Below are 57671 nucleotides of genomic sequence, written 5' to 3' on the forward strand. Positions count from 1 at the left end.
TAATGAATAATGATAAATTTTTGCATTTGCAATTCCTAATTTAACTACCAACGTGTTTTTATTATTGATTTTATCTTCATCTCTATCTCTTAAATTATTAAGATTTAGAACTGCTGTGCTTAACGAACCAATAGAAATTGCCGGCAAAAATATTTCGAAATTAATGGCTTTTGTAAATAGGAAATAACTACCAACTACACTTAACAAACCAAAAAATAGAAATACAAAAATATCTCCAAAACCAGAATAGCCATAGGCTGAATTACCTACAGTATATTTAATAGCTGCTACAATAGAGGCTATTCCCAACACAAAAAAGAGAATAGAATAAAGAAAATTTTCTTTTCCGAAAGAAAAATAAATCAATAGCAATGCAATAATTAAAGTGATAATTGTAGTTATAACCATAGCATTTTTCATTTGTTTAGGAGTAATTGCACCACTTGAAACCATTCTTGCTTCGCCTGTTCTATTTTTATCTGAACCTTTAATACCATCTCCATAATCATTGGCAAAATTAGACAAGACTTGAAAACCAATTGTGGTTAAAATTGCCAAAATAAATATTGTAATAGACGTTTCTACATCAATATGATTTACTTGAAAAGTTGTACCTAAATCATCGCTAATATTTTTCGAATCTGAGTTTTTGAATTGCGAAACTCCTAAAAGTGAGCCCACTATAATACCAGAAACTGATAATGGTAAAGTTCTTAAACGTGCTGCTTTTATAAAACTTTTTACATCCATGGAGCATTGCTTGTTTCTACTTTATACAAAGTATGATTATAAATTTTAACGGCTTCATTATAGGCAATACAAGGTATTTCAATCTTACCAGAAGCTGTTTGTAAAACTAAATCTGCAACATTACTTCTTTTTTGAAAGATAGACTGTTTCATTTTAATGTTTTGAACTTTAAAAATATCTAAATACACCAAATGTGTTTCTAACAACCCCTTACCCACAATTAACATTTCATCAGAAATCTGATAAAACCTTTTCTTTATTTTCTTTAAAATTAAGAACACTACTAAAGGAGCAACCAATAATAAAGAATAAAAAACCTCAATATGAGAAATGAGATAATAGGTTACTGAATACAAAATCAAAAAGAATAAACTTGTCCAAAAAAATATTCTTTTTTTGTAATAAGAGTCAGGATTCTTTTTGATATTATTCTCAACATTAAGCGTTTTAAAAATTGATGTTTTAACAATTTCTATCTGATCTTTTTTACACCCAACCAAACGAATTAACTTTTCTTTCTTTGCATTATTTACCTTACCACTAACAGCTTGTTTAAAAGTGATAAATGATATACCAATAAGTCTCTTTAAAGGATTTGTAGAAATAGTTACATTTTGAATTTTTTGCTTCTTTAAAACAATTGATTTCTTGGTTAGCAATCCTTGATTTATCTCGAAAGCATCATCTTTTAAATATGCTCTAAGATTAAAATGGATTAAAAACACCTTTACAAAAGAACTAATTAAAGCGATTAGCGTTAGTAAAATTACCAATATTGTAACTAATACTACGCTTGCAGATAAATTGCTAGTACTTTCAGAAATGTAACCATCTAAAGCCTCAGCTTTACCAAAACTTTCTGAAATTTGTTGAATTTGGTTAAAAAATCCGATAACAATAGCAAAAAATAGAAATAAGTTCTGAAGGTGATTTTCAGTTAAACTAACCTTTATTAGAGAAAAAAAACCAATTTTCATAATTGGTTCTATTTCATTTTCCTCTACAACTTCAATATCGAATTCTTTAGCTTTAGAAATAACCGCCTTTAATGCTTCAGCTTTTTCTAAGGATAATGCTTTTATTGCAATTTCTGTGTCTTTAGAACCTGCTGTTTCTATACTTACCTCAAACACACCTATAATTTGCTGAACTATATTTTGTTTGAAATTAATGTTCTGAATCCTATGAAATGGAATTTCTACTAATGTCTTTTTTAGAATTCCTTTTTTTAAAATAAAATGCTGATTTTCTATTTTAAACTGAAAATTAATATAAATAAAATAAGCTCTCAGTAATAAAAGTGATAGCAGTAATCCTATCCCTAAATAAATATAAATAACGCCATAAGAGGAAAACTTAGAGAAATCTTTAAAAATTATAAATAGAAATATCCAAAATAATTTGATAACTCTATAAATCTCTGCAAAATAAATAATGAATATTCCTTTCGGAGATTGCTTAGAAAATTCAGAAAATGTATACGAATTATTCATTAATTTTTGAGCTAATGAATTCTTTGATTTCTAGGGCTTCCTGCTTTTTAATTCCTTTAATTACTAAATCATCACTAGAATCTCCAGCTGTGTATACACTTAAAGAAGCAAGGTTAAACAATCTTGATATTGGTTTTTCATCGGTTTCTACATGCTGAATTCTTGAAAATGGCACTGTTGTAGTTTTTAAAACTAACAATCCAGACTTGTAAGAAATATCCTTTTCTCTTAAAGCATATTTTTTCTTCGGAAATGCTAAAAGCGTGTATAACAAGCAAAGTGCAAAGAAAGAAGTAAAACCAAAATAAATATAGGTGCTATAATTTAAAAAATCTTCTGAAAAAGCGTATTGATGCAAAGCTATTAAACCCAAAAACAGTATTATAAAAACTAAAAAAAGATTGATTAAAATTACTTTTAAATAATCTTTATCAATCTTTTTAAAATGTATTTTAGTAATGTCTGGTAATTCTGTAACGAGTTCGTTTTTAAAATTTTCTGACATTTTTAATAAAACCTTATTTTACAAATTATTTGCTTCTGCAATTAGTTCTGCGATATCTTTAACAACAACTTCAGCCTCTTTTTCTTTAAATTTAATACCATCTGTCATCATAGTATTACAATATGGGCAACCAGTTGCAATAATGCTAGGGTTTGTTTCTAAAGCATCTTCTGTTCTTAACACATTTACTTCTTTATCTCCTGGCTCTGCATCTTTAAACATTTGTGCACCACCTGCTCCACAACATAAAGCTGTAGATTTATGACGCTTCATTTCTGTTAAGTTTACACCTAATCTCTTAATTAAATCACGAGGAGATTCATAAACTTCATTAGCTCTACCTAAATAGCAAGGATCATGAAAAGTAACTCTTTTACCTTTTAGAGTGGCATCATCTATTTTTAAACGGCCTTCTTTTATTAAATTTTGAATGAACTGTGTATGATGATAAACCTCATACTTACCTCCTAAAGAAGGATATTCATTTTTTATAGTATTGAATGAATGTGGGTCACAGGTAACAATCTTTTTAATTTCATAGCCATTTAAAACCTCAATGTTCATCATTGCCTGCATTTGAAACAAGAATTCATTTCCTGCTCTTTTAGCTGCATCTCCTGTAGATGTTTCTTCTGTTCCTAAAACAGCAAAATCTACATTAGCTTGATGTAAAATTTTTACAAATGCTCTACTAATTTTTTTAGCTCTGTCATCGTAACTACCTGCAGCACCAACCCAAAACAACACTTCTGGTTGCTTGCCTTGAGCCATCATATCTGCCATTGTTGGTACATTCATATCTTTCGTTTTTAGTGTTAAATTTTAAATACTTAGTTATTCAAACTAATAATTAACTACTTAAATTTAAAAATTATCTTATTCTTCGTTTGCCCAGTTTAATCTATCTTGTTGATTATATTGCCAAGGAGCACCATTGTTTTCAACATTGGTCATCATCATATTTAATTCTTGAGGTGCAGCACTTTGCTCCATAACTAAATATCTTCTCATATCCATAATGATAGAAAGTGGATCTATGTTTACAGGACATTCTTCTACACATGCATTACAACTTGTACAAGCCCATAATTCTTCTGGAGTGATGTAGTCATTTAATAATTGCTTACCATCATCTTTAAATTCACCTTTGTTTTCATCAATATTTCTACCAACTTCTTCTAAACGATCTCTAGTATCCATCATTATTTTACGAGGAGAAAGCTTTTTACCTGTTAAATTTGCAGGACATGCAGATGTACATCTACCACATTCAGTACAGGTATATGCGTTTAATAATTGTACCCAGCTTAAATCTGCAACATCACTAGCTCCAAATTTTTCTGGTACAGTTTCCTCTGCTCCTTCTTCTGGCATAGCATAAGGATCTGCATCAGGATCCATCATTAATTTTACCTCATTAGTAACCGCTTCTAAATTATTGAATTGACCTTTTGGTTTTAAATTCGCAAAATATGTATTTGGAAAAGCCAAAAGGATGTGTAAATGTTTAGAGTAATATAAATAGTTTAAGAATACTAGAATACCTAAAATGTGAATCCACCAAGCAGTTCTCTCGATTAAATGAACGGTCTCTGCAGAAAAACCATCAAATAATGGTGCCACAAATTGACTGATAGGATTTCCTATTCCTGCCTGCTGAAATGCTGTATCTGTAGCATTCATAACAATAAAAAGCGTCATTAAAACCATTTCAAAGTACAAAATATAGTTACCATCTTTCTTAGGCCAACCTTTCATTTCTCTACTTAAAAATCGCTTGATGTTTGAAATATTTCTCCTTGTCCAGAAAATGATTACGGCTACAAAAACAAGTGCTGCTAAAATTTCGAAAGTTCCAATTAAGAAGGCATAGAAACTATCGCCAATAATTCCTTGAAAAATTCTATGTGTTCCAAAAATACCATCTATAACGATTTCGAGAACTTCTATATTTATGATGATAAATCCGACGTAGACAATAATATGTAAAAATCCTGAAAGTGGTCTTTTAACCATTTTAGATTGCCCTAAAGCAATCATAGCCATGTTTTTCCATCTTTCAGATTTATTATCAAACCTGTCTACATCTTTACCTAGTTTAATATTTCTTGATATTTTTCTGATGTTCATCACAAAAAAACCAATACCTGCAATTAAGGCTATTATAAAAAGTAAATTTGGTAAATATTGCATTATGTAAAAATTAAATTAGTGTTTTAGTCTTTTATAAATAGTAAACTATCTGGAGCTGTTGGTTCATATTCTTGTGGCTTTTTACCAAATAAAGAAAAATGAACATATCTTTTTGGGTTTATTTTTAAATCTCTTAGTAACTGCTCTAACTCCTTTGTTGCAGCCTCTACATTTCTGTATAACTCATCATCATTAATTAACCTACCAATAGAACCATCTGTAGAATTAATTTTCTTAGATAATTCATTAAAATTATCTACTGCATTTTCTGCCTTTTGAATAATACTATTAAAATTAACAGTGGTTAAACTGTCTGCCAATTTGTTTAAGTTTCCAGTAATATTCTTTGTATTCTCAAGAGTTTCTTTTAAATTATCTTGATTATCAACAACCAACGAATTTACAGTTTTAATAGTTTGTCTTAACTCGTAAATAGTTGCTGCTAAATTAGATACAGAAGAGTTTATACCATTTATGGTTTTATCATTTAAAATTTTATTTACACCACTAAATAAAGTATCTGCTCTTACAATTACTTTTTCTATTTTAGTTTGTAAAGGGTCTAGTCTTTCACCGATAGATGTAAAAAGACTTTCTTCCATTTCTCCTTTTAACATATCTCCAGAAACAGCCATTTCACCTTCATAATTAGGTACAATTGCTAAATTTGATGGAGATAATGGATTTGGTGAGTATATTTTTACAACGCTATTTTTAGAAAACTGAAAATCATTTTCTACAGCAAAAGTCACAATTAACTGACCTCTTTTTTCTTCTGTAGTATTAAATGCTATGTCTTTAACTTGGCCAACTTTTAAACCATTTAAAGTTACAGAACTAGCTCTGTTTAAACCTCCAATTTTAGTATATTCTACTTGGAATTCACGAGCTTTACCATCTAGTAAATCATGACCTTTTAAAAAGTTAAAGCCCCAAACAAATGAAACAATAACGATAATTAAAATAATACCAATTTTTAATTCTTTAGACATAGATAGAAATTTACTAACAATATTACTACTATTTTTTATTTGCTACTAAGCAAATTTAAGGCATTTTATTCACTTCTTCTACAGATACTTTTGTACCATTTTTAAAAGCTACAAGAAATGCTGTTTTATAACCTTTCTGTCTAGCCACTTTTAATGATTTTTTAGCCTCTTTGTATGAGGGAGTTACACCATAATAATACTTATAAAAGGCACCAACTTTAATTCTTTGAATATTTTTTAAACCCTTAAAATTATATGATTTTGTGGGTATTTTATTTTTACCTGAAGCAATTTGAACCTTAAATTCAACAAAATCTTTTTGCTCAGCTACTATGCCATTATCTACAACCGTATTTATTTTTAGATTAGTTACATAGTTTTCGATTGCTTGAGCCACAGATTTTGCCATTTTTTGTTGACCTTGTTTTGAATTTAAAAATCTGCCTTCTTTTTTGTTCGTTAAAAAACCAAGCTCAACTAAAACACTTGGCATCACAGTTTCTCTTAATACTTGAAAGTTATCTTGTTTTACTTTACGATCGAGCCTGTTTAATTGCCTTGTAAAATTATTTTGAATAAGACTTGCAATCTCTAAGCTTTTGTCTAAATTCTCTTCTTGTAATAATGAGAAACCTACTACAGATTCTACTGAATTCGCATCAAAGCCCTTATATCTTTGCTCGTAATTTTCTTCTAATAAAACAGCCGCATTTTCTCTTTTGGCAATTTCTAAATTCTTTTTATTACCTCTAAGTCCTAAAACAAAGGTTCCTGCTCCATGAGCTGCTGGCCTTGGTAAGTAAGAATCACAGTGAATAGACACAAAAAGATCTGCATCTGCTTTATTTGCAATATCACCTCTCTTCCATAAATCTATAAAAACATCTTTTTTTCTGGTAAAAATTACTTTGATATCTTTATTTTTCTTCAACTCATCACCTACCAATAAAGCCACCTTTAGTGCTATATTCTTTTCATAATATCCATTTCCTCTATTTCCAGGATCTTTTCCTCCATGACCAGCATCTAAAACAATAGTATACTTTTTTTGTGCATTTGTAGTTATAGGTAAGAATATCATAAAACAAAAGGCTATAAAAAATAGCTTTTGAAGAATGGTATTAAATTTGTGGATTTCTAGAAAATTCATCAATAAAATTTAACTAATTTTGGCATCTTTAATTTTGTGTTTCAAATATTGAGCCATACTTTTACTCATATACAAAAATAGTATTTATAGCATTGCAATCAAATCTATCATACCTACTTTTATTTTGTTGCTTCTTTTTTATAAAGTTAAGTTTTTCTCAAGATATTCCTACTAAAAAGAAAATCGAAATTCCTTCTGTTAAGAAAGATACCCTGATTGCTAAAAAAAGAGATTCATTAGGCATTATTAAAAGAGATTCTTTGTTGGCTAAAAAAACAGATACCATAAACTCTGATTCTATAAAGCCAAAGGAAAGCATAGACGATATCATTACACATATTGCTAAAGATTACACCATTCAAGATGCGAAAAATAAAACTGTAACTCTTTATAACGAAGCCAATATTACTTATACTGATATTGATCTAAAGGCGGGTATTATTATTATTGACTATAAAAACAATACGCTGTTTGCCAAAGGTATTGTAGATAGTACAGGCTATACACAAAGACCAAATTTTAAACAAGGTAATCAAGAATCTGAACAAGATTCTCTTCTATATAACTTTAAAAGTAAACGAGCTTTAATTTATGGTCTAAAAACGCAACAAGGTGAAATGTTTACTTATGGTGAAAAAACCAAAAGAGTAAATGATTCTACTATTTATGTTAGAAAAATTAGATTTACAACTTCAGATAAAGAAAATCCTGATTATTATATTACAACCAATAAAGCAAAATTAGTACCTGGTAAAAAGATTATTGTTGGTACAAGTAATTTGGTTTTAGCTGATGTACCTACTCCATTATTTTTGCCCTTTGCATATTTTCCTATGAGCGAAAAAAGTGTTTCTGGTTTTTTAATTCCTGCTTTTGATACTGGAAGTAGCTCTAGAGGAATTGGTTTTCAGAATGGTGGGTATTATTTTGCTATTAACGATTATGTAGATTTAACGTTGTTAGGTGATGCTTATTCTAATGGAAGTTGGGGAGTAAGAATGTCTTCTAACTACAACAAAAGATATAAGTTTAACGGAACTTTTAGTTTTAACTTTGAAAATAACATCAATGGTATTAGAGGTTTTGATGATTTTTCAAGAGCAAATAACTTTAATGTTAGATGGTCTCATAATCAAGATTCTAAAGCGAGTCCGAATTCGAGATTTACAGCTTCTGTAAATTTAGGTAGTAGTCGGTTTTTTAGAGAATCTTTAAATCAATTTAATGTTTCTCAATCTCAAAACAACACCTTTAATTCGTCTATAAATTATAGTAAAAACTTTGTTGGCACACCATTTAATATGGCAGTTACAGCTTCGCATCAACAAAATACAAATACAGAAAGTATTATAATGACTTTGCCTTCCTTAACGCTAAATATGAATAGGATTTATCCTTTCGCAGGAAAAAATGGCGTTAAGAAAAACCCAATTCAAAAATTAGGTTTTAACTACAACATGCAAGGTCAGTACTTGATAAACACTACAGATGATGAGTTTTTTACAAGTAAAATGTTTGAAACTGCAAGAGCTGGTGTACAACACAAAACAAGTACAAATACCAACATAAAAGCTTTCAGGTACTTTACACTTTCACCAAGCGCAAACTATGAAGAGACTTGGCATTTCGATTATGTTCAAAAAACATACGATCAAACAAATAACGAAGTAGTTACAGATACTTTACGTGGATTTAAATCTTATAGAGAATATAATTTAGGTGTTAGTTTATCAACAAATATTTATGGTGATTTTTCTTTTTCTAAAGGAAGACTTAAAGCAATAAGACATACGTTTAGACCAACCATCTCTTACACTTACAGACCAGATTTTCAAGACAAATACTTGCAGCAAGTACAACAAAGTGCAGATCCTTTAGATGTAATTGATTATACTGTTTTTGATAATGGTATTTATGGAAGACCTTCAGGAGGATTAAGCAATTCAATTGGTATTTCTTTAAACAACGTTTTAGAAGCAAAAGTAGCTCCCAAAGATCCTGATAGCGATGAAGAGGATGAAAAAATAATGATTTTAAACAATCTTAATTTTAATACTGCCTACAATATTGCTGCAGATAGTTTACATTGGTCTAATGTAACATTTAGTGCTGGTACTCGTTTGTTTAAAGACAAACTAGCAGTAAATTTTAATGGAAGTTTAGACCCTTATCAAGTAAATGAAAATGGGGTTAGAATTGATAAATTTAATCCTGGTATTTTTAGATTATCTAATGCTAATTTAACCGCAAACTATTCAATTTCTAGCAAAGACTTTGAAAAGGATTCAAAAAATAAAAGTGCAAACCAAGAAAGCAGAAATGGAAATGGTGCAAACAACCCTCCAGATACCATGGGTGCAGATATTGATCCTACCAACAGGTTTGGTAGACAAGATGCCAATGATGTTGGGGGTGGAACAAAAGAGACAGAACTTTACAACTCTAAAATTCCATGGACTTTGAACTTAGTGTATGCAGCTACATACAGAAACAATGGTGTAGATCCTGGAGAAATTGGCGTACATACTTTAGGCTTTAGTGGTAATATTGAGTTGTCTCCAAAATGGAAAGTGGGTTATTCTTCTGGTTATGATGTTAAAAATGGTGCTTTTTCGTTCTCTAGATTTAATTTTACTAGAGATTTAGACAGTTGGCAATTTAATTTTAATTGGGTGCCTTTTGGATCTAATTCTTCATACACCTTTTTTATTGGTGTAAAATCTTCTACACTTGCTGATTTAAAATGGGATAAAAACAAACCACCAGACAGATTATTATTCTAATAATAATTGCATAAAAAAAATCAAAATCAAATGAAAAAAATAATATCAACTACAAAAGCTCCTGCTCCTATTGGACCTTATAATCAAGCAGTTTTAAGCGGAAATACTTTGTACACTTCTGGTCAAATTGCTATTGATGCAGAAACTGGTGAATTAGTCTTAGATTCAATAGAAGCTGAAACTAAAAAGGTGATGGAAAATATGAAAGCAGTTTTAGAAGCTGCAGAAATGACATTTGAGAATGTTGTAAAATCATCAATTTTTATTTCTGACATGAATAACTTTAGTGAAATAAATAAGGTTTATGCTCAATATTTTGATGAAGAAACTGCACCTGCAAGAGAAACAGTTGAAGTAGCAAATTTACCCAAATTCGTTAATGTAGAAATTAGTATGATTGCTATTAAGTGATTTTAAAAACGACCTTTTTAAACATAAAAAAACCTGATAGAATATTCTATCAGGTTTTTTAGTATTATGTTTTCTATAATTATAGAGAAGCAGAATATTCTACTAAGTCTACTAATTTAGTTGAATAACCAATTTCATTATCATACCAAGAAACAACTTTTACAAAGTTATCATTTAAGGCAATACCTGCATTTGCATCAAATACAGAAGTACGAGTTTCACCAACAAAATCTTGAGAAACTACTAACTCTTCAGTATATCCTAAAACTCCTTCCATTTCATTTTCTGAAGCTGATTTCATAGCTGCTTTTACTTCTTCGTAAGTAGCACCTTTTTCTAATTTTACAGTTAAATCTACTACAGAAACATCCATAGTTGGTACTCTAAATGCCATACCAGTTAACTTACCATTTAATTCAGGAATTACTTTACCTACTGCTTTTGCAGCTCCTGTAGAAGAAGGAATAATATTGTGAATTGCTGCTCTACCACCTCTCCAATCTTTTACAGATGGTCCATCAACAGTATTTTGAGTTGCAGTTGCTGCATGTACAGTTGTCATTAAACCTTCCGCAATTCCAAATTTATCATTTAATACTTTTGCAATTGGTGCTAAACAGTTTGTAGTACAAGATGCGTTAGAAAAGATTGTATCTGAAGCTTGTAATTTTGTATGGTTTACACCCATTACAAACATTGGTGCATCACCTGAAGGTGCAGAAATTGCTACTTTTTTAGCTCCACCTTGAATGTGTAAATTTGCTTGTTCTAAACTTTTGAAAATACCAGTACATTCTAAAACATACTCAGCTCCAACTTCATTCCATTTTAAATCAGCAGGGTTTCTTTCTGCAGAAATTCTAATTTCGTTTCCGTTAACAACTAATTTACCATCTTTAACCTCTACAGTTCCATCAAATGCTCCATGCACTGAATCGTATTTTAACATATAAGCTAAATAATCTACTTCTAATAAATCATTAATTGCTACAACTTGTACGTTATCTCTTTTTACTGCAGATCTAAATGCTAATCTACCTATTCTTCCAAATCCGTTAATTCCTATTTTTATCATTTTGTTAATTCTTTTATTATGTTATGTAGACATAATGTCTGACACTCTTATTAATTCTTTATTTATTTTTGATTGACCTTTAATTGCTTTGTCTAATGGAGTTACTGCCATTTTTTCGTTTAACAGACCCACCATTAAATTAGATTGACCTTCCAATAAACTTTCTACAGCTTTAACACCCATTCTACTTGCAAGAACTCTATCAAAACAAGAAGGTGAACCACCTCTTTGCATGTGACCTAAAACTGATACTCGAACTTCATATTCAGGTAGATTTTCTTCTACATAATCTTTAAGTTCAAATACGTTTTTACCAATCTTATCTCCTTCTGCAACAACTACAATACTAGAAGATTTACCAGATTCTTTACTTCGTTTTAAAGATTCTAATAAACGATCTAAACCAAGATCTTCTTCTGGTATTAAAATTTCTTCAGCACCTGCACCTACTCCTGCATTTAATGCAATATGACCAACATCTCTACCCATTACCTCTACAAAGAATAATCTATTGTGAGAAGAAGCTGTATCTCTAATTTTATCAATTACATCTACAACTGTATTTAATGTAGTATCATATCCTAAAGTATGGCTAGTTCCTGTAATATCATTATCAATAGTACCTGGAATACCCATTACTGGAAAATTAAATTCTTGATTAAAAATTAGTGCCCCTGTAAAAGTACCATCTCCACCAATTACAACAAGTGCATCTATGTCAGCAGCTGTTAAAGCATCGTAAGCTTTTTGTCTACCTTCTTTAGTTCTAAACTCGTTAGATCTGGCCGACTTTAAAAAAGTACCTCCTTTATTAATTATGCCTTTTACGCTTCTTGCATCTAAAGAAATAAAATCTCCTTCAATCATACCTTGGTAACCTCTATAAATACCTGCACATTCAATTTTATAAAATGCACAAGTTCTTACCACTGAACGAATTGCAGCGTTCATACCTGGAGAATCGCCTCCAGAAGTCATTACTCCTATTTTCTTTATTTTACTCATATTTCAATGTAAAATTAATTCTTTTAAATGATTTATAATAATAAAGTTACGAAAACGATTGAGCCTAAATAGCCCATTTTTATTATAAAAATGTTAATTATTTAGGGCTAAAATTATGATTAAAAAATTGGGGAAAAGTACTAATTCCCTTCGAAGTTAATTAGATTATTTTTAGGCACAAGAAGCGTATCTTTCTTAATTTCTGGCTTCTTTTTTTCTTTCTTTTTCTTTAAACCTATTTTTGATAAAAGTTCTGAAAGCGTATTAAAGTTTACTTGATAAGACAAACCAACTCCTTGTGTATAACCTTCTTCTTGTTGTGAGTATTGAATTTCGTTCTGCCTGTTAAAAATAACGCCTCTAAAATTACCTTCTTCGTTTAGCAAAACCTCTACTTTTACCTCACCAACTACACTAGATTGTGTCTGTGCACCAACAGGTACACCTACTTTACCATTAATAATTACTCTATCACTTACTTGTGTACTTACAGAAACATCAACTTGATTGTCTATATTTAAACGATCTATACTATTACCTTGATCTCCTTGCTGATAATCTACACCTAACTGAAATTTACTATCAGGACTATTTAGAATACTGGAAAATGCTGTAGCAATTGCACTTGAAGCTGTACCTGTTAAGGTGTTATTTACATCGAAACTTACTTTTTCTGGATTTCTAAAAGTACCAAAGGCCAAAAGTGAAATAAACTGAGTTGTTTTTTCATTAATGTTATTATCATTTAAAACAAACTCTAACTCGCTTGCGATTGTTGGATCTACATTAGTTAATTGAATGTCTAATTCTTGCTTAGAATTAAATAAATCTCCAGTAATTCTAGTCACTAAATCTATTTCTTCTTTTCTGTTAGAATTAAAATTCTGTAGTAAAACTGCAGGGTTTGCTTTGGCTTTGTAGATTGCTGTTACAACTAAATCTGCTTCATAAGGGTTACCATTCCAAGAAACTGTACCCCCTTTTTGAATGATAAATGGTTTGTTGATAATTCCTCCATACTTAAAATCATATACTCCACTATCTATGGTATAATCTCCAAACATATCAAACCTACCTCTAGTATTAATTACTATTTCTAAATTACCAGAACCTCTACCAGTTAATTGACTACCATTTACTTCATCAATTACTACTTGTGCTTCTGCATCTTTGGTAACATCTAAATTTATGTTTAAAGACAGCCCTTTTATAGCTTCTTGTGCTAGTTTTCTTTGACGTTCTTCAGTGTCCATTTTATCTGTCTTAAAATGAATTAATTGATAACTATCTACAGTTTCTATGTCTTTTAACGGAACTACGAATTTTGTATTTGGGTTGGTTTCTGCATTAACAGTAATGTCTAATTGATCTGTTAAACCTGTAATACTTGCTGAGCCATCTATAAAGGCTGTTCCATAATAAAGTGCTTCTTCTGTATTCTGGGTATCTAAAACCAATAAATTATCTGTAACAATTTCTAAATCTAAAAACCACTGTTCAAAATTTTGATGAGTTATGTTCCCTAATAAAACACCTTCTGTTTTGTATTTAGAATCTAATAGTTTAATGTTTTCGAAAATAAATGATTGTTCTGATAAAGTTATGGTTGATAAACCATCAAAATCTAAGTCTACATTTAAATACGGAAATTTTAAACCTGCATCATGCAAACGCAAAGTACCTTCCATATCCGGATTTCTTAAAAATCCTCTTAAATAAAAATCCCCTGAAACCAAACCTCTCATGGAAGAAATTACATCTGCGCCTAAAGGACTAAATGCCTTTAAATTATAATCTTCTAAAAATACTTGCAAATCAATTAAAGGCCTTTGGTTAGAAAAATCTAAATTACCTGTAGCTGCAATGCTTTTTACTTTATCATTATTTATAGATAAATCAACTTTGTATTTATCGTAAGCATTATCACCAACAACATTCAAGGCCAATTCACCTTGTTTAAAATCATTTACCTCAAAATCTTTAATAACTAAAGTAGCTTCTGGAGTATATATATTATTTGCTTGAACAAAATCAATATTACCTGTAACCTTACCTTTTAAAGCCAAACTATCTATTTCTGGTAAGAAGCTTTGCAGCTTAACCTTGGTTAAATCTGCTAATAAAGTTTTTTCAGTGTCTCCTAAAATACTACCAGTAAATTCAACTTTTTGTTCGCCTGAAACCAACTTGAACTGACTAAAATTAAACTCATTATTCTTTAAATCGAACACAATTTTATCTGTATTTAATTCATCAGGATTTATATTCCAAATGGTATTTTTAAATTCAAACGTAGATTTCTCAAAACCTAATACAGATTTTTGGTTTTCATTAATTGTATAGAAAAAATCCAAGTTAAAATTTTCTTTGTTTTGCGGACCTCCATCAAATTCTGATTTAAAAAATAAAGTGTCATTTTGTGTTCTGTTCAGTAAATTTAATTTAGAAACATTATAATATTTTGTATTTACTTCTGATGCTGTTAAGTGTGAATTATATAGCGGGTTTTGATTGTCTGTTCTTAGTAAAACATCCTTTAATTCATTACCATAAACATCTATTTTCGGCGATGAAAATGTGAGTCTTAATTGGTTTTTATTCGATTGAATTTTACCTCTTATTTTAGTATTATCATCTATAGAAATTTCTGGGTAAAACACAGACACTATTTGATTATAAATGGTAAAGTTAAAATCTAAATATTGGTTTGGAGCTACAGGATAAGGCTCGTAATTGGTATAAATACTACCTAAAGCATTTTGTGCCACATTTGGAACTTCAGAAAAAGTAAACTTACCTGAAATATATCCATTTGCAATATCTTCTGATGTTACTTGAATCTTTTTAATACTATCTTTTACAGAAGACGAAATATTGAATTCCTTAAAGCTAAATTCTTCTTTTTCATTAGTATAAAACACATCTGTAAACGTGGCATTACCAATAATATCATCTAATGTGTTACCTTCTACATCTAAAGAAATAAGACCTTTTAATTGAGCTGTGCTATCTCTTGTAAAAAGATTGGTTTCTTTTAAATCTAAATATTTAATTTCTGATAAAAAATCAAACTTATTCACTGCTGATGATAAATCCGCCAAACCTTTAAAATCCATTTTAAAGTTGGTATCGTCTATAGACAAATCACCATCAAATTTATTATTTTGGTATTGACCATTTGCTAAAATTGAAGTGTATACATAGTCTTTAAACTCAAATTCTGAAATTTCTCCTATAAACCTTGTGTCTATATTTTCTAGTTGAAAACCACTACCATCTACATCACCTTTTAAAGAAATAATTCCAAACAATGGATCATTAAAAAATACACCAATATCAAATTTTTGCAGTTCTACATCTCCATCATAAACCGCAAAATCAATATCATCTATGTTTGTAATTTGTAAATCTGTAATTGCATCTCCTATATCCGATTTTACATCTATAGTTGCCTGCATTTGCTCTGGCGTAACTTTTAGCCTACCACTTACCGTAAATTTACCTAATTTGCTAAACTCTGAAGGAACGTTTTTACCTAAGACATTTGGTAGAATTCGTTTTAACTCGTTATAAGTTGCTGTAAGATTGTTTAAATCTCCCTCAAAAATAAAGCCTCGTTCTACATCTACAGCATTTACAAAAGATAAATCTCCAATTACATACAAGCCTTTCTTGTTACTGAGATTTAAATTTTTGAGTTCGAAATTGTTTAACTTTCCATCAAAAACACCCTTAAAATCTAAGATATCATTACTACTTAGTTCGTTGTAGAATTTCTTTACATCTTGAATTGCTATTTTACTATCGGTAAAATTTGCATCAATTTGAACCTTGTTTACAAAATCTGCTAAATCTTCTCTTTCATAAGTAAATAGAATATCGCCTTTTATATCTGTTTTTTTAGTTTGAAGTGTGGTATTTAAAAACTCCATTTGAGTTTTAGTGTACGTAAAATCTGTAGTTAAATTAGATACTTCTAAATTGTTCATATCAACAAAATACAAGCCTCTTATATCAGAAGAAAAATCTGGACCAATAATAGATAGGTTTTGCAAATTACCACCAGCATTAGTGACTGAATAATTTAGAGAATCTTTTTTGTTAGCATCAATAATTTTAAAATCTAGATTATCTACATAAACATTTTCTGATTTTAAAATAAAAGGATTTAATGAATCTTTCTCTGAACCATCATCAAACGAATCTATGAAAATAGCCATATTATCATCTTCTTCGCCTTTATACGTTTTCATGTAATAATAGGCATCCTCTAAATAAATGGGTCCTAGTAAAACCTCTTTGTTTAAAACCTTATTTGCATTAAGAATAGAAGTACTTAATTTATCAACAAAAATAAGGGTATCTTGATGATGGTCTCTAATTTTAACTCCTCTAAATCGTACACTTCCTAAAAGTGAAAAGTCTACTTTTTCGATGGTTAAATCTGTACCAAAATCATCATTAATTCTTTTCGTAAAATAATTACCAAATTTTGTTTGAACAGCAGAAATTGATAGCAAAACACTTAACAACAGCAAAAGGAGCACAAAGTACCCTAGAAATTTTAGAATTTTTTTGCCGAAATTTTTAATAACAATCAATTTTTTAAAAGTAACTAACCCCCTAAGTATAATACATATTTTAGCTACTTATTACAAAGAACGTGCAAATTTAACAAAGAATTAAATTTCTATTCCTAAAAAATAAAGCACTCATAAAAATATACTTAATTTTGCAATTGCTTAACATTAATTTAAAATGGATAAACCTACCTATATTCTTGCAATTGAATCTTCTTGTGATGACACAAGTGCTGCTGTAATGTGCAATGCTAAAGTTTTAAGCAATGTAGTTGCCAATCAAGAAGTGCATTCTAAATATGGTGGAGTTGTGCCAGAATTGGCTTCTAGAGCACATCAACAAAACATTGTACCTGTTGTACAACAGGCTTTAACCCAAGCTAGCATTACCAAAAATGATTTAGCTGCAATAGCTTTTACCAAAGGTCCAGGTTTAATGGGTTCTTTGTTGGTCGGAACATCTTTTGCTAAGTCTATGGCTTTAGGTCTAAACATTCCCTTATTAGATGTAAACCATATGCAAGCTCATATCTTAGCTCATTTTATTGATGAAGAAGGCACTAAGCAACCTAGTTTTCCTTTTATATGTTTAACTATTAGTGGAGGGCATACTCAAATTGTAAAGGTTTCTAATTATTTCGAAATGGAGATTTTAGGAGAAACCATAGACGATGCTGTTGGTGAAGCTTTTGATAAATCAGCGAAACTTTTAGGTTTACCTTATCCTGGAGGGCCTTTAATTGATAAATATGCACAATTAGGAAACCCGAAAGCGTATTCTTTTACCAAACCAAAAGTTGGTGATTTAGACTTTAGTTTTAGTGGTTTAAAAACTGGAATTTTATATTTTATTCAAAAACAACAGCGAATAAACCCAAATTTTGTTGAAGAAAACTTAAATGATATTTGTGCATCCATTCAGTTTACCATTGTAGAGATTTTGATGGATAAATTAAAGAATGCTGTTAAACATACAGGCATAAAACAAATTGCAATAGCTGGTGGAGTATCTGCTAATTCAGAAATTAGAAAACGTTTAATGCTAGCAGAAAAACATTTTGGATGGTCTACCTATATTCCGAAATTTGAATATACTACAGATAATGCAGCAATGATTGGTATAACTGGGTATTTAAAGTTTATAAATAACATCCATGCAGACATCAACGTTACTGCAAAAGCAAGATTAAAAGTAACCGATTAATACTATGAAAACACTAGTAAATAGAGCTACTTTTAATTTAAAATACTTCTTCTTCTGGATTGCTTATTTTGTTTTTGCTAGGCTGATTTTCTTAATGTATTATTTTGATAAAACGCAAGAATTATCCTTTTTAACAATATCTAAAACAGTTGTATATGGTTTAAGACTAGATGCTTCTTTTTCGGCATACATTTCTCTGTTACCATTTCTTTTGATTGTTTTATCAATTTTTATATCGAACAAACCTATTTTAAAAATTATAAAAGTATATACCTATTTTGTAATTGTTTGCTGTACGCTTTTATTATTTATTGATGCTGGTTTGTATAAAGCTTGGGGAATTCGTTTAGATGCAACCTTGTTGGATTACTTAAATACGCCAGAATTAATGGTTTCTTCTGCATCTACAAGTCAATTAGTTTTTGGTGGCATATTTTGGTTGATCACCTCCTTTTTATTTATTAAATTTTACAAAAAACTTCATCAAAATTTCTTAAGCTCAATAACTATAGGTCATTTTTCTGAGGTTTTAATTTCTTTATTTTTAGTCGCATTTTTAATTTTACCTATAAGAGGTGGTTTACAAACAATTCCTATCAATCAAAGTAATGTTTATTTTTCGAAAAACATGTTTGCCAATCATGCTGCTTTAAATTATATGTGGAATTTTACCAATACAATTAGTCATAAAGCAGATTTTGATAATCCGTATCAATTTTTTGAACCAAATATTGCTAATAATATTATTCAAAAAACTAAAAACAAACTACTTAACTCTAATTACGATAGTATTCTAGCCACTAAAAAACCGAATGTAATTCTTATCATTTGGGAGAGTTTATCTGCAAAAATAGTTGGTAGTTTAGGAGGAGAAAAAGGTGTTACTCCAAATTTAAACAGACTTTCTAAAGAAGGAGTTTTATTTACTAATTTCTATTCAAATGGAGATAGAACAGATAAAGGTATACCTGCTATTTTAAGTGGTTACTATCCTCAACCTGTTAGAAAAATAATGAAGTTACCTAGCAAAACTAGAAGCTTACCAATGTTGCCTTTTGAAATGAATAAATTGGGTTATGAAACCTCTTTCTATTATGGTGGAGATTTAAATTTTGGCAATATGAATACATATTTGCTAAATGCAGGAATTACCAATTTTGTTGATGGTAGCTATTTTGATAGTAAAGATTGGAATTCTAAATGGGGTGCTTATGATGATATATTTATGAAAAAATTCGCTGATGATTTAGCAAATCAGCCAAAAGAACCATTTTTTAAAATAGCGTTAACACTTTCTAGCCATGAACCTTATGAAATAAAAGGTGAATATAAATTTGGTAAAAAAGGTACAGACAATTTGTATAGAAGCGCTCATTTTTACACAGATAAAGTAATTGGAGATTTTATTGAATTTGCAAAAAAACAAGATTGGTATCAAAACACGGTAATTGTAATTATGTCAGATCATGGTCATAGTTCTCCAAAGCATGAAGGTGAATTTTTTGCGCCAATTAAATTTCAAATTCCAATGTTGTGGTTGGGTGGAGCTGTAAACAAAAACATGAAAGAGGTTGATGCAATATCAAGTCAAGTTGATTTTTCTTACACCCTATTAGATTTGCTAGGTGGAGATAACAGTAAATTTGTTTTTGGTAAAAATTTATTTAATACTTCTGATAATCAATATGCCTATTATTCTTACAACAAAGGTTTTGGTGTAGTATCTAAAAAAGGAAAGTACCTTTTTGATTATATTAAAAATGAAAGTATCTCTGCTTCTGGCACTTATCAACATTTAGACTCATTAGGCAAAGCAATTACTCAAAATGCTTATGATGATTATTTGAACAGAAAATAATTACTTCTTTTTTAAATACTCTTCAATATCAGCTATATGATGTTGCAAAGCCTGCGTAGATATTTGAATTTCTCTAATTAAAAATATAAGCGAAAGCAATAATAAAACCAAACCTAAACCAAATGCATAAGCTGCAATTGTAAATAGATTAATGTAAATTAAGAACATGGTTAATACACAAAATAACAGACTTGTAATACCAAATATTTGCATCCATCTTGTTAAGTTCAACCTTAGTTTTAAATTCTGAATTTGTCTCAATAAAGAATCGTCTTTTTCTTTTAAATATTTGTCGTGCAAATTTCGAATTACTGCAGCATAGGCTAAAAATCGATTGGTGTAGGCCAACATAATTAATGAAATTGCAGAAAACAATAAAGCTGGTGTTGTTAGAGATAGTTCTTCCATAGTTTCAAATGTAGATATTTTTACGAAATGCATTCATAATTAATTTGATTGTATTAAAAATGACTTTGAATTACATATAAATTTGTAAAAAACGAACTATGGAGACTATTAGAAAAATCGGAATTATAACTAAAGGAATCATCTATTCTTTAGTTGGGATATTAACTTTTTTAGCTGCCATAAAATATGGTGGTCAAGTATCAGGCAAAAATAAAGTCATCAACTTTTTAGAACAACAAACTTTTGGAAAAACCTTGGTATTAATAATTGCCTCAGGTTTGCTTTTGTATGCTCTTTGGAGATTTTATTCAGCTTTTTTAGATGGTAAAAACGAAGGTTCAGATAAAAAAGGAATTGTAAAAAGAATTGGCTATTTCATTAGCGGAGGTATTTATACATTGTTATCAATATCAATTTTTACTAAATCTTTAGGCTCTTCAAACAGTGGTAAAACTGATGCAGCACAAATGCTGATTGATAATCAAGCAGGTATAATTTTATTATATATTATTGGAGTTATATTATTCTTTGTTGGTGTATATCAATTTTATAAAGGATATACTTTAAAGTTCTTAAAGGATATTGAGAATTCAGGAAGTATAGAATCTAAAACAATTTTAAAAAAATCGGGTAAATATGGTCACATTGCAAGAGGAATATCATTCTTAATATTTGGATTCTTTGTTATTGTTGCTGCTTATGAAAAAAATGCTGGAGCTATTAAAGGTTTAGAGGGCATGTTTAATTATTTACAAACATATCAATGGGGAAATATTTTAATGGGCTTAATGGCTATTGGATTTTTAGCTTATGGGACTTATCAATATTTCTTAGCAAGATATAGCTCTTTGTATTCATAGGAAACTATTACATTTGTTGTATGATTAAAAAATATTGTTTTCTCTTTATACTATTTACAAGCAGCCTTTTTAGTCAAGAAATGGCAAAAGGATTTGTTTATCTTTCAGATATAGCACCAACTATTCAAATGGAATTGCGCTATAACTCAAAAAATAACTTTATTGGCACACCTATAGATGGTTATAAAAACAATTGTGTAATTCTTACCAAACAAACAGCTTTTGCTTTAGAAAGAGTGCAATCAGAATTGATTAAAAAAGGTTTAAGCCTCAAAATTTTTGATGCGTATAGACCACAAAAAGCAGTAGATCATTTTGTGAAATGGGCTAAGGTTTTGAATGATACTTTAATGAAGAAAGAATATTATCCTAATGTACCAAAATCAGAATTATTTCAGATAGGCTATATAGCTTCAAAATCTGGACATACAAGAGGAAGTACAGTAGATTTAACAATTATAGATCTTAAAACAGGAAAAGAATTAGACATGGGTAGTCCTTATGATTTTTTTGGAGTACAATCTCATCCTTTCTACAATGATATATCTAAAGAACAGAAAGAAAACAGAATGCTTCTACGTAGAGTGATGATGGCTCAAAAATTTATTCCCTATAAAAATGAATGGTGGCATTTTACATTAAGCAATGAACCCTTTAGAAATCAATATTTTAATTTTAATATTGAATAGAAATTTTAACAATTCGAAAACAGCTTACGTTTAATCTCGGCATTATATTTGCTTTTAATGATTTGTAAGAACATCTATATGAAAATCAAATTTCACATCACAATAAGTTGTCTATTGCTATTTATAAGTTTAAATAGTTACAGTCAATTAGATACCAATAAAGGCACCAAAGAAAAAGGTAAAACTAAAGCTGTAGTATTAAATAATGCTAAAGTTGTAAAAAAACCAAATTCAATAGAATTAAAGGGTACTACTGGTTTTGAAAAAGCCTATAATGCAGAAAAAGAGAAATTAAGAAAACAAAATAAACAAAAGAATTTAGACAATAAAGGTATATTAACGCAGGCAAAATTAAATGAACAACGTTTTTTAAAATCGTTCAAAAAAATAAATGGCCAATACATTATACCAAAAATAGATCAAGATTTAGGTAGTTTTAGAACAGATTCTAAAAGTGTAAACATTATTTGTAGAGATTATCAATATCCAGATGGAGATCGAGTAACTATTTACATTAATGATATTCCTGTAGTTTACAATATAACCTTAAGAGAAAGTTATCAAAAATTCAACATTCCTTTAGATGTTGGTATCAACAAAATAGTAATCGAAGCATTAAATCAAGGTACTTCTGGCCCTAATACAGCTGCCTTTAAAGTTTTTAATGATTCTGGCGCCTTAATTTCATCTAATGAATGGAACTTAGCAACAGGTGCTAAAGCTACACTTCTTATAGCCAAAGATAAATAATGGCAATCTAGCTAAATCGATTTCGCTAAAATTAAATAATCAAGTTTTTTTATTCTTTATAAATGCGTTATTTTTGTATTAACTGTTATACAATGACGTATTGTATTATAACTTAATCAACGATTTAAAGAATGAAAAAAATCACCAAAGAAACGTATTTAGATTGGTACAAAAACATGCTTTTCTGGCGTAAATTTGAAGACAAATTAGCTTCTGTTTATATTCAGCAAAAAGTAAGAGGCTTTTTACATTTATATAATGGTCAAGAAGCAATCTTAGCAGGTGCTTTACATGCAATGGATTTATCTAAGGATAAAATGATTACTGCATATAGAAATCACGTACAACCAATTGGTATGGGTGAAGATCCTAAAAAAGTAATGGCAGAATTATATGGTAAAGCTACAGGTACCTCTAAAGGTATGGGGGGTTCAATGCATATTTTCTCTAAAGAATTTGGTTTTTATGGGGGACATGGAATTGTTGGTGGTCAAATACCTTTAGGAGCAGGTATTGCTTTTGCTGATAAGTACAAAGGTAGTGATGGTGTTACCTTAACTTGTTTTGGTGATGGTGCTGCAAGACAAGGTTCTTTACATGAAGCATTTAACTTGGCAATGCTATGGAAATTACCAGTAATCTTTATTTGTGAAAACAATGGGTATGCAATGGGTACTTCTGTAGAAAGAACAGCAAACCACACAGATATTTGGAAATTAGGTTTAGGTTACGAAATGCCTTGTGGACCTGTAGATGCCATGAATCCTATAAAAGTAGCTGAAGCTATTGATGAGGCATTACAAAGAGCAAGAAGAGGTGATGGACCAACATTCTTAGAAATGAAAACGTATAGATATAGAGGTCACTCAATGTCTGATGCTCAACACTACAGAACAAAAGATGAAGTGGAAGAGTACAAAAAAATAGATCCTATTACTCAAGTAAAAGATGTAATTTTTGAAAAAGGGTATGCAACGGAAGATGAAATATCTGCAATTGATAAAGAAGTAAAAGCTATGGTTAAAGAATGTGAGAAATTCGCAGACGAATCTCCATATCCTGAAACTCAACAATTGTATGATATGGTTTATGAACAAGAAGATTATCCTTTTATAAGTTAAGATATGGCTACAGTTATAAATATGCCGCGTTTAAGTGACACAATGGAAGAAGGTGTTGTTGCACAGTGGTTGGTAAAAGTTGGTGATAAAGTAGAGGAAGGTGATATTCTTGCTGAAATTGAAACGGATAAAGCTACAATGGAGTTTGAATCTTTTCATGAAGGAACTTTATTACATATTGGTATTCAAGAAGGAGAAACATCTCCAGTAGATAAATTATTAGCCATTATTGGTGAAGAAGGTGAAGATATTTCTGGCCTTTTAAGTGGTGAAGCAAGTTCAGAAGAATCTGATTCATCTGCTAATGAAGCAAATAATGAAGAACCTAAAGAATCTGAAGCTAAAGCTGAAGAAATATCTGAAGGTGCTGATATACCAGAAGGAGTTAATGTAATTTCTATGCCACGTTTAAGTGATACCATGACTGATGGTACAGTTGCAACTTGGTTAAAGAAAGTTGGTGATAAAGTTGAAGAAGGTGATATTTTAGCTGAAATAGAAACAGACAAAGCAACAATGGAGTTTGAGTGTTTCTATGAAGGAACAATCTTACATATTGGTGTTCAAGAAGGTGAAACAGCTCCTGTAGATAGTTTATTAACGATTATTGGACCTGAAGGAACAGATGTTTCTGCTATCGTCAAAAATGGTGGAGCAACAACTTCTTCGTCTTCAGAAACAAAATCAGAAGAGACTCCTAAAAAGGAAGATTCTTCTAAAACCGAATCAAAAACTGAAAATACGCAACCTGAAGCAAATACTACTACAAATTCAAATGGTGGTAGAATATTAGCTTCTCCTTTAGCCAAAAAGATTGCTTCTGATAAAGGAATCGATTTATCTAAAGTTTCTGGTTCTGGAGAAAATGGAAGAATTATTAAAAAGGATGTAGAAAACTACACTCCAGCTGCAAATACAAATACTGCAGCTCCTGCAACAAGTAATGCTACAGCTCCAGTTGTTTCAATTGCTGGTGAAGAAAGATCTGAAGAGGTTAAAAACTCTCAAATGCGCAAGGCAATTGCAAAATCTTTAGGTAACTCTAAATTTTCTGCACCAGATTTCAGTTTAAATATTGAAGTTGATATGGAAAATGCAATGGCATCAAGAAAAACAATCAACGACATTCCAGATACTAAAGTATCTTTTAATGATATGGTTGTTAAAGCTTGTGCAATGGCTTTAAAGAAGCATCCACAAGTAAATACTTCATGGTCTGATAACAATACTATTTATCACTCTCATATTCATGTAGGTGTTGCAGTAGCTGTAGACGATGGTTTATTAGTACCTGTTATTAAGCACACAGATCAATTAAGTTTAACTCAAATTGGTGCAGGTGTTCGTGATTTAGCTGGTAAAGCTAGAAACAAAAAAATTGCTCCAGCAGAAATGCAAGGAAGTACATTTACTGTTTCTAACTTAGGTATGTTTGGAATTGATAACTTTACATCAATAATTAACCAACCAAACTCAGCAATTTTATCTGTAGGTACAATAGTTGAGAAGCCAGTGGTGAAAAACGGACAAGTAGTAGTTGGTAATACTATGAAATTGACATTAACTTGCGACCATAGAACTGTTGATGGTGCTGTTGGTGCACAATTTTTACAAACGTTAAAAACATTTATTGAAAACCCAGTTACAATGTTAGCTTAGTTTCTTTAAATGATAAAATATAAAAAATCCTAAACTTAATTGTTTAGGATTTTTTTGGTCTATAAAAAGAGATTAAACCTTTAAATTTTCTGATATAATTTGTTTAATCTTCTTATTAAGGTATTTTAAAGAGTTATAACTTGTATGCTCCAATACTATAACCACCAAATCTTCTTCTAAATAATTGGTTAAAGCAGTACTAAAGCCATTCCATTTACCATAATGATAAATGTTTTTATCATCTCTCCTATCCATTCTAAAACCAAAACCATAAGGCACTTTTCGTCCAAAAATAGTTTCGCCTTTAGTATACATTTGTGCAAGTGATTCTTTAGACAATAGGTTACCTGAATTTAATGCATAGGTCCATTTAAACAAATCTTCTGCAGTTGAGTAAACATTTTTATCACCTACAATAGCATCATTAATTGTATTACCTATTGTTAAGTGTTTCCAGCCTCTGTATAAACGATAACCTTTTAATTGATTTTTCCTCACAGTATCATTTTGGTAACTATACACAAATGAATTTCTCATGTCTAAAGGTTCAAAAATGTATTTATTTAAATATTGATTATAAGGCAAGCCACTTACCTTTTCTACAATAGACGCTAAAACTACATATCCTGTATTTGAATAATCGAAATTACGACCTGGTTTAAAGAAACGTTGTGCTTTAGATAATGGCAAAACATTCATTAAATCTGTATTGGTTGGTGCTTTGTTTTCTTTCCATTCGTGCTCTGCTACCCAAAAATACTTTGGCAAACCAGAGGTATGATTCAATAAATTCTTAATAGTGATATTCTTGTAAGGAAACTCAGGAAAATAAAAGTTTACAGTATCTGTTAACTTAATTTTACCTTGCTCTTTTAATTGCATGATGGCTGCAGCTGTAAACTGTTTACTTACAGAGGCCAATTGAAACACAGACTCTTCTTTTAATGGAACTTTCTTTCTAAAATCTGCAAAACCTACCTGGTTTTGATACACTATTTTTTTATTCTTAGCCACTAAGACAGATCCGTGAAAATCGTGTCTTTTATTAATTCTTTTGAGTAATGAATCTAATTTTTGATTTACTTCTTTTGTAGTTTCTTCAGGATAATATTCTACTGGTATTTCAAGCTTATTGTCTGCTTTTTGTACAACTTCTTTTTTAACAGTTGCATTAGAAGCATCTTCTTTTCCTTGGAAAGAAAAGATTGAAAAAACAACACATCCAATTACTATAATTAAAATTATTATGTTCTTATAATGTTTACTCACCATCATTCATTTAACTAATGTTACTCCATATTTTAGAGGTTTTACTAATTTTAGCAAACGTATTTTTTATCGGTAAATTGTGTTGTTTTTCTAAATTTGGATCTTCTTGCAATAAATCTATAGCTGTGTTTCTAGCTGCAACCAAAATTTTGGAATCTTTAGCTACATCAGCAATTTTTAAATTTAACACTCCACTTTGTTGAGTACCCATTAAATTTCCAGGTCCACGCAGTTTTAAATCTACCTCAGCAATTTTAAATCCATCTGTAGTATCTACCATTGTTTTTAAACGTGTTTTACCTTCTTCAGACAATTTATAACTAGAAAGCAAAATACAATAACTTTGGTCTGCACCTCTACCTACTCTTCCTCTTAATTGATGTAGTTGAGACAATCCAAATCGTTCTGAACTTTCAATAATCATTACACTTGCATTGGGTACATTTACACCAACTTCAATTACAGTTGTAGCTACCATAATCTGCGTTTCTCCTTTTACAAAACGCTGCATTTCATAATCTTTATCTGCAGGTTTCATTTTACCATGAACAATACTTATTTGATATTTAGGTGATGGAAACTCTCTTGCAACACTTTCATAACCATCCATTAAATCCTTATAATCCATAGCTTCAGATTCTTGAATTAAAGGGTATACAATATATACTTGTTTACCTTTTGCTATTTCATCTTTCATAAATTTGAATACAGACAAACGATTACTATCAAATCTATGAACAGTTTTTATTTCTTTTCTTCCTGGAGGTAATTCATCAATAACAGAAATGTCTAAATCTCCATAAACAGACATGGCTAAAGTTCTAGGGATTGGTGTTGCTGTCATTACCAAAATATGAGGAGGCAACGAGTTTTTAGCCCAGAGTTTAGCTCTTTGTTTTACACCAAATCTATGCTGTTCATCTATAATTGCAATTCCTAAATTTTTAAATTTTACTTTATCTTCTAGTAATGCATGTGTGCCAATTAAAATATGTAATTTACCATCTTCTAATCCTTCATGAATTTCTCTACGTTTTTTAGTTCTAACAGACCCTGTAAGAATATCAACTTTAATATTCATGCCTTCTACCAATTCTGAAACTGCAATAAAATGCTGATTTGCTAATATTTCTGTTGGAGCCATAATTGTTGCTTGATAACCATTGTCTATGGCTAAAAGTGTAGTTAATAAAGCTACAATTGTTTTTCCTGAACCAACATCTCCTTGTAACAATCGATTCATATGTGCACCAGAAGCTACATCTTTTCGAATTTCTTTCAATACCCTTTTCTGAGCATTGGTTAAATTAAAAGGTAATTTTTCTGAATAAAATTGATTAAAAATAGCACCTACATTTTCAAAAACAAATCCCTTAATCTTTGCTTTGTTGATTAATTTTTTTCGAACCAATTGTAATTGGATAAAAAAGAGTTCTTCAAACTTTAAGCGATTTTGTGCCTTGGCTAAATTTTCTTGACTTTTAGGAAAGTGTACATTCAATAGAGCATCTCGCTTTTTCATCAACTTAAAATCATTAATAATTTCTGTTGATAAACTTTCTTGGATACCATCATAAAATTGCTGTAACAACTTTTGAATGTAAGAACGAATCATTTTATTTGAAACACCAGAATTGGTGAGTTTTTCTGTAGAATGATAAATGGGCTGCATTTTAGTTTGCAACTTTTTCTTGTATTCAGAAACCAACTCCATTTCTGGATGTGGAATACTAAAACTACCATTATAATGATTCAGTTTACCATAAACTACATAGGGTACATCCGTTTTTAAAGAATCTTTAATCCATTTTTGACCTTTAAACCAAACCAACTCCATAGATCCAGTCGCATCTTGAAAGGTAGCCACTAACCTACTTCCTCTTTTTTGTGCTACAGACTTAACATTGATAATTTTACCCACAACTTGTACTTCTGAGGAGTTTGGTTGCAGTTCTTTTATAGCATGAAACTTAGTTTTATCTATATATCTAAAAGGAAAGAAATTTAAAAGGTCATTACATGTTTTAATACCTAATTCTGAATATAAGAGTGTAGCTCTTTGCACACTTATTCCTGAAATATATGTAATTGGGTATTCTAAGTTCAAAATTTATAAAATGTATACTCAAAAATAACAAATTCATTATTTAATAATTGGCATTAGCTGAATTATTACAAATAAAAAAAGAGCTGACGTAGTCAGCTCTTGAGATCGCTAGTTCAATTAATACCCCTAAAAATTGGAAACTAGCAATTTGCGTTTATAATTATCTAAACAGTATTTTTGAAGTACCATAATCTGACTCTTGACTTGTAACCTTTAAGAATAAAACACCAGGTTTTACATTAAAATTATAGTCTAGTTCGTTTTTACCTACAGTTAAATTCGCAGTTCCTCTATAGATTGTTTTACCATTAATATCCGTTAATGTTACTGTTGCTTCAGTATCATGCTCACTAAATAACATCACATTTACATTTCCTTTAGAAGGATTTGGATATGCCATAAACTCATTTTCGAACTTCTCTATTTTATTTACAGTTTCACTCTCTACAGCAACCTTAGTAAATCTTACATCAGAAATTACTAAATCTAATTCTTTAGTTTGTGCTTCTACAGGTAAGAATGTAAAAGTTAATGTTGTTAAGTCATCTGCAGTAATTGTGTTTTCTGATGCACTAGAAGCAAATATTTCGAAAGGAACATAGTAAGTTTGTTCATCTTCAGATAAATCTACCATTACTCTATATTGTGCCTTCCAGTCTTCTATAGATGACTTAATTAACCCAAGTTCCATTAATCCAGAACCTTTGGCAGTGAATGCAACATAATTGTATTCTGAGTAATCTGCACTTAGTGTTCCTGGTAATAAAGACTTGTAGATGGTTAAATAATCGTACTCACTTTTTGCTTTAATTTCTACGCTTCTATTAATGGCATGCTCATCATCTTTGTATTCTCTATTGAAATTGTTCCAAACAAAGTAATTCTCAATTTCTGTATAGTTTTTATCATAGTCTAAGCCCCAGTTACCATCTGCATGATAAAAAGCATCTTCAATTTCACCATCAACTTTTACTAAACCATCATACTCATAACCATCTGCAATATCTACTCTTAATGTCTGCTCTAATTCTGTATTTACTGGGTTGTATCTGTGTTTTACATTATTAGCAGTTTCAGAATAAATCTCTTCCATAGAAATCTCTGTATTTAAACCTTTTTGAGTACTTCTTAAAAGAATTAATAACTCTGATTTTTCTCTACTGATTTTTGCTGCAAATGTTTTAGGTACTTTCTGAATTTCTGTTTGTTTAACAGGCATAAAAGTGTTTAAGTTATGTAAAACATCTTTCACTAATTTTTGCGTATCTGTTGGATTTGTAGACCAAACTTGAAAATTATAAACATCATTAAATTTTATGTAATTGTTTACGTACCAATTTGTTTGAATGGTATAATTCGCATCATTATTATTCTTTGCAGTTGCAAAAGAAATTGCATATTCTACTACTCCATTTCTTTGTTTAATTGCTTGCATTAAGAAATTATACCCTTCTAAATGCACTTTTTGAATATTTAAAATCTCTGCTCCTCTTAATCTATCACAAGAAGCTTTTGTATGATTGTAAATTTTATCTGATGTTTTAATTCCTAAAACAACTCCCTTTGTTTTACCATCTACAGAAAAATCTACCGATAAAACTTCATCTGCAATAGTGTAGTCTAAAATATCTGTTGGCGAAGTTACATTAGCAACATTACCAGCAATTAATTCTGTTGGAAACATATCTAACAAAGTTTGTCCTTTTCCTTGGTAAGGTTGAGCTTGCTTTAATTTTGCTTTGTTGTATAAGTTAGCACTAGACTTTACAAAGTTAGTTGGCACAGAATTCTTTTTTCGGGCTACATAAATTTTAGAAATAGCATCACCTAAAGATTCAGATTCTACTCCTCCTCCATTTCCACCAGAAACCTCATCTGAAGTAACTGTTACAGGAAATTGCTGTGTTACTGAACATCCATTTACATCTACAGCTGAAACCTCTACATAATATAAACCTGCATTAGAAATAGTAGTTGTTGCTGAAACATCTGTTCCTAAATTTTGAATTTCATATTTATTTTGATCTAAGAAAGACCAAGTAAATGATGTAAAGTCATTAGCATTATCGATTGTAAAATTCTTAATTACACTATTATCAGAATTTGTAATTGTACTTGTAGTTAAAGAAATAGTAGCTTCTTGCTTAACAACAATTTGTTTAGTAAAAACATCTGTACCAAATGAATTAGTTGCCTCTAAAGTTATTGTATACGTACCTGTAGTATTATAAACTTTTGTTGGACTCATTAAAGTACTTGAAGTATTATCTCCAAAATCCCAAACATAAGTAATTGGATTTCCTGGTTGAACTGTGTTACCCGTATTTGAATTATTCGTAAATTCAAATGAATTACCAGCTAAACATTGAGTTTCGTTGTTTACAGAAAAATCAGCAGTTGGAGCTACTCCATTATTTACAGAACAACCACCAATAGTAGGTGTAAAGTTTGCTGAATGTACTTCTCCACCTGCATGTTTAAATGAGTTTGCAATTACTTGCCCTTCTATATTTGCTTGATTTACTGTTTTTACAACATCAGCATTTGGTGCTAAAACTGTACCTTCTATTGTAGAATTTCCTTTAATATTTAAAGTTGTAGTGTTGTAAAAGTTATACATTATATATGGTGCATCTTGCTGACCTACTCCTGCTTGATTCCAAACATTCCATTCAAATGTACCTGAAGCATCTACATTTATTACTAAAACTTTAGAAGCACTTGGCTTATTATTGTAAGTAAATACACTTACATTGTTTAAGTCTGTACCAGTAATATTTAAATAGTTTACACCATCTTGTAAATTAATTTTTACTTGATTTGGCAAACCTGTATTTGAAATTGATTGTCCATTTGGGTTAGTTAATACTGCATTGTTTGTTTTCTGAGAAATACTAACTGAATTATTTTTTAAACTTTGAAAAGCACTAGCAAAATCTATAACGTTGCTTTCAAAAACTGGATTATTAGTACTTGAAACTCCCAATTGATTTGCATTTGCTTGTAAAGCAATTCTTGGACTTGAGTTATAGTTTGAATTACTAGTAACTCTTATAGGTGCAAATGCACTATTCTGATCTTGATACCAAACAACAGCTCCATTACTTTCTCCTATCTTTAAATAAGTATTTTGATTAAGTTGTAATGCGTTTCCTGAATTGTAATTTACTTTACCACCAACAACTAAACCTACAGGAACGTTGTTCACCTCAAAACTACCAGCATCATTTGTTGTAATTTGATAGTTACCAGAAATGGTTAAATCTCCTCCAGTTGCAACAGCACCTTCAGTTTCGTTAGTACTTAATTCTAAACCGTTTAATGTAAACACATTAAAACCTAAAGCTGCACTTGTAGGACTTTCGCTACAAGTATCTTCTGTTAAAGTTGCATTTACAGTTTCTAATATACATGCATTGTTTGCATGAGAAATCTCAGCAAAATAAGTTGTATTATCTAAACCAGTTACATCTGCTATATTTAAGGTTGCAGAAGTTGCACCTGAATACACACCAGAATTTGAAATTGCAGTACCTCCATTGTTAGGGTCTCCTAAATACCATTGATAAACAACATCATTATTAGAATTACCTGCAGTTGCATAATTTGGAGATCCGTTTGTATAGCTTGTTGCTTGCTCAGCAGAAACTGCTACTGTAAAAGAAGTAGCTTCTCCAACTTTAATTGATTTATCCACAGGACTTGAAACTACAGCTAATTGATGTGCGTTTACCTCATTTCCATTAGAACCATCATATCCTCCAGTAGAACCTTCAACCAATCCTTCATTATCAAAACCAGTTCCGTCAATAATACCATCATTATTGGCATCTAATCCTCCAGATTCAACAACATCTAAACAACCATCTCCATCTGAATCTAAATCTTTGCTGTTAGGAATACCATCATTATCTGTATCTAAATCACAAGTAATTTCAGTTAATAAAATATTATCTACACCAACATCATTACCCGCATTTCCATTAGGCTGAGAATTTTTAATTACAATATTTACTTTAGAAGTAGTTGGTGTAAACTCTAAGGTTACACGTTTCCATTGATCGTCATTCAATACTCCTATTTGAGTTGATGTTATAGAAACCAATTCATTACCATTTTCATCTTCAATTAATAAAGTAAAAATTGGGGTATCATTACAACCAAAACATAAGCCAGAAAAATCTACTCTAAATCTATGCTTGTTTGCTGAGTTTACTGTAATATCATTTTGACGATATATTTCTGAAACTGCAGGTGAATTGATATTTATTGATAAAAATCTACCATTAGAATCACCATCTGCATCAACATCGCCATTTCTATCTGTTCTATTATAGTGTGCCAAACCTGGACTTAAAGAAGAAACTACTGCATAAGAACCATCAGGAATTGCGCCTTCAGTATCATAAGTATGATTGGCAACATTTGAGTTAGATTCTCTAGTAGTTCCGAAACCAAAATTTTCTTCAAAAATTGTATTTGTTTCTGCACATCCTTCTAAGTCATCTTTTATACCATCATTATCATCATCTGAATCACATAAATCTGCTACTCCATCTAAATCTGTATCTAAATTTCCTGAAGCCAAAGCATCACAAGGATTAGCCAATAATTGTGCACTTGCAACCTCGTTTACGCAAGCATTATCTGAATGAGTTACTTTAACATAGTATGTGTTATTATATAAACCAGCTGTATTTGTAATATTTAAGGTTTTTGATGTTGTGTTAGAATAAACACCAGAATCAGTTAATATAGTTCCTCCATTATTTGGATCTCCTAAATACCATTGGTATTGAATTTTATCATTCGCATTTCCTGCATTAGCATAAACAGGGTTTCCATTAGTGTAACTTGTTGCTTCTTCTGATGTAGCTTCAATTGTAAATGATGTTGAATTACCATAGGCAATAGTTTTATCTGATGGCAAATTTGATACATTAAAACTGTGTGCAGTTGTTTCAAAACCAGTTAAGCCATCGTAAGTTCCTGAAGAACCAGAAACTAAACCATCATTTGTAAAACCAGAACCGTCTGCAATACCATCGTTATTAGCATCTAACCCTCCAGACTCTACAACATCAAAACATCCATCTCCATCAGAATCTAAATCTAAGTTATTATCTATACCATCATTATCAACATCACAATCTGTAAAAGTTCCATATACTCTACCAAAAATATAGGTTGGTCCTGCTACTTCTTGTGAAACAATAAAATTGTTAGATGAAGTTGCGTTCCAAGTAAAATTATTAAAAGCATTACCATTAAATAATTCTAATTCAAATAAAGGCCCATTAGAAACTTTACTTGCATACATTTTAACGTCTAAATTCTCATCTACTACAAAACGAACTAGAGGAGTTTCTGGTTGTACAGTTCCATAATACTGAAACTGATAAATTTGAGGAATACCATTTTTCCCCCATAAACTACCGTCTTTAAATCTAATATTTTGTCCTGTAGTTGTTCCATTTTGCTGAAACTGAATTTCTTGTGTTGTTAAAGGAGTGCCGTTAATAGTTAAATTAAAACTATTGTCCATTTTAGTAATATCTAAAACAAAACCAGTTCCAACTGGTGTTAAAGAAAAATTTACTGAAGCACCATTCTCCACTTCAAAAGGAGTTTCACCAATTAATACAGTACATTCTTCAGTATCTAAAATTCCATCATTATCATCATCTAGATCACAGTCGTTATTTATTCCATCTCCATCAGCATCGTTAGCAGTAATAACACCTACAACTGCACCAACAGTGCAAGGATCTGTTTGTGTTGCTGAAAAAACTGGGTTATATAAACTACAAGCAAAAACTAATAATAGGGCTAGGTAATGTTTAGAGGTAAGTTTCATAATTTAGGGTTTAAAAAGTAGCTGTGGTTTTTAATCACAACCATTTATACCACGAAATTACTATCAAAATCAACCTATAATTGACCATTTTCGATGAAACAACCACTGTTTTCGTCTAAAAAATAAATAATTCATTCGTCGAAGTTAAGTGTCGATGAATGGTATAGTTGAATGGTAGTATTTAAACAAATCACCTATTTTCTGATATCCAAAAGTTATATTTTCATTTTTCTTACATCACTATTTATGTTAGAAGATGAAACTAAAATTAACGTCATTAACTATATAATTCGTCTATATTTGCACTCTATTAGATTACTAAAAAATGAGATTACACAGAAACTTAACTTTTGCTGTTATTGATAGCATTAGAGATATATTTAACGAAGGAGTTTATGCAGATAAAGCCGTAGAAAAAGCTTTAAAAAGAGATAAACGTTGGGGAGCAAGAGATCGTAAATTTGTTGCTGAAACGATTTATGATATTGTACGTTGGAACAGACTGTATGCAGAAATTGCAGAAGTTAAAGTACCCTATGATAGAGATAACATTTGGAGATTATTTTCTGTGTGGTGTATTTTAAGAGGTATTAAATTACCAGATTGGAATCAAATAGGTGACGTACCTGAAAGAAGAATTAAAGGACGATTTGCAGAGCTTTCTAAGACTAGAAAATTTAGAGAATCAATTCCAGATTGGATGGATGAACTATGTGTTTCTGAATTAGGAGAAGAAGTTTGGACCAAAGAAATTGCTGCTTTAAATCAGCAAGCATCAGTTATTTTGAGAACAAATACTTTAAACATTTCTAAAGAACTTTTGCAAAAAAAGTTAAGAACAGAGAATGTTATTACGCAATTTGTTCCTGATCATCCTGATGCTCTAATTTTAGAAGAACGTGCTAACGTTTTCAGAACAGAAGCTTTCCATAATGGATTTTTTGAAGTTCAAGATGCATCCTCTCAATTAGTTGCTGCCTATTTAGATGTTAAACCAGGCATGAAAGTGGTAGATACTTGTGCTGGTGCAGGAGGTAAAACTTTGCATTTATCTGCTTTAATGGAAAATAAAGGTCAGGTGATTGCTATGGATATTTACGAAAGTAAATTACGTAAATTAAAAGTAAGAGCTAAAAGAAACAAAGCTCATAATATAGATTTAAGGGTTATTGACTCTACAAAGCCAATCAAAAAATTGCATGGTAAAGCAGATCGAGTACTAATAGATGCTCCATGTTCTGGTTTGGGCGTTATTCGTAGAAATCCAGATTCTAAATGGAAGTTACAGCCAGAATTTATAGATAATATTAAAAAGGTTCAACAAGAAATTTTACAAAGCTACTCTAAAATGGTAAAACCAGGTGGAAAGTTAGTATATGCTACCTGTTCTATTTTACCATCAGAAAATCAAGATCAGGTTAATGAATTCTTAACATCTGAGTCAGGAAAAGATTTTACTTTTGTAAGCGACAATAAGGTATTAGCTCATAAATCTGGTTTCGACGGATTTTACATGGCACTATTAGAGAAAAAACAGTAAAAATCTAAAACTTTACTAGCTCTAAACTTGCTTGATAGAGAAATTGTTTAATGCCCTATGAAAACAATTTTATGAAAAAAAATGATCTTTTACTTATCCTTACATTCCTATTTACCATTAGTTTTTATGGTCAAGAATCATACTACAATGATGTAAATTTAAACGTAACAGGTTTAACCTTAAAAGAGGAGTTAGCTACTAAAATAATAAGTACACACACTCAATTCTTATTTTATGATCAAATTTGGGATGCTTCTAAAGCAACAGATGTAAACCCAGAAAATAATCAAGAGGTACTGCTAATTTACGGTTTTGAAAATGGTACAGACACAGATGTAACTAATGACAGAGCACGTGAAATAGATAACAATAGTGGTGCATCTGGAGATTGGAACAGAGAACATGTTTATTCACAATCTTTAGGAACTCCTGCATTATCAGATTCAGGTCCAGGTTCAGATGCCCATCATTTAAGACCTGCAGATGCTCAAAGAAATTCATCAAGAAATAACAGAAAATTTACAGATGGCTCTGGTAATTCAGGCATTCAGTCTAATGGAGGCTGGTATCCCGGAGACGAATGGAAAGGTGATGTTGCTAGAATGATGATGTACATGTACGTAAGGTATGATGATAGGTGCCTAATGAGTAATGTTGGTATAGGAGATAATTCTGCTACACCAGATGACATGATTGATTTGTTTTTAAAATGGAATGTAGAAGATCCTGTTTCTGATTTTGAAAAGCAGAGAAATACATATCATGAAAATACTGCAAACCAAAATGCACAAGGAAATAGAAATCCTTTTATAGACAACCCAATATTGGCTACTAGAATTTGGGGTGGAGACAATGCAGAAGATACCTGGGGTATTTATACTAGTTCAGATAATGAAGTTCCTACTGCTCCAACAAATCTTTCAGCTTCAAATATTACCACGTTTTCAGTAGATCTTACTTGGGAAGCATCAACAGATAATATTGGTGTTACAAGTTATGATGTTTATGTGAATAACGTTCTACAAATAGCAACCTCAGAAACGTCTATAACCATAACCAACTTAGCTTCAAATACAAATTACTCATTTGCTGTATTAGCAAAAGATATTACGAATAACTCATCTACTCTTAGTAATGTATTAAATGTTACAACCTTAGAAGATATAGAGGCCCCAACTGTGCCTACTAACTTGGTAATTAGTAACGAAACTGAATCTTCTTTCATCGTTTCTTGGTCTGCTTCTACAGACAATACAAATGTAGCTTTGTATGAGGTGTATGTTGATAATGTTTTAAATGGCAATACAGCAGATGTTACCTACACAGTAACAAGTTTAACAGCAAATACTACTTATAAAATTGAAGTTTTAGCTATAGATAATGTAGGAAACAAATCTGCATTATCAAGTCCAATAAATGGGTCTACAACAAATGGTGCTGGTGTTGCTACTGAATTATTTTTCTCTGAATATTTAGAAGGAGAAAGTAACAATAAAGCTATAGAAATCGTTAATCTAACCAATACTGATATTGATTTAAGTTCTTATAGTTTGGCAAGACAATCTAATGGAGGTTTAAATGGTGCTGATTGGGAATGGATAATGCCATTAGCTGGCACTATACAATCTCAAGATGTTTATGTGGTAGTCAACGAAGCAGCTGGCGAACATACTTCTTCAAAAACTCAAGCAGCCATAGATGCAGGGGACTATTTAATTCAAATTGCTGATTCAATTCGAATTCATGATGGAGACACCAATTTTGGAGCACCCATAAATTTTAATGGAAATGATCCTGTAGGTTTGTTTAAAAATGGTATTTTAATAGATATTATTGGAACATATAATGGAGGTTCAGCAAACTTTGGTAAAGACAAAGTACTAAGAAGAAAAAGCGGTATTTCTCAACCAAATACAGCATTCGATTTAGATAATGAATGGGAAGTTTTTAATAAAAATGATGCCAGCGATTTTGGCACACATAGTGCAATTGTATTATCAACAAACGATTTTACAAATGAACACAATATTCATTTTTACCCAAATCCAACTGAAGATGTTTTGAGAATTCAAAATAAAAGCGATTCTAGAATTTCAGAAATTAGTATTTACAACACTTTAGGCAAAGAGGTTTTATCAGTACAAAATGTATCTAACGAAATTTCTTTAAGAGTTTTACCTATAGGGTTTTACCTATTAAAATATAAAATAGAGAACCAATGGTTCATCTTAAAATTGATAAAAAAATAATGAAATATAAATTATTCTTATTACTTATTTTACTTGCAACTTTCGGTTTTGCACAAGCCCCTGCAGGATATTACAGTTCAGCAACTGGAAGTGGTTATACTCTTAAAACACAACTAAAAAATATCATTAAAAATGGTCACATAGATCAAGGTTATGGTGCTTTGTATGATGCCTATGAAACATCAGATACAGATAGTTTTTATGAAAACGATAATACTGTATTAGATATGTATTCAGAAAATCCTTCTGGAACAGATCCTTATAATTACACACATGGAGATAGAAAATGTGGTAATTACAACTCTGAGAATGATTGTTATAATAGAGAACATATTTTTCCTCAAGGATTTTTCAATAGTCAAACTCCCATGAGAACAGATATTCATCATGTAGTACCTACTGATGGTTCTGTAAATGGACGAAGAAGCAATTATCCTTTTGGAGAGGTTACAAATGCAAATCACACTTCTTTAAATGGATCAAAAGTTGGAAATAATACTGTGTTTGGTTATTCAGGTATTGTTTTTGAGCCTATTGACGAATTTAAAGGAGACATTGCAAGAATGCTATTTTATTTTGCAACTCGCTATGAAGATGACGTGACTGATAGTTCTTGGGATGATCCTAATGATTCTGCCAACAACCCATTAAATGGCACAAATAATCAAGTGTATGCTCAATGGTATATTCAATTATTATACAAATGGCATCTAGAAGACCCTGTAAGTCAAAGAGAAATAGTAAGAAACAATGAAGCTTATGATTTTCAAGGTAATAGAAATCCTTTTATCGATCATCCAGAATATGTGAGTGAGATTTGGTCTTCCGTTTTATCTACAGAAAGTTTTAATAAGACTAGTTTTAAAATATATCCAAACCCAAATGTAAACGGAACTTTATACATCAATACCAACACAGAGATAAACGTAAACATTTACAATGTATTAGGCAAAATTGTGGTGCATTACAAAATTGATGCAAATACAAACAGCATAGATATTAGCTCATTACCAAAAGGGGTCTATTTAATCAAATGTAATACTGCCTCTAATTCAATCACAAAAAAGCTAATTAAAAAGTAGCATTAAAATTTCAAATAAAAAAAGACGACTATTTCAGTCGTCTTTTTTGTTTTAGAATATCTAGAAATAATTCTAAAAATATTGTTGATAATTACGTTTACAAATTCTGAAATAATTCATTTATTTTAATTGCCTTTTGTAAGTAATATTTTAACTTTACACCCTTAAATCTAGACTACAAATGATTCATTTCTTTGGAAACAAAAACAGCAAAGTTTATGCTGTTCAAACAACAAAAGAATTCACTCCAGAAACAATTGCAAAACTGACTTGGTTATTTGGCGACCAAAATATTATAGAATCTGCGTCTTTAGACGCTTTTTTTATTGGTCCAAGAGCAGCAATGATTACACCTTGGAGTACCAATGCTGTAGAAATAACTCAAAATATGGGTATTTCTGATATTCTAAGAATAGAAGAATTTAATGCTGTATCTGAAGACTTTACAGATTTTGATCCGATGATTTCAGAAAAATTCAGTAGTCTAAATCAAGAAATGTTTACCATTGATATTCAACCTGAGCAAATTTTAGAAATTGATGATATTGCAGCATACAATGCTAAAGAAGGTTTATCTCTAAGTACTGAAGAAGTTGAATATTTAGAAAATGTATCAGAAAAAATAGGAAGAAAATTAACAGACTCTGAAGTTTTTGGTTTTAGCCAAGTAAATTCAGAACACTGTAGACACAAAATTTTTAACGGAACTTTTGTTATTGACGGTGAAGAACAACCTTCTTCTTTATTCAAAATGATTAAAGAAACTTCAAAACAAAATCCAAACGATATTGTATCTGCCTATAAAGATAATGTTGCCTTTATAAAAGGCCCTAAAGCTGTTCAGTTTGCACCTAAAACTGCAGACAAACCAGATTTTTACGAAACTAAAGATTTTGAATCAGTAATATCTTTAAAAGCAGAAACACACAACTTTCCAACCACAGTAGAACCTTTTAATGGGGCTGCAACAGGTTCAGGAGGAGAAATTAGAGATAGATTGGCTGGAGGAAAAGGTTCTTTACCTTTAGCAGGTACAGCTGTTTACATGACTTCTTATTCACGTTTAGAAGAAAATAGGTATTGGGAGAATAAGTTTGATGCAAGAGATTGGTTGTATCAAACACCCATGGATATTTTAATAAAAGCATCTAATGGAGCTTCAGATTTTGGAAACAAATTTGGTCAACCATTAATTACAGGTTCAGTTTTAACTTTTGAACATGAAGAAAATGCTGCTTCAAGTGATGCTAAACCAAGAAAGTTAGGGTATGATAAAGTAATTATGCAAGCAGGTGGTATTGGTTATGGTAAAGCAGACCAAGCACTAAAAGATACACCAAAAGAAGGAGATAAAATAGTAATTCTTGGAGGTGAAAACTACAGGATTGGTATGGGTGGTGCTGCAGTTTCTTCTGCAGATACTGGTGAATTTGCTTCAGGTATTGAGTTAAATGCTGTACAAAGATCAAATCCAGAAATGCAAAAACGTGCTGCAAACGCAGTTCGTGGAATGGTGGAGAGTGATGATAATTTCATTGTTTCTATTCACGATCATGGTGCAGGAGGTCATTTAAACTGTCTTTCTGAATTGGTAGAAGATACAGGTGGTAAAATTGACCTAGACAAATTACCAGTTGGAGACCCAACGTTATCTGCAAAAGAAATTATTGGTAACGAATCTCAAGAAAGAATGGGATTAGTTATACCAGAAAAACATATAGAAACGTTACAAAAAATTGCTGAGCGTGAACGTTCTCCAATTTATAAAGTAGGTGATGTTACAGGTAATGACAGGTTTACTTTTGAATCTAAAACTACAGGAGAAAAACCTATGGATTTAGCTTTAGAAGACATGTTTGGTTCATCACCAAAAACGATAATGACAGACAAAACTGTTGTTAGAAATTATAAAAACCCGAGATATAAATCTAAAAACTTAAAAATTTATTTAGAGCAGGTTTTACAATTAGAAGCTGTAGCTTGTAAAGATTGGTTAACGAATAAAGTAGATAGATGTGTGGGGGGTAAAGTTGCTAAACAACAATGTGTTGGTCCATTGCAAATTCCGTTAAATAATGTCGGAGTTATGGCTCTTGATTATAATGGAAAAGAAGGTGTAGCAACATCAATTGGGCACTCTCCTATTTCTGGCTTAATTCATCCAGAAGCTGGGAGTAGAAATTCTATCACAGAAGCATTAACAAATATTATTTGGGCACCTTTAAAAGATAATTTAAACTCGGTTTCTTTATCTGCAAACTGGATGTGGCCTTGTAGAAATGAAGGTGAAGATGCACGTTTGTATAAAGCTGTAAAAGCAGTTTCAGAATTTTCGATTGATTTAGGAATTAATGTTCCTACAGGAAAAGATTCTTTATCAATGAAACAAAAATATCCTGATGGAGATGTAATATCTCCAGGAACTGTAATTATTTCTGCTGCTGCCAATTGTAACGAAATTAGTAAAGTAGTTGAACCTGTTTTACAAGTTGATGGTGGAAACATCTATTACATAAACCTTTCTCAAGACAATTTTAAATTAGGTGGTAGCTCATTCAATCAAGTCTTAAATGCTATTGGTAACGAGGCTCCAGATGTAACAAATGCTAAGTTTGTTAGTAATACCTTTAATACAATTCAAAGGTTAATTAAAGATGATAAAATTGTTGCTGGGCATGATGTTGCTTCAGGAGGATTAATAACTACACTATTAGAACTTTGTTTTGCTGATGTAAATTTAGGCGCAGATTTTGATTTATCATCCTTAAACGAAGAAGATTCTATCAAAGTTTTATTCTCTGAAAATTCAGGAATTGTTTTTCAAGCAGATAGCTCTGCAGAAACAGTTCTTTCAGAAAATAATATTGAATTCTTTACTATTGGTACAGCAAACAATTCAGGTAAAATCACTATTAAAAATAACGAAGATAATTTCTCTTTCGATGTTGCTGAAATGAGAGATGTTTGGTACAAAACATCATTCTTATTAGATCAGAAACAAACTGCGAATAACTTAGCACAAGATAGATTTGATAATTATAAAAAGCAGCCATTAACGTATAAATTTCCAGAAAGCTTTACAGGAAAGTTACCGAAAATTGATAAGAATAAGCCAAAAGCTGCCATCATTAGAGAAAAAGGTTCTAACTCAGAACGTGAAATGGCAAATGCCATGTATTTGGCTGGCTTTGACGTAAAAGATGTACACATGACAGATTTAATTTCTGGTCGTGAAACTTTAGACGATATCCAGTTTATTGGTGCAGTTGGTGGTTTTTCAAATTCTGATGTTTTAGGTTCAGCAAAAGGTTGGGCTGGTGCTTTTAAATACAATGAAAAAGCAAATTTAGCGCTTAAAAACTTTTTTGAAAGAGAAGATACCTTATCTGTTGGTATTTGTAATGGTGCCCAATTATGGATGGAATTAGACTTGATTAACCCAGATCATAAAGTTCATGGAAAATTAGTGCATAACGATTCTAAAAAACATGAAAGTTCGTTTACTTCTGTTAAAATTCAAGAAAACAATTCTGTAATGTTGTCATCATTAGCAGGCTCAGAATTAGGAGTTTGGATTTCTCATGGAGAAGGTAAATTCAGTTTGCCAGAAACAGAAAACAACTATAACATCTGTGCTAAATATGGTTATGAAGGATATCCTAATAACCCAAATGGATCTGATTTTAACACAGCAATGATGTGCGACAAATCAGGAAGACATTTAGTAACTATGCCACATATAGAGCGTTCTACGTTTCAATGGAATTGGGCCAATTATCCAGCAAATAGAAAAGATGAAGTTACACCTTGGCTTGAAGCTTTTGTAAATGCTAAAAACTGGTTATTAAATTTACAGTAATGAAAAGGCAATTTAAATAGTATTAGTCTCCTAAATACTTTGATTCACATTTGTTTAAAAATTTGATTTTTCTTAACTTCGCAATCGAAAAATTAAATTAGTGATTTGGGGGAATGACTTATTTAATAAAACAAAGAGACTGATTTATTTCAGTCTCTTTTTTTTATCCCAATTTTTACTCCGTTTTTTAAGGATTTTTCATCTCTTGATTATTTAATTAAACAACTTATTTTTAACTAAAGTTTGATCAACTGTCACAATTCAAATTCTAATTGGTCTTTATAGAAACAGATTAAAACTTTACAAGATGAAAATTAAATTTACTTTACTTACAATCCTTTTTTTATCACTTTCATTAACTGCGCAAAACAAAATTGATGCAGCCACAATTATGGAAGACATTGCAAACGGAAAAGATATAAACTACACTAACAAAACTATTGTTGGTACTTTAGACTTTACTTATATGGAAGAGGCCTTGAAGAAATTACCAAAGAGAAAAAAGAAAAATAGTTGGTGGGGTAATGGAAATTACTCTAACTCTATAGAAAAAGATATAGATGTAAAAATTTCTTTTACAAACTGTGTCTTTAGAGATGATGTTTTGGCTTATATACCAGATGAAGACTCAGGTTATACATTTACAGCCGATTTTGAGGAGTCTGTTATTTTTACCAATTGTAATTTTGAAGGTAAAGCAATGTTTAAGTACTCTGACTTTGATAGTGATTCAGATTTTTCTGGAAGTATTTTTTCTGAAGATACTACCTTTAAATATGCTAAATTTGATAGAGAAATTTCTTTTGAGAACACAAAATTTGTAGAAGTTTCAACATTTAAATATTCAGAATTTAGAAGAAATGTAAGTTTTGCAGGTTCTGTATTCGAAGATTCAGCAATTTTTAAATATACAAAGTTTAAAGACGGTGTATCTTTTAGAAATGTAAACTTCGAAGAAGACTTAAATATTAAATATATGAATGTATCAGGTGATTTTGATATTTCTAATATGAATGTGGGCTATGATATAGACTCTAAATACACAAAAATTAATGGAAAGAGTTTTAGTAAGTATTTACTTAATGTAAAAAACTAACTAAACTATATTGTCATAAAAAAAAGGGATCATACAAATATGATCCCTTTTTTTTATAGTATTATTAAATTATGATTTCACCTTTAAACTCCATTGAAACGTAAAATTAGAAACCACTACTCCATCTGAATTTACACCCTCTGCAACCAAATTAACAACCTGACCTTCTTTTGTTTCTGCCGATTTTTCTATGGCGTCTTTTATCTCATTACCATTATTACAAGTAAAAACAATTTTGCCTGTAGCTTTTTTAAAAAAATTTCCATCTTGATGTGTTACTAACATCGAAACTTTCTTTTTAGAATTTTCTATGGCTTGCATTACCAAAACTCCTGTACTCATTTCTGCAGCCATACCTTGCGCAGCCCAAAACATACTATTAAAAGGGTTTTGATTCATCCACCTGTGCTTAATAGTTACTACACATTTTTGGTTATCTAACTCTTTAACTCTCATACCTGATAAATATCCTAAAGGAAGCTTAAAAAGCATAAAAGCATTAATTTTCTTCGGTGTAATCTTCATAAGTACTGAATTTGTTAGCAATGTACCACTTTTAACTGTAAGATTTGTAAAAGTACAAATGTTAAAGAAATGTTAATTACAGTACTATGTATTGCATAATACCTTTTAAAAGATATATATTTGTATAAGCAAGTATTATATTAATCATCAACCATGAAAAAAAATAACGAAAGTACCAATGCTTTTTTAATACACATATCTGCATTTGCAGGTTTTATATTTCCATTTGGTAACATCATTACTCCCCTTATTGCTTGGCAAACCTTAAAAGATAGAAGTTTGTATTTAGATGAACAAGGTAAAGAAGCCATCAACTTTAACATCAGCTACACACTGTATGTATTTTTAATTTCTATTCTTTTTATACCTTTTGCTTTTGGCTCTTTTTTTAGAAGAAGTTTTAACGACTTTCATCTAAATATAGATTTTCCAAACTTTTTTGGCTTTTTAGGTATAGGCTCTGTTGCCACAATAATTTATATCATAGGTATTGCACTAGTTATTATTGCAAGCCTAAAGGCGAAAGAAGGTGAAGGTTATAAATATCCTTGCACCATAAAATTCATAAAATAAATCACAATACATGAAGATTGAAAACACAAAAGCACAAATGCGAAAAGGTGTTTTAGAGTTTTGTATTTTATCTATATTAAATAGTGGAGATGCATATACTTCTGAAATTCTATCATCGCTTAAAAGTGCAGAAATGATTGTGGTTGAAGGAACCATATATCCGTTATTAACTCGTTTAAAAAACGCAGGTTTACTAACTTATAGATGGGAAGAATCAACCTCTGGACCACCAAGAAAATACTACGTTTTAACAGAAAATGGAGGCATGTTTTTAAAAGAATTAGATAAAACATGGAACAGCTTAATAAACTCAGTTAACCAAGTAACTAGCAAAAAATCAACTACAAATGAATAAGACTATAAACATAAATTTAGGCGGATTTTTCTTCCATATAGATGAAGTTGCCTATCAAAAATTAAAAAGATATCTAGAGTCTATTTCTAGGTCTTTGAGTGATGATCCTCAAGGTAAAAATGAAATTATTGCAGATATAGAAGCAAGAATAAGTGAACTTTTATCTGAAAAAATTACAGATGCTAGACAAGTAGTAAATGAAGGTGATATAGATGATGTAATTAAAATTATGGGGCAACCAGAAGATTATGCAGATGCTGAAGAAGCTTATAGCGATTCTAGTTATTCGTATAAAAGAAATAGTGCCTCTGGTAAAAAACTTTTTAGAGATGGTGATGATAAATTTTTGGGTGGTGTAGCATCTGGAATTGCTCACTATTTTGATATTGATACTATTTGGATTAGACTTGGTTTGTTAGCCCTATTTTTTGGAGCTGGTTTTGGTGTAATATTGTACATTATTCTTTGGATTTTATTACCTGAAGCTAAAACCACTGCAGAAAAATTGCAGATGGAAGGTGAGCCTGTAAACATTGATAATATTGAGAAAAAAATTCGTGAAGAATTTAACAATGTTTCAGAAAATGTAAGAGTGGTTGCCAATCAAGCATCAGAAAAATTAAAAGAAGGTGCCAACGAATTTTCTGATAAAATGAGCAAAACATTTTCGGGAAAGACAACAAAAAATAATGGAGCAAGTGACTTTTTTGACACTATTGGTAAAATTATCTTAGCCGTTTTTAAAGTTATTGGTAAGTTTATTGGTGTAATTATCATTTTTGTTTCTGCTGCTGTTATTTTATCTCTTATTATAGGAGGGTTTTCTGTAGGAAGCTTAGAATGGTTAAATGTAGATGGAGATTTTGTTACCTATCCTCCATTCTTTCACGATGCAATTTTACCTGTTTGGTTGTTAACATTATGTTCTTTTTTATTAATAGGTATTCCGTTTTTAGTATTATTTATTCTAGGTCTAAGAATATTATCTAGTAACGTACAAAAACTGAATAAGCCAACATCATTAACACTTTTAGGTATTTGGATTTTATCGTTATTAGCGATGATATTTACTGGAATTGAGTTTGGATCTTCACACTCAAACTATGGAATATCAACAGAAAAAAATGAATTAAACTTTGTTGCACAAGATACTTTAGCTATTAAAATGATAAATGATGATACTATACTTTATCGTCATAACTTAAGAAGAAGTTCTAGCAAAGAAGAAATTTTAATTGATGGCGAAAAGAAAGTTTACTCTAGTTACATCAATGTAAATGTAGAAAAAAGTAATTCTGACAAAAGTTATATGATTATTCAAAAAGAATCTAGAGGTAGAAATAAAGTATCTGCCAAAAACAATTCTAAAAAAATAGAATATGACTTTGAGATTGTAGACAACACTATTGTATTGGATGCTTATTTCTTATCTGATTTTAAAAATATTTGGAAAGAAGAGAAAATTAACATTGCCATTTTTATTCCAGAAGGTGTAACTGTCTTTTTTGATAATAGTACTCGTAATTTCTTATATGATGTAGAAAATACAGGAGATATTAGAGATAGAGATATGCCTAAACACCACTTTATTATGACAGAAACTACCTTAGATTGTACAGACTGTATTTCGAATTCGAAAGTAGAAATAATAAACGAAGAGGAAAAAAATGAAGATGATAAGATAGAAATTATTGTAAAAGAAAAAAGTATTGAAGTGATTTAACACTTCAGTACTTTAATTCTACAACTGGGCAACTTTTCTTTAATAATTAGCGTCTATTGTAAGACATTTGACTCGTAACCAAATAAAAATCAACTATTATGAAATCTATCTCAAAACAAATCGTATTCTTTTTAGCAGTAACCTTAATGCTTAGCTCATGTAATATGAACATGATGAATAGTGTTAACGGAAATAAAAATGTAGAAGTTGCAGACAGAACTGTATCTGAAGACTTTACTAAAATTAAAGTTAGTACTGGCTTAGATCTATATTTGTCTCAAGGCAATGAAAATAAAATTACCTTAGAATCAGATGAAAATTTGCATGAAATTATTTTTACTGAAGTTGAAAATGGTGAATTAAAAATTTATTCAGAAAAGAATATTTGGAATGCAAAAGCTAAAAAAGTTTATGTAACTGTAAAAGACTTAACAAGCTTAGTTGCCACAAGTGGTGCTGATGTTGTTACTGAAGAAGAATTAAATGTAAAAAATATCAATGTAATTTGTACAAGTGGTGCAGATATAGATATTGAATTAAATGCAAATTCGGTGATAAGCACTGCAACAAGCGGATCTGATATAGAGCTAAATGGTTCTACAATTAACCATACTTCTAGTGCAACAAGTGGTGCATCTATAGAAGCTTATGGGTTAAGAAGTGAAAATGTAACTGTAAACGTTACTAGTGGAGCAGACATTAACATATACGCATCTGTAAGTTTAGATGCTAGAGCAACAAGTGGTGGAGATATTGATTATAAAGGAAAACCAAAAAATGTTCAAAAATCATCTACCTCTGGTGGAAGTATTTCAGCCAATTAATAAAATTATCAATCAACCAAAATAGTTTTCTAAAGGCTTTATTTAAGCCTTTAGATTTCTTTAAACCAACCAAAAATGAGCTTTGTAAAAGGATTATCATTTGTAAAAATTATCATCACTTTATCAATAATAATATTTAATTTTATAACAACTTTATTAGAATAGCTAACTCTAATAATTATACTAATACTTGGTTTTATTAGTTTACTTGGTAAGTCGTCGTTTTTTAATTTAAAACGACGCTTACTTTTTTATACCTCTTATAAAGCTAACAAATAGCCAATATCTGCTACCAAAATTTTATATTTGTAACATATATAAATATAAAGATGAATAAATTTATACTCCTAGCCTTTAGTGCACTTCTATTAACTGCATGTGCAAACCCAACAGAAAATAATTTTGTAACGCTTTCAGGAAGTTTAGAAAATAGTAAAGACACTATTTTATCTATTGCTAACAATACTGGTGTTCTTAAAGAAATTAAGATAGATGAGTATGGTGTATTTAATGATACTTTAAAATTAAACTCTAGCAAAGGTGAGATCTACACGCTTTTTACAAATCCTAACAATAGAGCACCTATATTTCTAAAAAACGGTTATGATATTACTTTAAAAGGTGATGCAGATCAATTTATGGAAAGTTTTATCTTTTCTGGCAAAGGAGCTGAAAACAGCAACTTTGTATTAGCGCAAATACAACAAAGTCAAAGTATAGGAAATCCACAAGATGTTATAGAACTAGAAGAAGCTGCATTTAAAAAAAGAGTAAATGAAATAAAGTTTGAATATGACAGTATTTTAAACTCTTACAATAACTTAGATTCTGCCTTCTATGCTTCTATAAAAAAACAAAATGAACAAATGGTTGCTTATTTTGAGAATGCTTTTCAAGAAAACTTAACCATGGGTAAAGGAAATCCATCACCAGTATTTACAGATTATATAGATATTAAAGGTGGTACAAAGTCTTTAAGTTCATTTAAAGGAAAGTTTGTTTACATAGATGTTTGGGCAACTTGGTGTGGTCCTTGTATTCAACAAATTCCTTACTTGCAGAAATTAGAAGAGGAGTATAAAAATAAAAACATTGCTTTTGTAAGTATTTCTACAGACGAATCTCAAAGAAGTGGTGGATCTTGGGAAGCCGCAGAAAAAAAATGGAGAAACTTTGTAAAAGACAAAAATATGAGTGGTGTTCACTTATGGTCTGGAAAAGACTTTTCTTTTCAAAGAGCGTATAAAATAAATACCATTCCTAGGTTTATTTTGATAGATCCAAAAGGTAATATTGTTGATGCAAATGCACCTAGACCTTCAGATCCTAATTTAAAAAACCTTTTTACCTCTTTGGGCATTTAATACCCAACAGAATTAACTAGTTTGCTCCCTAATCTTAAGAAATAATTCATAAAAAAGATAAAAGAAAAGAAGAAAACCATACCAACTCCAAAATCTAAAAATGATTCTAATCCATTCTGAGACATTAAGTGTTTACCAGAATAATAAACTAAACTAAGGGTAACTAAAAATAGAAAAATCTGTTGTAAAGTGCTTTTAAACATAACTCAATATTTAGGGATTAATGAATAAGTATCAGATAATTAACTTTAATATCTTTTACTTTTACTCAAAGATACAACCCAAATAAAGTTTACAACTAGTATCGAAGTTGAATAACAATTTACTAAAGACGAATGCAATTCAACTGTGGATTTACTAAAAATTGGATGTACAAAAAAAGCGAAATTCTAAATAGAATTTCGCTTTTTTTATGTTAGATTATTTTAACCTATTCTTTATATACACCCATATCTGCATATTTGTCCATTCTTTTAGACACTAAATCTGCAGGAGTTAAATCTTTAAGTTGATCAAAAGCTTTTACTATTTGCTGTTCAACCGCTTTAAAAGCCCCTTCTCTATCTGAATGTGCACCTCCAATTGGTTCTTTTATAATAGCATCTATTAACTTTAAACGCTTCATATCTGAACCTGTTAATTTTAAAGCTTCTGCTGCTTGCTCTTTAAATTCCCAACTTCTCCATAAAATTGATGAACAAGATTCAGGTGATATAACAGTATACCATGTATTTTCCATCATATATACTCTATCTCCTACTCCTATTCCTAATGCACCTCCAGAAGCTCCTTCACCAATTACAATAGTAATAATAGGTGTTTTTAAACGAGTCATTTCTAAGATATTTCTAGCAATAGCTTCACCTTGACCTCTTTCTTCTGCTTCTAAACCAGGGTAAGCTCCAGGTGTATCTAATAAAGTAACAACAGGAATACTAAATTTCTCTGCCATTTTCATTAAACGTAAAGCTTTACGATATCCTTCTGGGTTTGCCATACCAAAATTTCTGTATTGACGAGTTTTGGTATTGAAACCCTTTTGTTGCCCAATAAACATAAAAGATTGATCACCAATTTTACCTAAACCACCAATCATGGCTTTGTCATCTTTTACATTTCTATCTCCATGAAGCTCCATAAAAGTATCTCCACAAATTGCTTTAATATAATCTAAAGTATAAGGTCTATTTGGGTGTCTAGATAATTGAACTCTTTGCCAAGGAGTTAAATTTTTATATATATTTTTTCTAGCGTCCACTAGTTTTTTCTCAATCTTTTTGCAAGTTGCAGTAACATCAACATCACTTTCTTCACCAATTATCTGACACTTTTCTAATTGTTCTTCAAGCTCTTTAATCGGCATTTCAAAATCTAAATATTCCATTTTTAGTTATTTTGATTTAGTTAATAGAATAAACAAACATACTACAAAATTTGCTTTTTTACACCAAAAGGAATTACTTTTTTGAGCCCATCTTTCGCTTCAACTTTTGTTTCAAAGTTGCTTGGTTTTTAATAACCCCATTTGCTAAAACCACACCTAAAACAATGGCTGCACCCAAGTAAAATTCTGGATTCATTTTTTCTTTATCACCAAAAATAAAAAGAGCTAAAATAATAGCATAAATTGGCTCTAAATTGATGGTAAGCATTACTGTATAAGGAGATATGTATTTCATAACCTTAACAGAAGCTATAAAAGCATAGGCAGTACAAATGCTACTTAATACAAAGAGATAGAACCAATCCATCTTTTGCAAGACAAAAAATTCTAGTGTTATTTGGCCATTAATTACTAGATAAATAAACACAAATAAAGTTCCGAATAAAAGCTGATAAAGAGATATTCTATTCTCATCATATTTTTTAACAAACAGGCCATTTAACACTGCAAACAGTGAACCTAGAAATGAAGAAATTAGGGCATAAATAATACCTAGTTGATATTGGCTCTCAAAATTAAAAATGATATATAAGCCTACAATTACAAAAAGCCCAAGAATTAATTCTAAGGATTTAATTCTTCTTTTAAAAAAAACAGGTTCTATTAAAGAAGTAAAGAAAGCACCTGTACTCATAGTAACCAAGGCAACAGAAACGTTAGATACTTTTATAGCTTTGAAAAAGAAAATCCAATGAGTGGCAATAATTACTCCTGTTATTAAAAACTTAAACACACCTGTTTTATCTAGATAAAAGGACTTTTTCTTTATCAAAAAATAGAGAGCTATAAAAAGAACAGCCAAACCCATTCTAAAGAAAACTAAAGGAATAGCGTCGATAGTGATTAATGCTCCTAAAATGGCAGTAAAACCCCAAATAAATACTATAAAATGAAGTAAAAGGTAATTTTTAAGCTTATTTTCTTGCATTTAAATACAAATAAAGAGCAATAGAACCGAAAAAGATATTTGGCATCCAAACATATATAAATGAGTTAACACCTGCAACAGCACCTAAAACTTCAGATATTTTTAAAAGAAAAACATAGATGAACATCATACCTACACCTATTGCTAAATTTACTCCTGTACCTCCTCTTCTCTTTCTAAATGCTAAAGCTACTGCAATTATGGTAAGTACATAAGAAGCTATTGGCAAACTAGTTCTTTTATGAAATTCTACTAAGTAAGCATTTAAATTTTTAACTCCTCTTTTTTCTGAAATTTCAATAAATTTTAGCAATTCATCAGAAGGCATTTCTTGAGACAAAGCTGATTTATATATTAAATCTCTAGGTGTAAAATTAAATACAGTATCAATTTTATTACCTGAAAATATACTGTCTTTATCGTCGTAAATTTTTCTTAACCTCCAGTTTTGAAGTGCGAAAGTAGAATCTTTATCATTATACCTAATATTGTCTGCTACCAATTTAGATTTCATTGTTAAACCATCATAAACTTCAGATGTAAAATCATAACCAGCATTACTTTGCGTGTTAAAATTTCTAATAAAAATATAGGTACTATCTGTGAGTTGTAAACTAAAATCACTTATGTATTTAAACTCTTGATTCTGACGCTTATTTTTAATATAAGTCAGTTCAAATTTCTTTCGAATTTTACTACTACTTGGAACCACAAAATGATTCATTGCCAATGACAATAAGGTAATTAATGTAGCACCTATAAAATAAGGAAATAAAAATCGTGTAAATGAAATTTTAGCATTGTTAATTGCAATAATTTCAGTGTTGTTAGATAGTTTAGAGGTAAATAAAATTACAGCAATAAACAACGCCAATGGCATAAAAGTGTTGGCGTAATAGATTATAAAATTGATGTAATACTCATCTACAATTTGTAGAAAACCTAAATCTTGATGCTCTAAAAAATTATCAATTTTTTCTGCTATATCAATAGCAATAGCAATTGGAATCAATATTAACAAGGTAAACAAAAAGGTTACCAAAAATCGTTTTAATATGTACCAATCTAAAATCTTCAAATTACAAACGTTTATCCATTTGTTTTACCATCATATCTTTCCATTCTCTAAAATCACCAGCAATAATATGTTTTCTTGCTTCACGAGTTAACCAAACATAAAAACCTAAATTGTGTATAGAGGCTATTTGTTTACCTAACATTTCTTTAGCCACAAATAAGTGACGTAAATAAGCTTTAGAATACATAGTATCTACAGAAGTAATACCCATTTCATCTATTGGCGAAAAATCTTCTGCCCACTTCTTATTCTTGATGTTTATTGAGCCATGAGCAGTAAACAACATACCATTTCTTGCATTTCTAGTAGGCATAACACAATCGAACATGTCTATACCTAAGGCAATATTTTCTAAAATATTAATTGGTGTACCTACACCCATTAAATAACGAGGCTTATCTTCTGGTAAAATTTCTGTAACAACCTCTGTCATTGCATACATTTCTTCTGCAGGCTCACCAACAGAAAGACCACCAATTGCATTCGCTTTTTGATCTGAATTTGCAATGTATTCAGCAGATTGCCTTCTTAAATCTTTATATGTACTTCCTTGAACAATTGGCATAAAAGTTTGCTCAAAACCATATTTGTATGGCAAACCATCTAAATGATTTATACATCTTTTTAACCATCTATGTGTCATATGCATAGATCGTTTTGCGTAATTATAATCACAAGGATAAGGTGTACACTCATCAAAAGCCATAATGAAATCTGCACCAATAGTTCTCTGTGTTTCCATTACATTTTCCGGCGTAAAAAAGTGCATAGAACCATCAATATGACTTTTAAACTTTACACCTTCTTCATTAATTTTTCTTCTACCAGACAAAGAATAAACTTGGTAACCACCAGAATCTGTTAAGATATTTCTATCCCAATTCATGAACTTATGCAAACCACCAGCTTTTTCTAAGATATCTAACTTTGGTCTTAAATATAAATGATAGGTGTTACCTAAAATAATATCTGGATTGATATCATTTTTTAACTCAGTTTGATGAACACCTTTTACAGTACCAACTGTACCTACAGGCATAAAAATAGGAGTCTCAATAACTCCATGAGCTGTAGTAATAGATCCTGCTCTAGCTTGACTTTTAGGATCTGTAAGTTTTAAATCGAATTTCATTGTGGGCAAAGATAGTACTATTTAAGAATTGAAAAATTAAATAAATCCTAATTTTAAAAGGGATTTAGATTTACTTACCTCCTTTTTCTTTTAGAAGAAAATGAGGTGTTTTTTCTTTTATTTTTGGGTGATGATTTTCTAAAAGATGCGCTCTTTCTATTGAAATCGTTTTTAGTGGGTGCAAGTTTCTTTTTTGGCTTTTTAGCTTTAGGCTTTTCTTTAATTTTTGAGGCCTCTTCTGTTTTAGATGACGTTGAAATCATTTTATTAATTTCATTCATCTCTTCTTCAGTTAATTCACGCCAGTCGCCAGTTTGTAGATACCCCAACTCTACATTCATTATTCTTGTTCGCTTTAACTTGGTAACTTCATAGTCTAAATATTCACACATTCTACGAATTTGCCTATTTAAACCTTGAGTAAGAATTATTTTAAAGATTTTATCGTTTACTTTTTCTACCAAACACTTTTGAGTAACTGTTCCTAAAATAGGAATTCCATTCCCCATTTTTTCTATAAAATCTTCTGTGATTGATTTGTTTACAGTTACAAAATATTCTTTTTCGTGATTGTTACCAGCTCTTAAAATCTTATTTACAATATCACCATCATTGGTTAAGAAAATTAAGCCTTCAGAGGGTTTATCTAAACGTCCTATAGGAAATAAACGCTCAGGATAATTAATGTGCTTTACAATATTATTTGGTTCTCTACCATCTGTGGTAGAAACAATCCCTACAGGTTTATTTAAAGCAATGTAAATCGTTACATCTTTTGGTTTTACTACTCTACCATCTAGTTTTACAACATCCTTCTTGGTTACTCTATTGCCAAGTTGTGTGGCTTTGCCATTAAGAGTTACCCTACCTTCTTTAATAAATTTTTCAGCTTCTCTTCTAGAACAAATTCCAGATGAACTGATGTACTTATTTAGGTTTGTAGATTTTTGATTGTTAGTATCCAAAGAAATTATTTTGTGCAAAAATAGACAAACAGTTATAATTCTATTGTTCTAAAGGTTAAATTAATTCGAGGTGAATTTACTTTTTTAGTGGGTGGTAATCTATGCAACCAATTTGTTTGTGTTCCCTGTTTCATAACTAACAAGCTGCCTCTTTCTAAAACAATATCTATTCTTTGTTTATTCTCTTTATGTTTAAAAGAAAATTTCCGCTCAGCCCCTAAAGATAAAGAAGCTATTGCACCATCTTTTTTCATCATTTTTTCTCCATCTGAATGATAAGCCATGCCTTCATCTCCTGAGTGATATAAATTTAGTAAGCAAGAATTATACGTTTCATTGCTTTCTTTTTCAACAATATCTTTCAAATCTAACAACTCCTTAATCCACAGATTTGCCTTTTTGGTAACTTTAGAATAGGTATAAGAATATTCTGATTCTCCATACCAAGCTACTTTTCTTTTAGTTATAATGCGTTTACCAAAAATAATAGCCTCGTCATTTTTCCAATTGATTTTCTGCATTAATACATCAAAATAAAAATCGCATTGCTCTTTATTTAATACAATACCATGATAATTGGTTACACCATCAAAAGGTAAAATATTCTTAATTTTTTCTGAAGAAAATAAATCCATACTCTAAAATAAAACAATTAGAATGGCTGTCAAAATTTAACTTCAATTTTAAAATTTTCTATTTTTTATAGTCTTTAAGTATGCGTATTTTTACAGTATGCAATTTAAGATAAAATCGGAATTTTCTCCTACTGGAGATCAACCAGAAGCAATAAAACAACTTTCTGAAGGTGTTAAACAAAATGAGAAATTTCAAACACTTTTAGGGGTTACAGGTTCAGGTAAAACCTTTACCATTGCTAATGTTGTAAAAGAGGTAAAAAAACCAACCTTGATTTTGGCTCATAATAAAACTTTAGCGGCTCAATTGTATTCTGAGTTCAAACAGTTTTTTCCAGAAAATGCTGTGGAGTATTTTGTTTCTTACTATGATTATTATCAACCAGAGGCTTACATTCCTGTTTCAGGTACGTATATCGAAAAAGATTTATCAATCAATGAAGATATTGAGCGTTTGCGTTTAAGCACTACTTCCTCTCTACTTTCAGGTAGAAGAGATGTTTTGGTAGTAGCATCGGTTTCTTGTTTGTATGGTATTGGAAATCCTACTGAATTTAAGAAAAATGTTATTCCTGTTAGAGTTGGTCAACAAATATCTAGAACCACATTTTTACATCAATTGGTTACTAGTTTGTATTCTAGAACCGAAATTGAAATAAAAAGTGGAAAATTTAAAGTAAAGGGTGATGTTGTAACTATATACCCTTCTTATGGAGATAATGGATATCGTGTTCATTTTTTTGGTGACGAAATAGAAGAAATTGAAGCTTTTGATTTAGAGAATAATACTGTAATTGAAAAATTTGAACATTTAACCATATATCCTGCAAACTTATTTGTTACCTCTCCTGATGTACTTCAAGATGCTATTCACCAGATACAAGAAGATATGGTAAAACAGGTTAACTATTTTAAAGAAATAGGGAAACCTCTAGAAGCAAAACGATTAGAAGAAAGAACCGAATTCGATTTAGAAATGATTCGTGAGTTGGGGTATTGTTCTGGTATTGAAAACTATTCTCGCTATTTAGATGGACGTGAACCAGGTACAAGACCTTTCTGTTTATTGGACTACTTTCCTGATGATTACTTAATGGTAATAGATGAAAGTCATGTTACAGTACCACAAACACATGCCATGTATGGTGGAGATAGAAGTAGAAAAGAGAACTTAGTTGAATATGGTTTTAGATTGCCTGCAGCTATGGATAATAGACCTTTAAAGTTTGATGAGTTTGAAGCCATACAAAATCAAACCATATTTGTTTCTGCAACACCTGCAGATTACGAATTACAAAAATCAGAAGGTGTTTTTGTAGAGCAAATTATTAGACCAACAGGTTTATTAGATCCACCTATTGAGGTAAGACCAAGCTTAAATCAAATAGATGATTTAATCGAAGAAATTCAAGTTAGGGTAGAAAAAGACGAGCGTACTTTAGTAACAACACTAACAAAACGTATGGCTGAAGAGTTAACAAAATATTTAACTAGGGTTGATATTCGTTGTAGATACATACATTCTGATGTAGATACTCTAGAACGTGTAGAAATAATGCAAGATTTGCGTAAAGGTTTGT

General features: G+C 30.4%; 42 protein-coding genes (2 of these 42 cut by a window edge). 20 read left to right on the forward strand and 22 right to left on the reverse strand.

Annotation, left to right across the window (positions count from 1 at the left end):
- From menA to MED152_RS03260, 7 genes are all read right to left on the reverse strand, one after another.
- A protein-coding gene (gene menA, locus MED152_RS03230; RefSeq protein WP_015480423.1) for a 1,4-dihydroxy-2-naphthoate octaprenyltransferase crosses the window boundary here: on the reverse strand, positions 1-750 show its 5' portion. The gene continues 219 nt to the left of window position 1, outside the view; the window shows 750 of its 969 coding nt (coding positions 1-750); it begins with the start codon at positions 748-750; its stop codon lies off the left edge, out of view.
- Positions 741-2243 carry a PH domain-containing protein gene (locus MED152_RS03235; protein ID WP_015480424.1) on the reverse strand — a complete coding sequence of 501 codons (1503 nt, stop codon included), beginning with the start codon at positions 2241-2243 and terminating at the stop codon, positions 741-743. Before MED152_RS03235 ends, menA begins: the two co-directional genes overlap by 10 nt.
- A complete protein-coding gene (locus tag MED152_RS03240) occupies positions 2236-2748 on the reverse strand; it encodes a PH domain-containing protein (RefSeq protein WP_015480425.1) in 513 nt (170 codons plus the stop codon). The genes MED152_RS03235 and MED152_RS03240 overlap by 8 nt, the downstream gene beginning before the upstream one ends.
- 18 nt (positions 2749-2766) lie before the next feature.
- Positions 2767-3546: a (Fe-S)-binding protein gene (locus MED152_RS03245; protein WP_015480426.1), complete on the reverse strand. Its 780-nt coding sequence runs from the start codon at positions 3544-3546 to the stop codon at positions 2767-2769.
- A 78-nt stretch (positions 3547-3624) separates the two neighbouring features.
- Positions 3625-4941 (reverse strand): (Fe-S)-binding protein, encoded by a 1317-nt coding sequence (locus tag MED152_RS03250; protein ID WP_015480427.1) that lies wholly within the window; start codon positions 4939-4941, stop codon positions 3625-3627.
- A 23-nt stretch (positions 4942-4964) separates the two neighbouring features.
- The gene (locus MED152_RS03255; protein ID WP_015480428.1) at positions 4965-5933 is read right to left on the reverse strand and encodes an MlaD family protein; all 969 of its coding nucleotides are present in this window, start codon (positions 5931-5933) and stop codon (positions 4965-4967) included.
- A 55-nt stretch (positions 5934-5988) separates the two neighbouring features.
- The gene (locus MED152_RS03260; RefSeq protein WP_238559154.1) at positions 5989-7014 is read right to left on the reverse strand and encodes an N-acetylmuramoyl-L-alanine amidase; all 1026 of its coding nucleotides are present in this window, start codon (positions 7012-7014) and stop codon (positions 5989-5991) included.
- Between the two features lie 161 nt (positions 7015-7175).
- On the opposite strand from MED152_RS03260, the gene MED152_RS03265 reads away from it, so the two are divergent.
- Both MED152_RS03265 and MED152_RS03270 read left to right on the forward strand, forming a co-directional pair.
- On the forward strand, positions 7176-9866 hold the full coding sequence (locus MED152_RS03265; protein ID WP_015480430.1) for a putative LPS assembly protein LptD: 2691 nt from the start codon (positions 7176-7178) through the stop codon (positions 9864-9866).
- A 30-nt stretch (positions 9867-9896) separates the two neighbouring features.
- Positions 9897-10277: a Rid family detoxifying hydrolase gene (locus MED152_RS03270; protein ID WP_015480431.1), complete on the forward strand. Its 381-nt coding sequence runs from the start codon at positions 9897-9899 to the stop codon at positions 10275-10277.
- A 79-nt stretch (positions 10278-10356) separates the two neighbouring features.
- Here MED152_RS03270 and gap read toward each other — a convergent pair whose 3' ends face one another.
- From gap to MED152_RS03285, 3 genes are all read right to left on the reverse strand, one after another.
- Positions 10357-11352 (reverse strand): type I glyceraldehyde-3-phosphate dehydrogenase, encoded by a 996-nt coding sequence (gene gap, locus MED152_RS03275; protein ID WP_015480432.1) that lies wholly within the window; start codon positions 11350-11352, stop codon positions 10357-10359.
- Positions 11353-11373: 21 nt separating this feature from the next.
- The gene (gene pfkA, locus MED152_RS03280; RefSeq protein ID WP_015480433.1) at positions 11374-12357 is read right to left on the reverse strand and encodes a 6-phosphofructokinase; all 984 of its coding nucleotides are present in this window, start codon (positions 12355-12357) and stop codon (positions 11374-11376) included.
- A 140-nt stretch (positions 12358-12497) separates the two neighbouring features.
- Positions 12498-16877: a translocation/assembly module TamB gene (locus MED152_RS03285; RefSeq protein WP_238559155.1), complete on the reverse strand. Its 4380-nt coding sequence runs from the start codon at positions 16875-16877 to the stop codon at positions 12498-12500.
- A gap of 238 nt (positions 16878-17115) precedes the next feature.
- Between MED152_RS03285 and tsaD the strand changes: the two genes are divergently transcribed.
- Positions 17116-18141 carry a tRNA (adenosine(37)-N6)-threonylcarbamoyltransferase complex transferase subunit TsaD gene (gene tsaD, locus MED152_RS03290; RefSeq protein WP_015480435.1) on the forward strand — a complete coding sequence of 342 codons (1026 nt, stop codon included), beginning with the start codon at positions 17116-17118 and terminating at the stop codon, positions 18139-18141.
- A 4-nt stretch (positions 18142-18145) separates the two neighbouring features.
- The gene (locus MED152_RS03295) at positions 18146-19999 is read left to right on the forward strand and encodes an LTA synthase family protein (protein ID WP_015480436.1); all 1854 of its coding nucleotides are present in this window, start codon (positions 18146-18148) and stop codon (positions 19997-19999) included.
- Here the strand turns inward: MED152_RS03295 and MED152_RS03300 are convergent, their stop codons facing one another.
- Positions 20000-20407 carry a DUF2721 domain-containing protein gene (locus tag MED152_RS03300; protein ID WP_041383352.1) on the reverse strand — a complete coding sequence of 136 codons (408 nt, stop codon included), beginning with the start codon at positions 20405-20407 and terminating at the stop codon, positions 20000-20002.
- Positions 20408-20505: 98 nt separating this feature from the next.
- Here MED152_RS03300 and MED152_RS03305 point away from each other — a divergent pair, with 98 nt between their 5' ends.
- The 5 genes from MED152_RS03305 to MED152_RS03325 all read left to right on the forward strand — a co-directional run bounded on the left by MED152_RS03305 (position 20506) and on the right by MED152_RS03325 (position 25486).
- Positions 20506-21267 carry a DUF1206 domain-containing protein gene (locus tag MED152_RS03305; protein WP_015480438.1) on the forward strand — a complete coding sequence of 254 codons (762 nt, stop codon included), beginning with the start codon at positions 20506-20508 and terminating at the stop codon, positions 21265-21267.
- An 80-nt stretch (positions 21268-21347) separates the two neighbouring features.
- A complete protein-coding gene (locus MED152_RS03310; protein ID WP_015480439.1) occupies positions 21348-21956 on the forward strand; it encodes a M15 family metallopeptidase in 609 nt (202 codons plus the stop codon).
- Positions 21957-22034: 78 nt separating this feature from the next.
- Complete coding sequence (locus MED152_RS03315) at positions 22035-22706, forward strand: hypothetical protein (protein ID WP_041383354.1); 672 nt, start codon at positions 22035-22037, stop codon at positions 22704-22706.
- Between the two features lie 131 nt (positions 22707-22837).
- On the forward strand, positions 22838-23827 hold the full coding sequence (gene pdhA, locus MED152_RS03320) for a pyruvate dehydrogenase (acetyl-transferring) E1 component subunit alpha (RefSeq protein WP_015480441.1): 990 nt from the start codon (positions 22838-22840) through the stop codon (positions 23825-23827).
- Positions 23828-23830: 3 nt separating this feature from the next.
- On the forward strand, positions 23831-25486 hold the full coding sequence (locus MED152_RS03325) for a pyruvate dehydrogenase complex dihydrolipoamide acetyltransferase (protein ID WP_015480442.1): 1656 nt from the start codon (positions 23831-23833) through the stop codon (positions 25484-25486).
- Between the two features lie 72 nt (positions 25487-25558).
- Here MED152_RS03325 and MED152_RS03330 read toward each other — a convergent pair whose 3' ends face one another.
- The 3 genes from MED152_RS03330 to MED152_RS13365 all read right to left on the reverse strand — a co-directional run bounded on the left by MED152_RS03330 (position 25559) and on the right by MED152_RS13365 (position 34719).
- On the reverse strand, positions 25559-26761 hold the full coding sequence (locus MED152_RS03330; RefSeq protein ID WP_148284794.1) for a serine hydrolase: 1203 nt from the start codon (positions 26759-26761) through the stop codon (positions 25559-25561).
- 4 nt (positions 26762-26765) lie between these two features.
- Positions 26766-28862, reverse strand: coding sequence for an ATP-dependent DNA helicase RecG (gene recG, locus MED152_RS03335; RefSeq protein ID WP_015480444.1), 2097 nt, complete (start codon positions 28860-28862; stop codon positions 26766-26768).
- Between the two features lie 160 nt (positions 28863-29022).
- Positions 29023-34719, reverse strand: a complete 5697-nt coding sequence (locus MED152_RS13365; protein WP_015480445.1) for a choice-of-anchor A family protein — start codon at positions 34717-34719, stop codon at positions 29023-29025.
- A 325-nt stretch (positions 34720-35044) separates the two neighbouring features.
- On the opposite strand from MED152_RS13365, the gene MED152_RS03345 reads away from it, so the two are divergent.
- The 5 genes from MED152_RS03345 to MED152_RS03365 all read left to right on the forward strand — a co-directional run bounded on the left by MED152_RS03345 (position 35045) and on the right by MED152_RS03365 (position 44545).
- Positions 35045-36259, forward strand: coding sequence for an RsmB/NOP family class I SAM-dependent RNA methyltransferase (locus MED152_RS03345; RefSeq protein ID WP_015480446.1), 1215 nt, complete (start codon positions 35045-35047; stop codon positions 36257-36259).
- Positions 36260-36330: 71 nt separating this feature from the next.
- Positions 36331-38508 carry an endonuclease gene (locus MED152_RS13370; RefSeq protein ID WP_238559156.1) on the forward strand — a complete coding sequence of 726 codons (2178 nt, stop codon included), beginning with the start codon at positions 36331-36333 and terminating at the stop codon, positions 38506-38508.
- Complete coding sequence (locus MED152_RS03355) at positions 38508-39590, forward strand: endonuclease (RefSeq protein ID WP_041383835.1); 1083 nt, start codon at positions 38508-38510, stop codon at positions 39588-39590. The genes MED152_RS13370 and MED152_RS03355 overlap by 1 nt, the downstream gene beginning before the upstream one ends.
- Before the next feature lie 181 nt (positions 39591-39771).
- Positions 39772-43449: a phosphoribosylformylglycinamidine synthase gene (purL, locus tag MED152_RS03360; RefSeq protein WP_015480449.1), complete on the forward strand. Its 3678-nt coding sequence runs from the start codon at positions 39772-39774 to the stop codon at positions 43447-43449.
- Between the two features lie 307 nt (positions 43450-43756).
- Positions 43757-44545 carry a pentapeptide repeat-containing protein gene (locus tag MED152_RS03365; RefSeq protein ID WP_015480450.1) on the forward strand — a complete coding sequence of 263 codons (789 nt, stop codon included), beginning with the start codon at positions 43757-43759 and terminating at the stop codon, positions 44543-44545.
- A 69-nt stretch (positions 44546-44614) separates the two neighbouring features.
- On the opposite strand, the gene MED152_RS03370 is transcribed toward MED152_RS03365, so the two are convergent.
- Positions 44615-45070, reverse strand: a complete 456-nt coding sequence (locus tag MED152_RS03370) for a DUF4442 domain-containing protein (protein WP_015480451.1) — start codon at positions 45068-45070, stop codon at positions 44615-44617.
- A gap of 153 nt (positions 45071-45223) precedes the next feature.
- Here MED152_RS03370 and MED152_RS03375 point away from each other — a divergent pair, with 153 nt between their 5' ends.
- The 5 genes from MED152_RS03375 to MED152_RS03395 all read left to right on the forward strand — a co-directional run bounded on the left by MED152_RS03375 (position 45224) and on the right by MED152_RS03395 (position 49909).
- A complete protein-coding gene (locus MED152_RS03375) occupies positions 45224-45643 on the forward strand; it encodes a DUF4870 domain-containing protein (RefSeq protein WP_015480452.1) in 420 nt (139 codons plus the stop codon).
- A 10-nt stretch (positions 45644-45653) separates the two neighbouring features.
- Complete coding sequence (locus tag MED152_RS03380; protein WP_015480453.1) at positions 45654-45998, forward strand: PadR family transcriptional regulator; 345 nt, start codon at positions 45654-45656, stop codon at positions 45996-45998.
- On the forward strand, positions 45991-47721 hold the full coding sequence (locus tag MED152_RS03385) for a PspC domain-containing protein (protein ID WP_015480454.1): 1731 nt from the start codon (positions 45991-45993) through the stop codon (positions 47719-47721). Before MED152_RS03380 ends, MED152_RS03385 begins: the two co-directional genes overlap by 8 nt.
- A gap of 98 nt (positions 47722-47819) precedes the next feature.
- Positions 47820-48545: a head GIN domain-containing protein gene (locus tag MED152_RS03390; protein ID WP_015480455.1), complete on the forward strand. Its 726-nt coding sequence runs from the start codon at positions 47820-47822 to the stop codon at positions 48543-48545.
- Between the two features lie 329 nt (positions 48546-48874).
- Complete coding sequence (locus tag MED152_RS03395; protein WP_015480456.1) at positions 48875-49909, forward strand: TlpA disulfide reductase family protein; 1035 nt, start codon at positions 48875-48877, stop codon at positions 49907-49909.
- On the opposite strand, the gene MED152_RS03400 is transcribed toward MED152_RS03395, so the two are convergent.
- The 7 genes from MED152_RS03400 to MED152_RS03430 form a co-directional block, all read right to left on the reverse strand.
- Complete coding sequence (locus MED152_RS03400) at positions 49906-50112, reverse strand: hypothetical protein (protein WP_015480457.1); 207 nt, start codon at positions 50110-50112, stop codon at positions 49906-49908. The two genes, MED152_RS03395 and MED152_RS03400, sit on opposite strands and share 4 nt — an antisense overlap.
- A 227-nt stretch (positions 50113-50339) precedes the next feature.
- Positions 50340-51293, reverse strand: a complete 954-nt coding sequence (locus MED152_RS03405; RefSeq protein WP_015480458.1) for an acetyl-CoA carboxylase carboxyltransferase subunit alpha — start codon at positions 51291-51293, stop codon at positions 50340-50342.
- A 73-nt stretch (positions 51294-51366) separates the two neighbouring features.
- Positions 51367-52281, reverse strand: a complete 915-nt coding sequence (locus MED152_RS03410) for a DMT family transporter (protein ID WP_015480459.1) — start codon at positions 52279-52281, stop codon at positions 51367-51369.
- Positions 52268-53359, reverse strand: a complete 1092-nt coding sequence (locus MED152_RS03415; protein WP_187288766.1) for an LptF/LptG family permease — start codon at positions 53357-53359, stop codon at positions 52268-52270. Before MED152_RS03415 ends, MED152_RS03410 begins: the two co-directional genes overlap by 14 nt.
- 1 nt (position 53360) lies before the next feature.
- Entirely contained in the window at positions 53361-54491 is a 1131-nt protein-coding gene (gene tgt, locus MED152_RS03420; RefSeq protein WP_015480461.1) for a tRNA guanosine(34) transglycosylase Tgt, read from the reverse strand.
- Between the two features lie 74 nt (positions 54492-54565).
- Positions 54566-55456, reverse strand: a complete 891-nt coding sequence (gene rluF / locus MED152_RS03425) for a 23S rRNA pseudouridine(2604) synthase RluF (RefSeq protein WP_015480462.1) — start codon at positions 55454-55456, stop codon at positions 54566-54568.
- Positions 55457-55488: 32 nt separating this feature from the next.
- Complete coding sequence (locus tag MED152_RS03430) at positions 55489-56091, reverse strand: alpha-ketoglutarate-dependent dioxygenase AlkB (protein ID WP_015480463.1); 603 nt, start codon at positions 56089-56091, stop codon at positions 55489-55491.
- A gap of 97 nt (positions 56092-56188) precedes the next feature.
- Between MED152_RS03430 and uvrB the strand changes: the two genes are divergently transcribed.
- Positions 56189-57671, forward strand: the 5' portion of a protein-coding gene (gene uvrB, locus MED152_RS03435) for an excinuclease ABC subunit UvrB (protein WP_015480464.1). 506 nt of this gene lie beyond the right edge of the window; only the first 1483 of its 1989 coding nucleotides appear in the window; the start codon lies at positions 56189-56191; its stop codon lies beyond the right edge, outside the window.

The sequence above is a fragment of the Polaribacter sp. MED152 genome (assembly GCF_000152945.2).
GTDB lineage: Bacteria > Bacteroidota > Bacteroidia > Flavobacteriales > Flavobacteriaceae > Polaribacter.

What these genes read in the sequence shown, in the direction of transcription:
- MED152_RS03330 (WP_148284794.1), bottom strand. Translation starts at nt 26,761, where the DNA reads ATGATGGTGAGTAAACATTATAAGAACATAATAATTTTAATTATAGTA.
- MED152_RS03385 (WP_015480454.1), top strand. Translation starts at nt 45,991, where the DNA reads ATGAATAAGACTATAAACATAAATTTAGGCGGATTTTTCTTCCATATA.
- MED152_RS03405 (WP_015480458.1), bottom strand. Translation starts at nt 51,293, where the DNA reads ATGGAATATTTAGATTTTGAAATGCCGATTAAAGAGCTTGAAGAACAA.
- tsaD (WP_015480435.1), top strand. Translation starts at nt 17,116, where the DNA reads ATGGATAAACCTACCTATATTCTTGCAATTGAATCTTCTTGTGATGAC.
- MED152_RS03345 (WP_015480446.1), top strand. Translation starts at nt 35,045, where the DNA reads ATGAGATTACACAGAAACTTAACTTTTGCTGTTATTGATAGCATTAGA.
- MED152_RS03430 (WP_015480463.1), bottom strand. Translation starts at nt 56,091, where the DNA reads ATGGATTTATTTTCTTCAGAAAAAATTAAGAATATTTTACCTTTTGAT.
- MED152_RS03245 (WP_015480426.1), bottom strand. Translation starts at nt 3,546, where the DNA reads ATGAATGTACCAACAATGGCAGATATGATGGCTCAAGGCAAGCAACCA.
- MED152_RS03355 (WP_041383835.1), top strand. Translation starts at nt 38,508, where the DNA reads ATGAAATATAAATTATTCTTATTACTTATTTTACTTGCAACTTTCGGT.
- MED152_RS03380 (WP_015480453.1), top strand. Translation starts at nt 45,654, where the DNA reads ATGAAGATTGAAAACACAAAAGCACAAATGCGAAAAGGTGTTTTAGAG.
- MED152_RS03370 (WP_015480451.1), bottom strand. Translation starts at nt 45,070, where the DNA reads ATGAAGATTACACCGAAGAAAATTAATGCTTTTATGCTTTTTAAGCTT.
- MED152_RS03410 (WP_015480459.1), bottom strand. Translation starts at nt 52,281, where the DNA reads ATGCAAGAAAATAAGCTTAAAAATTACCTTTTACTTCATTTTATAGTA.
- MED152_RS03250 (WP_015480427.1), bottom strand. Translation starts at nt 4,941, where the DNA reads ATGCAATATTTACCAAATTTACTTTTTATAATAGCCTTAATTGCAGGT.
- MED152_RS03240 (WP_015480425.1), bottom strand. Translation starts at nt 2,748, where the DNA reads ATGTCAGAAAATTTTAAAAACGAACTCGTTACAGAATTACCAGACATT.
- MED152_RS03390 (WP_015480455.1), top strand. Translation starts at nt 47,820, where the DNA reads ATGAAATCTATCTCAAAACAAATCGTATTCTTTTTAGCAGTAACCTTA.
- MED152_RS03310 (WP_015480439.1), top strand. Translation starts at nt 21,348, where the DNA reads ATGGCAAAAGGATTTGTTTATCTTTCAGATATAGCACCAACTATTCAA.
- MED152_RS13370 (WP_238559156.1), top strand. Translation starts at nt 36,331, where the DNA reads ATGAAAAAAAATGATCTTTTACTTATCCTTACATTCCTATTTACCATT.
- MED152_RS03300 (WP_041383352.1), bottom strand. Translation starts at nt 20,407, where the DNA reads ATGGAAGAACTATCTCTAACAACACCAGCTTTATTGTTTTCTGCAATT.
- MED152_RS03255 (WP_015480428.1), bottom strand. Translation starts at nt 5,933, where the DNA reads ATGTCTAAAGAATTAAAAATTGGTATTATTTTAATTATCGTTATTGTT.
- pdhA (WP_015480441.1), top strand. Translation starts at nt 22,838, where the DNA reads ATGAAAAAAATCACCAAAGAAACGTATTTAGATTGGTACAAAAACATG.
- tgt (WP_015480461.1), bottom strand. Translation starts at nt 54,491, where the DNA reads ATGAAATTCGATTTAAAACTTACAGATCCTAAAAGTCAAGCTAGAGCA.
- MED152_RS03315 (WP_041383354.1), top strand. Translation starts at nt 22,035, where the DNA reads ATGAAAATCAAATTTCACATCACAATAAGTTGTCTATTGCTATTTATA.
- MED152_RS03235 (WP_015480424.1), bottom strand. Translation starts at nt 2,243, where the DNA reads ATGAATAATTCGTATACATTTTCTGAATTTTCTAAGCAATCTCCGAAA.
- MED152_RS03260 (WP_238559154.1), bottom strand. Translation starts at nt 7,014, where the DNA reads ATGATATTCTTACCTATAACTACAAATGCACAAAAAAAGTATACTATT.
- MED152_RS03375 (WP_015480452.1), top strand. Translation starts at nt 45,224, where the DNA reads ATGAAAAAAAATAACGAAAGTACCAATGCTTTTTTAATACACATATCT.
- MED152_RS03270 (WP_015480431.1), top strand. Translation starts at nt 9,897, where the DNA reads ATGAAAAAAATAATATCAACTACAAAAGCTCCTGCTCCTATTGGACCT.
- pfkA (WP_015480433.1), bottom strand. Translation starts at nt 12,357, where the DNA reads ATGAGTAAAATAAAGAAAATAGGAGTAATGACTTCTGGAGGCGATTCT.
- gap (WP_015480432.1), bottom strand. Translation starts at nt 11,352, where the DNA reads ATGATAAAAATAGGAATTAACGGATTTGGAAGAATAGGTAGATTAGCA.
- MED152_RS03395 (WP_015480456.1), top strand. Translation starts at nt 48,875, where the DNA reads ATGAATAAATTTATACTCCTAGCCTTTAGTGCACTTCTATTAACTGCA.
- MED152_RS03295 (WP_015480436.1), top strand. Translation starts at nt 18,146, where the DNA reads ATGAAAACACTAGTAAATAGAGCTACTTTTAATTTAAAATACTTCTTC.
- MED152_RS03305 (WP_015480438.1), top strand. Translation starts at nt 20,506, where the DNA reads ATGGAGACTATTAGAAAAATCGGAATTATAACTAAAGGAATCATCTAT.
- MED152_RS03325 (WP_015480442.1), top strand. Translation starts at nt 23,831, where the DNA reads ATGGCTACAGTTATAAATATGCCGCGTTTAAGTGACACAATGGAAGAA.
- MED152_RS03365 (WP_015480450.1), top strand. Translation starts at nt 43,757, where the DNA reads ATGAAAATTAAATTTACTTTACTTACAATCCTTTTTTTATCACTTTCA.
- MED152_RS13365 (WP_015480445.1), bottom strand. Translation starts at nt 34,719, where the DNA reads ATGAAACTTACCTCTAAACATTACCTAGCCCTATTATTAGTTTTTGCT.
- purL (WP_015480449.1), top strand. Translation starts at nt 39,772, where the DNA reads ATGATTCATTTCTTTGGAAACAAAAACAGCAAAGTTTATGCTGTTCAA.
- MED152_RS03400 (WP_015480457.1), bottom strand. Translation starts at nt 50,112, where the DNA reads ATGTTTAAAAGCACTTTACAACAGATTTTTCTATTTTTAGTTACCCTT.